The organism is Oligoflexus sp., from assembly GCF_035638955.1.
GTDB lineage: Bacteria > Bdellovibrionota_B > Oligoflexia > Oligoflexales > Oligoflexaceae > Oligoflexus.
On the sequence record NZ_DASQYZ010000515.1, the window covers coordinates 1 to 57,662 of the forward strand.

The following is a 57,662-nucleotide window of genomic DNA, read 5'->3' on the forward strand; positions in this document are numbered from 1 at the left end:
GGAATCGGGGCGGGGGTTGGTTTTGGCGTTGGTTCCGGGTTAACAGGCGGGTTAGGCGCTGCAGGAGTCTCTTGACCCTTCTTGCTTGAAGATGGCGTACAGGCCAAAAATGTGCTGACACAAATCAGCAATCCTGTCGATATCAGATGCTTGCAGGGCATGGCATGCTCGGGTTTGGGGTGAATTCACATTCCATCCAATAAAACGATTAACGGTGCGTTATATTGCATAAAAGGTTCTGTGTAAAGTCATTCAGACATATCGACAGGGCTCAGTTGAATCCCTAGGATAACCCTGCGTTATCATGAATTCCGCTGCAAGAAAGGGATAGCTCATGAAATTCGATACGGGAATCAAAGATCAGGACCGTGAAAAGATTGCGCAAGGCCTTGCGAAAATTCTGGCTGATACCTATGTCTTGTCCGCCAAAACACAAGGCTTTCACTGGAACGTGAAGGGCTCGCATTTCTATCCTTTGCATAAGATGTTTGAAGAACAATATGACCAGCTGCACGAGGCCCTGGATCCGCTGGCCGAGCGCGTGCGGGCCTTGGGTTACACCGCACCGAGTTCATTGCAGGACATTCTGAAGCTGACCAGCCTTAAGGAGCAGGAGAAAGTCGTTTCCGCTCACACCATGCTGGGCGAATTGCTGGAAGGTCATGAAACTCTGAGTCGATCCATCCGCGACACGCTTGGACTCATCGATAATACCCGCGATGACGTCACGGCAGATTTCCTGACCGAACGTTTGAGTGAGCATGAGAAAACCGCCTGGATGCTGCGGGCCACCCTCGAAGAGTGATCGCGACTGCGAGGGGCCCAAGAAGGCCCCGGCAGAGCCCCCTTGGTCCCCGGTGGGACCCAGGGCTCCGCATTCTTACCGTGCGTAAGACAACATCCCGCCTTGGCAAAAATACCGTTTTTCAGCTTCTTTTCGCCCTGTAAGAAGCCCTTCCAACGCCCGAATAACAAGCCCTAAAATTGCCGATTTTTAGTTTTATGAAGCGCCGCCGAATGAACTCATATGCGGTGTGAGGATGGTCCAAACACCTAAAAGTCACCAACATGAGAGAAGGAGTCGCGTATGAGCATAGCCCGCCATCTGACTCTGGCAACCTTCCTTGCTGGAAGCTGCATCTTCGCAACGGCTACCCATGCCATAGAGAAAGAAGAAGAGTCAGATGAGGGACCTAAGGCTTTTGTTTACGGCGGGGAATGTAGCCAACTGGCCCAACTGAGCCGCCTGCAAATTCAAGCCGTGACCCATGCGGTGCATGCAGAAACATTTGATCGTTTCTGTTTTGCAGAGGGCATTTATAGCTGCAGCGATTACACAGCCATGCTCCAAGGAGCTGGCACGTTGGAAGCAAACGATAGTTTCGGCTGCAACTTCGTCCCTGGCAAGCGGTAGGATCTCAAAACTGAATAGAGTGTGAGCAGGGCGGTTGTCGAGGAGACGACCGCCTTTTGCTATGATGGGGATCGATCCTTTAAAGCAGCTTGGCCGCTTTCGATGCGAGCTCACTGCGCTCACCCTTCTGCAGGGTGACGTGGGCTGCAATCTCCTCCTTACGGAAGCGTTCGATCACATAGGTCAAACCATTGGTCTGGGAATCCAAATAAGGGTTATCGATCTGATAGGGATCGCCTGTCAGAACAATTTTGGTCCCTTCCCCGGCTCGGGTCAGAATGGTCTTGATCTCATGCGGCGTCAGGTTCTGCGATTCATCCACCACAAAATACTGGGCCGGCAGCGAACGACCGCGGATATAGGTCAGCGGTTCAACTGCCAGCATCCCCTGGTTGATCAGCTCCTGGTAACTTTTATTAAAACGCTTCTGCCGCGATCCGGGTGAGCCGCCCAGCAAAAGGTCTAAATTGTCATAGATCGGCTGCATCCAAGGATTGAGCTTATCGTCGATGTCACCAGGCAGATAACCAATATCGCGACCGAGCGGGAAAATAGGACGCGACACCAGGAGTTTCTGATACTGATCCTCGTCCGTGGTCTTCACTAGGCCAGCGGCGATAGCCATCAGGGTTTTGCCTGTACCGGCTTCGCCACTGATGGTCACCAGTCTGATTCTGTCGTTCAAGAGACACTCCAAAGCCATGGCCTGTTCCATATTTCTGGAGTAAATCCCCCATACGCCTTCATTGCGAGGGTCGATCATCTTGATCACATCTTCCGGCCCGTCATAGATCCCGAATACAACCGAGCTCTTGTCGTTGGCATCCTCGAAAATCACAAACTGGTTGGGATACAGCTCCTCGTCGGGCAGACGAATTTCGCGATTCGTATAAAAATCGTTGATCACTTCCGGCGGAACCGAAACAGTAATAAAGCCCGTATAGAGGTGGGAGATGTCCACCTTATCCGCCGCAAAGTCTTCCGCCGCCAGTCCAAACGCATCCGACTTGATACGAAGGTTGGTGTCCTTGGTGATGATCAGAACTTTGCGCGTGTCGCCGAACTGCTTCTGCAGCGTCAGCCCAATAGCCAGAATGTGATTGTCGGTACTACTGGCCAGGAGCTCGGGCAGGATGTCCATATTGTGACCAAGGTACACATAAAGCTGTCCGGAATCCTCGCGATTGTCGAAGAGTTTGATGCCGGACGAGAGAGTGCCCTTCATTCTTAAGCGGTCCAAAATACGGGATACTTCACGAGCATTGCGGCCTATATCGCTTTGATCCTTCTTAAAGGTATCAATCTCCTCAATGACGGAAATGGGGATAACTACGTCGTTATCGTCAAATTTAAAAATGCTGAGGGGATTGGACAATAGAACGTTTGTATCCAGTATGAAGACTTTCTTCATCAGGGGCCCTCGTAGCTTGATTGACTTGTATGGCTCTTTCTCACCATTAGCATATTTCGCAGGGTACCAAAAGTCGCGATTCGTGAATTTCTTAAAAAAAGCCAACGCCCTGCGTGCTTCTTTTCCGTTATAGGGCCTTCCAGCCCCTAAAGTAAAGACGATGACTGTCGCTGACAAACGGTGCAGCTCGGGTTATGCTGGGGAGAATGAACTTTCGACAGCCGGAGGCAGGACCCATGGCAGAGGCTACAGATCTCCTCTATCAACTCAATCAGCAGTCGCGCTCGCTCTTTCAGGAAAGACAGGTCATCCTGAGTTTCAGCGGTTTCTTAAGAAAAGTTAAGGAACGCCCCACCTTTATGATTCGCAACTCCTCCCAATATCTGTACGACACCTTTAATTATTTTGGCCGCACCGAACCCGGCGACGGTCTAGAGGATTTCGCGCGCTGGAAAGTGTTCGACCTCGGCACCCACAAAAACGTTCCCATCGTCGGTTCCGAGGGTGTGCAGGACGAAATTTATAAGGTCATCACGGGCTTTGTGCGGCAGGGTTACTCCAATAAGCTGATCATGCTCCACGGGCCCAACGGCTCGGCCAAGACCTCGATCATTGAATCCATCGGCCACGCCATGCAACGCTACTCGGAAGCCGACGAAGGCGCGGTCTATCGCTTCAACTGGATTTTCCCGACCGATAAATCACTCACATCCAAAGCCATGGGCGCCGTGGGTCCCATCGGCTTCACCGGGATGCGGGAAGAAGATAGCAGCATTCGCGAGGATTCATTCGCCTTCCTTGATGAAAGCAAGATTGCATCCAAGATTCATTCGGAATACAAGGAAAATCCGCTGTTTTTGATTCCGATGCCGCAGCGCGCGATCTGGCTCAAAAAATGGATTGCCGAAGAAACGGGTGTGTCCGAGGACGAGGTGGAAATTCCTCAGCACATGCAGCTGGCCGGGCTGTCCAAACGCAACCAGCTCATCTGGGAAAACCTTCTGGCGGCCTATGACGGCGACCTGGCGAAAGTCCTGCGGCATGTGCAGGTCGAACGCTTTTTCTTCTCGAAACAGTATCGGGTCGGGATCGGCACGGTTGAGCCCCAGATGTCGATTGATGCGTATGAAAAGCAGTTGACCATCGACCGCAACATTGCCAACCTGCCACCGGTTTTGCACAACATCAGTTTCCACGAAACCGAAGGGCCGTTGGTGGAAGCCAATCGCGGCATCCTTGAATTCTCGGACATGCTCAAACGTCCGATCGAGGCTTTCAAATATCTTTTGACAACCGTGGAAAAGGGCTCTCTGAACCTCGCGTCGTCCACGACCAACCTTGATATGGTATTCTTCGCCAGCACCAACGAAAAGCATTTGGACGCGTTTAAAACGATTCCAGATTTTGCGTCGTTCCGCTCTCGATTTGAACTGGTCACGGCGCCTTATCTGCTGAAACCTTCGCTGGAACAGCAAATCTATGCTCAGGATATCAAGGCACTCGGGAAAAGCAAGCCAGTCGCACCCCATGCGGTCGAGATACTCTGCCTCTGGGCGGTCATGACTCGCCTGAAGCAACCCAATCCCGACTACTATGATTCCAAATACCGTGCGCTCATTGCCCGTCTCGATCCGCGCCACAAGATTCGATTGTACGAGGGCGAATCCCTGATGCCGCTGTTCAAGCCTCAGGAAGAAGCCACACTGCGGGAATTGCGCCGAGCCATTCTCGATGAATATCAAAATGTCGTGGCTTATGAAGGTCGTTTTGGAGCATCTCCGCGTGAGGTTCGCAGTATCCTCTATCGCGCGGTGCAGAATCCAAAGCATACCACTCTGACACCACTTGCCCTTTTTGATGAACTGGACCGGCTGGTGAAAGATCGCACGGTTTATGAATTCCTGCAGCTGGAGCCACGTGGCAAATACCACCAGCCTCATGAATTTATTTTGGTCTGCAAACGCGATTTTGCGGACATCTTCGAAAAGGAAGTCACCGCGTCCATGACTCTGGTGGATGAGGATCAGTACTCAGGTCTGCTGAGCCGCTATATTGAAAACGTCGTGGCCCAGGTGAAGCGTGAAAAGCTTTACAATAAAATCACGGGGAACTACGAGCTGCCCAATGAAAACCTGATGCGTGAAGTGGAACGCATCATCAAGGTTTCCGGGCCGATCGAAAAGCACCGTGAAGCCCTGCTGGGTCGCATCGCGGCCTTTAAGATCGACAATCCCACATCCGCGATCGTCGTGAAAAAGATTTTCCATGAGTACATGGATACGATTCAGCAACATTATTACGAGGAGCAGAAAAAGCAGGTTGAAGAGAACTTCAAGGTGATGCTCGTCCTGGGGACCGATGAGGCCAGAAACTTCAAGGAGGAGGAACTGGAACTCGCCGACACCACGTACCGCAATCTTGAGCAGCGCTTTGGTTATACCAAAGAAGCCGCCTTTGAAAGTCTGAAGTTCCTCCTGACTTTCCGCAGTCAGCAAACCAGCAGCTGAACCTATCGCATGGCCTCGGCTGGAAACATGGGGCAGAGGCCCCATGTTTTCTTAAGCCACCAGCACCTTGCGCCGCAGCATTTCCGCCAGAAAATTCTTCCCATTCTCCAAGGCCTTGAAAGCTGGATTCGTGAGCAGCGTGGTATCAAGCTCGCGCGCGGTCCCCACAAAAAGGTCCAGCACGGCTTTCTGGGCCGCCGTGATACCCATTTTCCAATCCAGCGTTTTGCTGCCTTTGCGCGGGTAGAACATAATAAAATAAGGCTTGTCCTGATAATACTGATCCTGCGTTGTTTGCAGGGCATTATCGGCGATTTTCACCTTGGGGTTCACGACGAACGCACCTTCCGGCAAATCCCACAGCTTCCAATACGCTTTCATCACATCCTGCCAGATCACGCTCGGGCGCACCGTTTCGCCCCCCGAATCTTCCAGATCCTCAGGATCGATCTGATCTTCCAGTCGCTTGGGTACGGCCTTGACCATGGCTTTATCAAAGGGCACGGATTCGCGGATCGGCTGACTGTTGGCAATTTCCCAGAGGTTGTCGCGTTCATGGACGACGGCCGCGGCGCAGGCTCGCATGAGTTCCTTTTCACGCCCGAGCCAGGAACCCCAGAGAGACTCCCGGGCCTCGGTTTGCCAGCCATCGCGAACCGACACCTTGTGAATATTTTTCGCGAGCTTGTCAAAGGCTTTGAAATACTGATCGAGGTTAAATCCGGCTTGCTGCAAGGCCCACTGCCCCAGGGCCATTTCCACTTGGCTGCCGAGCACCTGCACCTGATCCCAAAAACCATCGCCCGCGTCGCCATGGTCCTTGTAGCAGAAAAACGTGGAGCAAACCGAGTTGCGAAACGCATGAATATTACAATAGCCGGTGCTCTGATCCAGGTTGGGACAAAGAACCTTTTCACTGCGGCCGAAGGCGTCTTTCTGCAGGTCATCGAGGTAATCCACCCACTGGGCCGGCGCGTAATGCATGCCTTCCGGAATCAACATGCCGCGGTCCAAAAGATTATCCAGCACGCGATCCCCGACCGCGGTTTCAGACGCCAGGCCGAGGAGGAAATTGGCCACGCGCGGGTGATAGGTGCAGCAGCGATAATCCGCTCGATAACCTTCGTAAGAAGCCTTGGGGCAATTCATGCACGTGGCGCGCCTTTCTTCAGGAATGCGCAGACCAAAAAGTTCGCGCGGCATCATCGCCGTCCAAATACCGGGAAAATTGTGACTGCCGAGCCGGGATGGACGCAGAAAAGGATCGTCTTTTTGCAAGAGAGCTTTGAGTTCATTCATGGCAAGATTGTCCGGTAGAATGGTGGCTAAGAAAGGCGGCAAGGCTATCGAAAATCATGGTCGGTGGCAAGGCCTCCCATTGCAGGACAGAATAGAATGACAGATGACCTCGACGCAAGTCTCCGTGCTTTGAAAGCTCAACTTCCGACCGCTCGATTCAATTTAAGCGAGCCCGACAAGGATGAGCTCATCCGCGCCATTGGCGGCCCGCGGACGGTCGAAAATATTCGCAAGGCCATGAGCAAACTCCCCCACGAAAGGATTCCTTGGCTATTCAGCAGTCTTGACAGCCAATTGGTCATCGATGTGATGGCCAATGACATGGAAGCGGCGATAACCCGAGCGAAAGCAGGTCAAAACCGCGAACATTCATGAACTACGCACTTTTTTTCATTGCCCCCCCTCCTTGCGGCCGCTATATTAAGTTTGCCAAAGCCGGACTCAGCCGTATGAGCATACGTGGTCATTGATGGGCTCTCCCAGGTTTTTGGTCGGTTCATGAGAACCCCGATTTACCATATAGGAGTAAGATCTTTTTGAAAGTACTAGAGCGCTCTGACCTTAGAACCGTAAAAGAGGTTCGACTTGTTGGCGAAGGTCGTAATGACATCGTCACCGCAAGTGAAGCACTTCGCATCGCCGAAGAAGAGGGACTTGACCTTGTTCTGGTGAGCACCCCGGAAGTCAACCCACCTGTTGTCCGGATCGAAGACTTCAAAAAGCTGCAGTACGAGAAAAAGAAAAAACAGAAAGCCAATCGGCAGACTTCGGATTTGAAAGAGATTCAGCTTAAGGCGAATATCTCGGATCACGATCTGCAGACCAAGGTGAATAATATAGATCGCTTCCTGGAACGTGGTGACAAGGTTAAAGTTGTTGTCCGCTTAAAAGGTCGTGAGCGGGATAATCCCCAGCGCGCGCATGATTTGATCGACAGAGTGATCGGCACTGTCACGATCGCCTGTAAATCGAACAAAATTCCAGGCCCTATCGCGACTGCGATTCTGGAACCCGCTAAATAAATCTTCTCTTCAGGTTATTCCTTAGGACCCGCGTCGCTACCTGGCAACGCGGGTGTCGGCATTTACACCCACATAACTATTGCTCATTTGCCGCTACAGATTCCTTCGCTATCATCAGGCCGTGATCAAAACTTCGTCCGAAAGGAGCGGAAAATGACTCAGCAGGATAATCGTGCCGTCGACGCCATCTGGAAGACTGATCTTGAGCATGCCAACGAAAAGCTGGTGCTCTATCATCTGGCAAGCAAGCATGAACTGGGAGACCGTTATTCGTCTGCATGGAAGAGTTTGGAACGTTTCGTGGATGAATTTCAGCCACGATGGTCGCATCTGAAGGAGCTCAGGGAAGCCACCCAGCTGAGTGAAGTGAAGCTACAAAGAACCATCGAAGGTTTGCAAAAAAAGGGCTATATTGAGATCCAGCCTAACAGTGAAGCTCGGCATCACGGAGGACTCGACGCCTTTGTTTACGGCATTACGCCTAAAATTTTTAATGAGTATCGGCTCAGTGAAGGCCAGGCGAAAAAGAAACAGGCCTGACGTGCTGCTGCGTTTTCTCATCGCGGGCGGACTGTGGCTTGGCCAATCGCTGCAAGCCACAGCAGCCGTCCCCCTGACGACGGCCCGCATCGGAACGGGCCCCAGTCTGGTCAAAGCCAATGGCCGTGATCTGACCACCTGGGGCAATTACGGAACCTTTCGCATCGGTGCCTGGCAGGAGCGCCTGCAGCTGATCGCAGGACTCGATCTCACAGCCTATCGGATTCAGGACGCACCAGAATCCGGCTTGCTTTACGACATTCATGGCAATGATGTGCTGTTTTTCCTTGGCTATACCACCGGTGCCTGGAACCTATGGGGCGGCGTGGGTGCAGGCCAAATGCGCATCTACGATCGCGGTCCACCCGACTACGATTCTGCCGATTATGAGGACGACGATGGTGAAGACACCAGGCCTCACAGGTCCATCAGTCAAGTGACTGAAGCCGGTGTCAGTTACGATCTTTATCGAGCCCAATACGGAAAAATCGATACCAGCCTTACCTGGCGGCGGCTTGCGCCCGAGAAAGCCTGGCGTTCGGCCTACGGATTGAATATGATCGATTGCCTGCAATTTGAAATCGGCTTTAAGTTGTTAGGCTGGTGATCACGCGCAAAGGTACAGAGCAGCATGCCCCCAAAAAACAATACCTCCATCATCATTGGTAGCGCCTGCCCGAGTCTGGGTTTGAGCATCTGCCGCCACCTGGGTCTTGAACCCACCAAATCTGAAGTCCTGACCTTCAGTGAAGGCAATACGTTTGTGCGGGCCCTGGAAAGTGTGCGCGGCAAGGATTGCTACATTATCCAAGGCGTATGTTTTCCCGTGGATAAAAATTTCATGGAACTCATGTTTTGGGTGGATGCCCTGAAACTCGCATCAGCAGCCAAGGTCACGGCTGTGATTCCCTTCTTTTCCTATGCCAAGGGCGATAAGAAGGACGAACCACGCGTCTCCATTCGGGCCCGGGTCTGCGCTGATGCCTTGGAAGCAGCCGGCATCGATCGGGTTCTGACCATGGATTTGCATAGCCCACAGATTCAGGGTTTTTTCCGAAAACCTGTGGATCATTTGAACGCGCGCGGCGTCCTCGCCGATTTTTTCCGCAAACGCGATGTGAAGGATTGGGTCGTGGCATCGGCTGACGTTGGGTATGGCAAGAATGCTTTCAAATTCGGTCAGGAACTGGGTTGCCCGGTTGTGATTGGCAACAAGATTCGCAAGGATCACAGCGAGAGCGCTCAGATCTGGAACATCGTAGGTGATGTGAAAGACAAGAATATGCTGATCGTCGATGACATCATTTTCACCGGTGGCTCGCTCATTGCGATGGCCCAGGCCGCCCGGGCGCAGGGTGCGAAAAAAATCTCAGCGGCCGTGACCCATGGGGTTTTGACGGCTGGCGCCATGAGCAAGTTTGACTCCAGTATAATTGAGGAGCTGGTGATTACCGATACGGTGGAATATCGCTTTGAAACGTTAAGCCCCAAAGTCAAAGTCGTCTCGGTCGCCCCGCTTTTTGCTGAAGCGATTCGACACATTCATGATAACGAATCTGTCAGTGCGCTCTTCCCAAATTAAGGCAGCACAGTCGTTTGAGCCGGCCGCAACCGCGACAAACCCGGCCGCTCAGGCTGTACAAAATACCCATTCTGTCTTACTCAGACCCTGCCCAATGTGCCTCCCCGTCAGGTCGCCGAAGCTTTTGATGCGCCAAGCTTTTGTTGTAAAAGAGCCACGGTTAGGGAGCTTTTTTTGCCTTATTTATGCGTAGCATCGCAACATGCAAAAGAATTTAGGGTGGACAGTGCTGAGCGCACGGGTGTATTGACCAATGATCACCTCCTTCCAGGCACGACAGAGGTGATCCATCTCAGAGGGATCAAGAGAGGAGTCAAAAGTGCAAGGTAATGTATTGTCTAAAAACTGGGCGCTTATTCTGGGCGGTTCCAGCGGTATGGGTTTGGCGACAGCCAAAAAGCTCGCTCAAAACGGTTACGATCTTTTTGTCGTTCACCGCGACCGCCGCGGCTCCATGAAAACTGTTGATACCAACTTCGATGAAATCCGTGCCATGGGCGTGAAGCTCGAAGCCTATAACATGGATGCATTGAGCAATGAAGGCCGGCAGGCCATTCTCAATAACATTGCTGATGCCCTGGGCGACGGAAAAATTCGTGTCGTTCTCCACTCGATCGCTCTTGGGAATTTAAAACTGGCAGCCCCCAAAGCTGATCCCAGCCTCCCTTTTGATGACACCAATCTTCTGAATGAAGAAGACGTGGCTCAAACTATTTATAATATGGGTACCAGTCTTTTGTTCTGGGTGCAGGACATTCACAAGCGTGGCATGTTCGCTCCAGATTCTCGCGTATTCGGTTTGACATCGGAAGGCAATGCGGTGGCCTGGTTGGGTTACGCGGCCGTTTCTGCCGCCAAGTGCGCGCTGGAATCCATGTCCCGAACGATTGCCAAAGAATTTGCTCCGCATGGTATCCGCTGCAATATTCTGCAGCCCGGTATCACGGATACTCCGGCTCTTCGCTTGATTCCTGGCAGCGAAAGCATGAAGACCAATGCCATTGCACGCAACCCGCTGGGTCGCATGACCACACCGGAAGATGTTGCTGGTGTTGTTTATCTGCTTAGCCGCGACGAAGCAGCTTTCATCAACGGCGCTTTGATCCGCGTTGATGGCGGCGAAAGCATCAGCGGTTAAGGGAGCTGAATCACTATGAGTCCTTATCAAGATCTGCCGCTGGATGAAAAATTTTCACGAATTTTAGCGCTGGTTCCCCAGCAGAAGCCCTTTCGCTTTGTCGATCGCATTATCGAAGTCGACGAACAAAGGATCGTGGGTCAGTATCAATTTCGTGAAGATGAATGGTTCTATCGCGGTCACTTTCCTGGCAACCCGGTCACACCAGGTGTGATACTGGTCGAATGCATGGCTCAAATCGGGCTGGTGGCATTCGCTATGCATCTGAAACTCAATGCGGGTTTGGATCCTTCGGAATACGTGACCCTGTTTCAGGAAACTCAAGTTGAATTCTTGAAAACAGTGAAGCCAGGCGATACGGTAACCGTAAAGGCGGAACAGGTCTATTGGCGTCGAGGCAAACTCAAAGCCAAAATCGATCTTTATCTTCCTGGCGAAGTTCTAGCCGCGTCCGGTACGATGGCTGGCATGGGAGTGAAGAGCAACAATGCATAAGCTTAGACGAGTGGTGGTCACCGGCCTTGGGGTCGTGGCTCCCAATGCGAGGAATTGCACAGAATTTACCGAAGCGCTGCGCACCATGCGCTCCGGTATTCGCTTTGTTGACCGCTTGCAGGAACTCGGCTTCGCATGTCAGGTCGGTGGCATTCCGCAAGGCATGCAGGAAGTTGCCGCACAACTTTTCTCGGAAGACCTGCGTTTTGCGATGAATGAATACATCACGTATGCGGCCATCGCCGCTATGGAAGCGTTTGCCGATGCGGGCCTCAAGCCAATGCCGCTCAACGCTGACAAGGCTATGGAAGATACCGGCGCCATCATTGGAACCGGCATCGGTGGCCTCGACACCTTCTCCAATAAAGTCTATCCCAACGTCGCCGCTCATAAAATCAAGCGACTCGGCTCATCCGTCGTGGAGCAGATCATGGCGAGCGGGGCTTCGGCTCGTGTGGGTGGTTTGCTTGGCCTCGGCGGTGAAGTGACCAGCAACAGTTCTGCGTGCAATACCGGAACGGAAGCCATCGTCCTCGGCACACGCACCATTCAATGGGGCCTCATCGATCGTATGGTGGTCGGTGGTGCCGAAGGTTCGGATCCTCACATCTGGTCCGGCTTCGATTCCATGCGCGTTTTGAATCGGGCGCATAACCACGATCCGGAAGCGGCCTCGCGCCCCTTGAGCGCCAGCGCCGGTGGATTTATTCCCGGTAGCGGCGCCGGCATTCTTGTGATCGAAGAGTTGGAGACTGCGCTAAGGCGTGGGGCGAAGATCTATGCAGAAATTATCGGAACCGCAGCCAATTCTGGTGGCATGCGTGCTGGTGGCAGCATGACGGCGCCAAGCCCTCCCGGAGTTCAGGCGTGTATCCGAAAAGCCTTGATGCAAGCTGAGATTTCTCCTGATAGTATCGATTACATTAATGGTCATCTCACCGCGACAATGGCTGACCCCATGGAGGTTCGGAACTGGTCTGAAGCTTTGGAACTCGGTCCTGATCGATTCCCTCGGATCAACTCCACAAAATCCATGATCGGCCATGCTCTCGGTGGCGCTGGTGCAATCGAATCGGTTGCCACCCTGCTGCAGATGACCCATGGATTTGTTCACGGGTCGCGAAACTGCGAAGACTTCCATCCGGAAGTTAAAATATTCGAAGGCTGTGTGCCCAAACAGTCTGTAAACATGCCGATCTCCATCGCGGCTAAAGCCAGTTTTGGATTCGGGGATGTAAATAGCTGTATCATTTTCAAGAAATGGAGTCAGTGACATGGAACAACAGGAAATTTACTCGAACGTCGTCCGCATTATCTCGAAGCATGCCAAGAACGAGGAAGCTCTGAAAACTCTGAGCCCCGAAACCCACATCATCAACGACCTGCAAGTCAACTCCGCTCGTCTTGTTGATATCGTTCTGGACTTCGAAGACACGTTTGATCTCGAAATCAGCGACGATGACGCCGATAAAATCAATACCATCGGCGATGCAGTGAAACTGGTAAAAGACCTGCTGCACTGATTCCTATCCATCAAGATACCCAGCTCGCGCCTTGAGCTGGGTTATTTTTTTATTTTGGAATGCCCGACTGTGGAACTCGCAGCCAGACATCGCATATCCCTACGTGTCCAGAAATTCTGGGGCTATATCAATTTGATTTGGTTTGGTCCGCTTTTTCTGTTCCTGTTACGCTTTGTCGGCGGTTATCAATGCCTCAATCGCGAGGCCGTCAGGGCCAAGCTCGAAGGCATTCTGCGGGCCCATCCAGGTCGTCCCGTGCTGCTCTGCGCCAATCACATGACCATGATTGATTCGATGCTGATCACCCGCTTTCTCTTTCCTTTCCCTTCGCTTTTCTCGCATTTTGAACGCTTTCCCTGGAACATTCCTGAGCTGCAGAACTTTGGGGCCAATCCATTCACCCGGCTTATGTGTTACCTCGGCAAATGCGTGTATGTGGAGCGGAGTGGTTCCGTGGAATCCCGCAAGCTCTCATGGTCGAAGGTCACGTGGCTCAACCAGGAAGGTGATTTCATCTGCGTCTTTCCCGAAGGGGGACGCACCCGCATCGGTCGCGTGGATCGTGACGCTGCTGTCTACGGTGTGGGCCAGCTCCTGCAGGACAACCCCAAAACCCTGGTGATCTGCGTATATTTGCGTGGCGTGGGCCAGGAGAATTTCAGCTTTTTCCCGCGTTATGGCGAGCAGTTTTTCATTGATGTCGAAGCCTGCGACTGCAAAGTCGCTCCGGGCCGTCGGGGTCAGAAGGATATCACCATGCAGATGTTTGATAGCCTTGAAAATATGGAGAAGAAATACTTTGCGGCTCGGCAATGACATCGTCGATCGCACTGCCACCGCTGATCACAATCCGCGTTTTATCGATCGCATTTTGCATCCCGAGGAAAAATCCCGACGCTCGTCCTGGACCCTCGATGATCCTTTGCTCTGGATCCACTGGGCCTGTAAAGAGGCTGCCTACAAAGCCATTCGGCAATCGCGTGACATTCCCTTTCATCATCGCGAATTCATTCTAACGCCTGATCTTTCCATGATTCACTATCATCAGGAATGTTTGCAGCTGCAGATTCGTCAGGAGGATCAAGCTGTCTTTGCTCTGGCGACCGATGCCGCCCTCAAGGACTGCCATTCGCGGATCTTTGCTTTTGATACGGAACGTGGCACGGTCACGCAAAGTGAAAAGGTCCGGTCCATCCTTCTCGATCTGGCGACTGAGATCCTCCAGCTGCCGCTGCACGAACTGACGATGACGACGGCTCAGCGCATACCCAGGATTTGTCATCGAGGTCAGGTACTGCCGCTTCCCGTGAGCTTAACTCATCACGGTCGTTACGTCGCAGCTTCGTTCGCAACGCCAACTTCGTCCACGCGCCCATAAGCCCTTGCCATAAACAGGGTCCCCTTATATGCTCTTTGCCCGTCAAACACGAGGATCGACGCATGAGCAGCCTGGAATTAACGGACGAAGAACGAAGCCTGATCAAGGAAGAGGAAGACATCTTCCGCGATGTGATCGAGGCGATCTATGAAGCCCGCCGTAAACGCCAGGCCAGCCAGGAGCATTTGGCTCTGCGTCTTGAGGATCTTCGCGAGGAGGCCGCCAAGGCCAAAACAGCGGACCTTCCGGCGCTCTTCGACCAGATGAATACCCAGCGGGCGCTGATGGAACGTCAGCCGAAAAATACCTTACCGGACATTCAGTCGCCCTATTTCGCCCATATGGGCCTGGAGGAAAACGGCAAGCGCCGGGAAGTCCTTCTGGGCCACCTGACCTTTTTGGAAAGCCGCAAGCTGCCTATCATCGACTGGAAGCATGCCCCCATCTCGCGCATCTTCTTCAATTATCGAGAAGGCGAGGAGTATGAAGAGGAATTGCCGGGTCGCCTGGCGATGGGCAAAGTCGTCAAACGTCGGGTGGTCACGATTCATCGCGGCCAGCTCTGGCGCATTCACGCGTTCGGCCGCAGCTATCGTAAAACTGAGGATGGTCACTGGGTGGCTGATACAGCCGGTTTCATTCCCAATCTTGCTGGTGGATCGGGATCGGCGAGTCGAACCTTGCAATCGGGTCTGGGCCTGACCAATACACCCGGCCCGGATGTGTCGGCCTTGCTGGATCCCGAACAGTTCCGCATCCTGACCGCCGATCGCGAAGATCCGCTGCTGATTCTGGGTGGCGCCGGCTGTGGGAAAACCACAGTTGCTTTGCATCGGATCGCGTTCCTGCATCATCAGCAGCCGACGACCTATCCACAGAATAAAATCCTGGTGGTGGTTCCCGAGGAAGGCCTCGTGCGTCTATCGCGGAAACTGCTGGATAGTCTCGGCCTGGCCGCAGTCGAGGTTCGCACCTTTGATGCCTGGGTTGAAGTGCAGGCGCGGCGTATGCTGCGTTCGCTGCCGGAACGCACATCCGATTACACCTCGTCGAATGTCAGCCGCTTGAAAAGGCATCCGGCCTTGCTGAAACTCTTCCCTGAAATCGTGCGGCGCCAGATGGAGGAAATCATTCGTCAGCTGGATCGGCACATTCCTGGCTCGCAGCATTTGCATCAACTCTTGCGGGATCGCACCGACCTGACCATGCTTGACCGCCTAAATCAGGCCGAGGCCCAGCTTAACAAGGAAGCGGAAGCCCAAGCGGGTCACACAGCCCCCATGCAGATGCAGAATATCAAAAAATTCTTTGACGATCGTCGCAAGCGTTACATGAACACGGTGGGCGATCGCGCTGATCTTTATACCAACCTTGAACTTTTACAGCTGGCGGCCTCGCAATCGAACGGTCATATCACCGACGGCATGATGCGCGACACCATCAGTCATGTCATGGAACAGTTGGGTCAGAACGCCGAACAGCAGTATAGCGGTTATTCAACCGATGCGCTCGAAACTGTCGATGGTCGCTCTCTGATTGATGATGAAAAGGATCAGTCGATGGCCGGCACGATCGATGTCGAGGATTTTGCCGTGCTGCTGGAACTGCAACACTTCAAGAGCGGCAAGGACGTGTCGCGTCACGGACGTTTGAAAACTTACGCGCATATGGTGATTGACGAGGCCCAGGACCTTGCCTCGGTGGAACTGAAAGTTCTTGGTCGCGCGCTGGAAGAAGACGCCGCGATTTCCATCGCCGGTGATGCTGCGCAGCAGATTGACCCGACCCATAGTTTTGCTTCGTGGGAATACGTGCTCGATGAGTTGGGCTTGCCGCGTGTGAATGCCAATCATCTGCAGACGACCTATCGGTCCCCTGAGCCCATCGCGGCCTTTGCCCACGCGATCCTCGGTCCGCTCGCGCCGGCCCAGCGTCCCATGGCCATTCGCGATGGTTTGCCGGTAGCCCGCACTCTGTTTCCCGATGAAGGTCAGATGGCGGTGTTCCTGAGTGATACGCTGACGAACCTGGTGCTCAATGAGCCGCAGGCTGCCATCGCCATCATCACCAAGACTTGGGATTATGCGCTTTCGCTCTATAAACTTTTGGAAGAGATTCCGAAAGTGCGCCTGGTCGAAGGCGGGGAATTTGAATTCCGACCCGGCATCGATATCACCCCGGCCTCGGAAGTCAAAGGCCTGGAATTCGACTATGTGATCGTCCCGGACGCCAACATGGGCGTCTATCTGGACAAACCCGAGGATCGCCGATTGTTCCACGTCGCCGCCACGCGAGCCATTCATCAGCTGTGGGTGATTTCCGTGGGCCGCGAATCACTCATCCTGCCTCCCGAGAATTAATTGGGAATCATGCCTTGCTTGACCATTTCCTGGACGCCTTTTTCCTGCTGCAAATCGCGGGGAGAGAGGCCTTCCTGAATCAGATGGTCATAGGCTGGCTTGTAAGGCATGGATTCGAGAATATGTTTGGCCAGGTGAGATTTCAAGGTCAGGGCACGTTCAGCATTGAACTCGTGAATCAAGGTGTTCCTGGCTTCCGGGTCAAGGAGCAAAAGCTCCCGGATGGCCTCGGCCTCAAATTCACTGAAAACCCGCATATTCTCTTTACGAAGATATTGAATGAAAGCTTTCAGGGACTTGAATCCCCACGACCACTCCTGCTCCACTTCATCTTCAAAAAGAGAAATATTAAAGAGCAGTTTCAAATCACTTTTCATAGTGTGACGTCCATCTGAGGGGTCTGTCCGATCCGGAGATTGGAACGATGCAAAGCCAATGCCTGCTTTATGAATGACGCAAGCACTCAACATCACTAGATTATTCGCAATGCGATCTGTCGATAGCTTGGCCGTTGTCCAGGACCTTTGCTGACAGACGCGCCCTCCACTTGAACACCTGGCAACATCTTACATTTTGACGAATAAGAGATTATACGCCTGTATCTTCCATGGGGAATGTCGATGAACGTTATGGATTCACGCTGCCACCACGGGAGATGTTGGGGTATGCAAACTTTACTAAGCCTGTATTTTTTGATCGTTCTGGGCCTGAGCGCAGGCAATGCTTCAGCCCAGGTCATTGAACTGAATGCCGACATGCAGGGTCATGTGATTGGATCCTCGCTCAGTTTTATTGAGGACGCCGGGCGTGAACTCAAACTGAATGATGTATTAGCTCTGGATGCCAAGGCCTTTCGACCAGGAAGCCAGCAGAACCCTAACTTCGGATTCACGCGCTCCGCGTATTGGGCACGATTTGAGATGAAAAATCCGCTGGATAATCCCCAGCGCATTTTTTTGGAATATGGTTATGCGAACGCTGACTATATTGACTTCTATATGCCCAATAATACGGGCGAATACACTTGGAAACGAGGCGGCGACCAGATGCCGTTGAGCGTACGCGAAATAGCCTATCGTCTTCCGGTTTTCGTCGTCGAGGTGCCACCTGGTGTTCATAGCTATTACATGCGCATTGAAACGGAAGGTGTGGTGCAGTTTCCTATTCGGGTCTGGAGCCCGGAGCCCTTTCACACCAAACGTGCATCGGAGTCAGCGTTTCTGGGAACCGTTTACGGGTTCTTTCTGGTGATGGTTTTCTATAACCTGCTGCTGGGCATCAGTGTCCGCAGTGGAAGTTCACTGCTCTATGTGGGATTTATTCTGGCAGGTGCTGGTAACTTTTTTGGTTATCAGGGTCTCTGGCTGGTCTTCTTCCCGGATGCGATCAGCCCTTTGCTGGCCAATCAGGGTTTCATCATGTCTTCAGGTTTCTTTGCATTTTTCGGAGCCATGTTCACTTATTCGTTCCTGGATCTCAAGAATCATCCTCGTTTCATCCGCTGGATGATTTACGTGAGCGGTTCCGTGGGCATTTTCGTCATTCTCCTATGTCCCTTCTCTTATAATCTTTCTGCGAAAATTTCCACGGCCAACGGCTTCGTTACAGCGTTTGCAATTCTGGCTGCGGCCGGTGTCGCCTGCTATAGGCGCTTTCGTCCCGCCTACTTTTTCACCCTGGCCTGGTTATTAAGCATAGTCGGTAACCTGGCCAATCCACTGGCGCTGGCTTCGATTATTCCGGTGAATATGTTTACGCTTTGGGGCCCCTTCCTGGGAGTCGCGGCCGAGCTTGTTTTGATTTCGTTGGCGCTGGGCGACAAAATGCGGCTCGCGCAGGAGGAGTCGGAACAGCAGATTCGCGAATTAAACACCGGCCTGGAGCGCAAGGTCGAGGAAAAAACGCGCGATATCATGGCCATTCTCAAGAACATTAAGCTGGGCATTTTTGCCATTCAGAAAGATGATTTTTCCATCCACAAGGATTACTCCAAGCATCTGGAAGAGATGCTGCATCAAACCCATCTGCAGAATCGCCCGGCTCTGCCTCTTCTTTTTCAGCACAGCTCCTTGACGGAAGATGAAAAGCAGCAGGCTCAATCGGCGCTGGACGCCAGCCTTGGGGAAGATGAACTGGCCTTCGACACCAACGGCCACTGTCTGCCACGCGAGCTCCATTTTCACGCGCCCCATGCCGAGCAATCCTACGAGCTGGATTGGAACCCCATGCTGAATAACTCGGGCGAAGTGGAACGCGTGCTGGTGACCTGCAAGGATGTCACCGAGATTCGCCGTTATCAAAGGGAAGCCGAACATAGACAAAAGGAATTGAACTATATTGGGGAACTGATCAATATCAGCCAGGAAAAGTTCAGCAAGTTCTCGGCATCAGCCCATCACTTTATTGAAGAGAACAAACGCCTGCTGGCCGGCTCTTCAGAAAACCGTGAAGTTCTTAAAATCCTCTTCATCAACATGCACACCATGAAGGGAGCATCCCGTTCCTTGGGACTCAAGGAACTCACTAATATTGTGCATGAAGCAGAAAACGCTCTGACGTCGCTTCAGAAGGGCGAGCAGAGCTGGGACCGCGAACAACTCTTCCGTGAGCTGGAAGCCGTGGCCTCTTCCCTGGCCCAGTACGATTGGATCAGTACCAACCGTCTGAACCGTTCGTTGCATACTCTGGACAGCGTTGAAATGCGCATCGAGGATCTTGAGAAGGAAGTTCATGCTATCGAACAGCTTCAGGACAACCCTGATCCCAAAACCATGGCCAAGTATCTGGCGCAAATGAAACGCCGCATGGCCCGCTACGCCTTCCGCCCATCGATTGACGTCTTCCGCGAGCTCTGCGAGCCAGCACCCCGCCTGGCCAAGGACCTGGGGAAACTGCCGCCTAAAATAAATATCGAAGGTTCGGATATTGTGTTCAGCCATCAATCCGTGGAACTGCTGCGCAATGTGTTCGTCCACATTCTCCGCAACGCTTTGGATCATGGTATCGAGAACGCAAGCGAGCGCACGACAGCCCATAAGGATCCAGCCGGGACGCTCCAGATCAAAATGAAGATCGAAGCCGATCGCAAGCTTTCTATCACCATTCGCGATGACGGCCGGGGTCTGGCCTTGGGCATGATCAAACAAATCGCGATCATCAAAGGCTTCATCAATAGCGATAGCACAGCAACTCCGGAAGAGCTGGCGCAATTGATCTTTGAATCCGGCTTCAGTACCAGCTCCGGCGTGAACGAAATCTCCGGTCGTGGCGTGGGTATGGATGCGGTCAAACGTTGGCTGGAAAAAGAGGGCGCAACTGTCGGCATCGAGTTGGACTCAAGCGCGTCTCCGCTTACGCAGGAATTTATTCCGTTCCAACTCAACATCAAATTACCAACCACCCACTATCGGCGCCTGGAATCGGAGCAAAATCTGGCATTGGCGGGTTAACTCTCAACTTGCCAGAGCAGTTCATTCCCTCTACGATGGGCTTCATTTCCTGAACCAATTTGAATTGGACAAAAGGAGTTGAAGCCCATGAAGTTCTTGGCATTCAGCGTCATGATCCTGGCGCCTTGTGTTTATGGTTTTGAACATCAGTCGACGACTCGCGAGATTTCACCCAGGGTGGTGACCTACTATCAGGACGTTGCCCCCATTTTGAATCGTCAGTGTCAGACCTGTCATCAATCGGGAGCACTGGCCTCGTTTCTGCCTTTGGATACCTATCAGCATGTGAAGCCGTTAGCGAAGCTGATACGAAGTGTGACGCAATCGCGAAAAATGCCTCCGTTTATGCCCGACAATTCCGGCAACTGTGCAACCTATGAAAATGCTCGCGTTCTGAGTGCCGAAGAGATGGCAACGCTGGCTGCATGGGCGGATCAAGGGGCTCCGGAAGGAAACTGGGCGGAGTTGCCGGCTCCACAGCAGCCCAACGAATTGGTGGGACAAACGCATCAGACCGCGATGGAGGAAGCATACACACCGGATAAGAATGTGCACGACGATTATCGCTGTTTCCTCTTGAACCCAGGTGTCTCCGGGACAAAATCACTCTACCTGACCGACTACCTCATGATCCCTGGTGACGATAAACTCGTGCATCATGTGGTGGCTTATCAGGTGACCTCAGCGCGTGCGGCCGAGGAAGTCAAGGCCAAGGATCTGGCGGAAGCCGGAGCCGGTTATGCCTGCTTTGGGGGCGCTGGCGTCAGCGGTGTGCGCATGGTGATGAACTGGGCGCCTGGAACAGGTGTGGTGTCGATGCCGAAAGATACAGGCATACGACTTGATCCCGATTTACCTTTGGTTTTCCAGGTTCATTATCATGTCATGGATGCCAATCCAGGTTCCGATCGCACGACGATCAAGATGAAAATGGCCGAAAATGTTCCGCACGAAATGACTCCCACTTTTTTAACTCCTCTGAAACCGCTGATCATTCCGGCGCAAAAAACCGCCCACGTGCATGAGGGTACGGTGTCGCTGCAATCGAGCTTTGGTTCGGGTAAAGCGCTTAAGGTGATGGGAGTGCGGGCCCACATGCATAAGCTTGGCAGCCAGATGCATGTGTCGGTGATGAACAATAAAAAGGATCGCTGCCTTGTGGATGTCCCACGCTATGACTTTGCGTGGCAAAGCAGTTACTTTCTGAACGAACCGGTCGATATCATGAGCCAGGATCCCATCAGCATTCGTTGCGTCTACAACTCCATGAGCAAGACCGGGACCACGACCTGGGGTGAAGGAACGGAAGACGAGATGTGTCTCGCCACCGTCTACACCATCGAGCGTTAGAGGCCGAGACTTTCGGCATGATAATGAGCGACCAGCTGCCCCATCGTGGGTAGCCCCTCATCCAGTTTTTGTGCTTTCAGGTAGTCCGCATTCCAAAGTTTCGAGTAGGAACGCTCACCCAGATCGCAGGCAAACGTCACCACGCGATGGCCAGGCCCCAGTTGCAAAGATGTGTGAAGGGCCGCGGCCGCATTCAAGGCCGAACTGCTTCCCAAAACAATCCCATCTTCATCCCGCACGTATCGGGCCACTGTGATCAATTGCTTATCGGTCACACGGAGTGCTGTATCGATTTTAGCTTGAGCGAAGTTGGCCACCAAACGCATGATGCCAATCCCTTCGGTCAGCGAGGATCCTTCACTCTTGAATTCACCCGTTTTGAAATACGAGTAAAGTCCCGAGCCTTCTGGATCGGCCAACACCACTTTGATATCCGGCAGCTGCTCTTTCAGATACGCGGAACATCCGCCGATGGTCCCGCCCGTTCCCGAAGCCGAGACCAGCGCATCCAGACGACCGCTCATCTGCTGCAAAATTTCAGGACCGGTAAAGTCGCAATGGGCGCGGAAGTTCGACAGATTTTCGAATTGATTGGCCCAGAAATACTGCTCAGGCTTTTCTTCGGCGATGCGGCGCGCGGTGTGATAAAAATGCTTGGGGTCTTTGAACGGACAGGGATCAACCAGCAGAAGCTCGGCTCCGTGCAAAGTGATCATGCGTTCCTTTTCTGGAGTCTGCCCCTTTGGCATTACCACCAGCATCTTGTAACCAAAGGCTTTGGCGGCTATGGCCAGACCGATGCCAGTATTTCCGGCGGTCCCTTCCACAATCGTCATGCCTGGTTTTAAACGTCCGTCCTCGATAGCGTCCTGAACCATAGCCAGGGCTGCACGATCCTTGATCGATCCGCCTGGATTCATGAACTCACATTTCACGAAAATATCACATTGGCTCAAGCGGCTGAGGGAAGGGATTTTGAGCAGAGGTGTACGACCGACAAGTTCCACGAGATTATGAGCAAGCATAGGCTTCATGGCTAACAAACTCCTATTGGAATCCCTTCAATAATGCTGTGAAAGCACCCTGACCTTGCCACAGATTTTCTGAGCTTGCCAGCGCAGTCTTGGAAAGGGGCGCAATCGCTGAGCTCAGCGTGCACATGTCAGCCAATGATGTATTGGGGATAAAATATTGACGAGCGAACGAGAGTCTCGTGTTTGGCGAATGACACTTGCGCGTCATCGGGAGGAGCCAAACAATTTTCCTCTAGCACTATGTGCCAAGTCCCTCATCCACTCGCCCTAAAGGAGTCTGCAACGATTAAGATAAAGCAAGGTACAGGCCATCGTTTTCGTCGTTATTCGAAGCTTATAACCACATGATATTTTAGTCATTTACGCTGTGTAATAAACGACAAATCCCGTCAGATTTTACAACATGTCTCGATTCGTGACAGGCCCGTTCGCCTCCCATTTTTCGGCGTCGATTCGGGACTTTACGCATGAGTCTTTTAGGGACCCAGGTGATAACTTCTGAACTTTGGGCACTCGATGCGTCCCGGCATGCGCCTTGCACAGGAAGGCCTGTGAGTTGTTGCTGTTCTTATTGCTGTTGCTGAGGTACTGAAAAATGAAGCTGATTCACCTGCCAGTTCTGAGCCTTGTGTTGGCCTCGATGGCCCCAGCTGCTGATCTCTCTCCCAATCGAATGGGCACCTTACTGCAAAAGCCTTTGGCTCCCTCGTCCTATCGCCTGGGTTTGGCTTATGATCAGTCTGAAGACGAAGGCACAAATCAATTCATACAGAGAAGACTGAATCTTGCCGCCGGGTTGCCGGCGCAACTGGAGTTCGGCTTCGGCTTGATTGATACCCAGGAACCGTCCATTGATCACGCCAGCAAACCCCTGGGGGGACAGGTCTGGCTTCGTTGGAACATGATACAATCTTCACTTGTTACGGCCGGAGCCACACTGCAGTTTCAACCGGGACTCGCCACGCGTGAGAGTTCGAGGCAGGCAAGTCAGGATCGAACGTCTTTGGGTTTGGATCTGAATCTGACTCCCTGGTCCTGGATGTCGAGTGCTGTCTACGCCAGCTACAGTCGTCGTCAGGACGAGCGTTATCAGCAGCTGACTCTCGGCGAAGAAAATCTGTTCGGCATGCGATTGACCCTGGGGACTGAAAATTTTGGGGTTTACGGTGACGGCTCGCAGCGTCATCTCTTGGCTCATGATCTGGAAACCGGGACCCAAAAGAAACTCTTCGCTCGGGAATGGCAAGCCGGCCTTTATGTGGGAACGCCTGACGTTCAATTGAAAACCTTTGCCATGATTCCGGATACCCATCGCTATTTCGGAATGCCGGAGCGAGGCTTTGGAGCGTCCTTGACCCTGATCATTGGCGGTGTCTCAAGCCCAGCTGACACGAACGAGACTCACAAGTCGGACGTTGTCAAGACCACCGAATCGGCAACTCCTTCGGAACCCGAGCTTAAAATTCTCGAAACGAACGAGATGGATGAATTTCAGCTCCTCGAAAAAAAGGCGCACGAGGCGGCCAAGAACCAGAAGGAAACTCCGGCCGAGAAAGCAGAACGCGAAATTCGTCAAAGTTTGGAAGCCGAAAAGAAAATAGCCGCACAAAAAATTATTGATGATGAAAAGGCTCAACGCGAAGCCGCACAGGCCTGGCAAAAACGCGTTCAAGAGAATGATGACGCGTATCATGAATACAAGGACGACGTGAATTCTGAGATTAATCAGTATGCCCTGCCGGACCAGGACGATCTCAACTGGAATGGCTTGACCCCATAAGGGACGCCATTTTCCCACACTCATAGCCAATCAACTGTTTGGATTAAACTTCCTCCAAATAGCTGTTGCAAAAGACTTGAGGCTCCATTAAGCAAGCTGGAGCTTCAATAATCTTACTCAGCTATCGAGGTGTTGTTTGAAATCCAAATTGCATGGACTGTCCAGCTTGCTGCTGGCGGCTGCCTGTTTCAACTGCCAGCCCCACAACGGTCAAAACTCCGAACAAAAAATAGTTGATAAATCGCATCTTGATCGCGATTTGCTTGCCGCTGGTCCCTTCGCTACGGAAGAATCACTTTACACCGTGGCGCCTTCGATTGATCGCGATGTTCTCCCCGCACCACCTCTAGGTCAACCTGAAGTCAAGACAGATATCCGCGGCAAGCTCTATCTGCCAAAGGGTGATGGTCCATTCCCCGTCCTGGTATTTTTGCATGGCAATCATGGAACATGTGGCCGCGTGACGGGTGCTGGCAACCCTCGCCTGGACACGACTGTCGACTACACACTGAGTGGTCGCTGCCCGGCCGGCATGGTGGAAAGTCCCAGCTACCTCGGTTACGAATACTCTGCCAAACATCTGGCGTCATGGGGCTATGCGGTTATTTCTGTCAACGCCAACCTCGGCATTACAGGACGTGACGGCTATAATTCCTCGGATGGCGGTTTGGTTTATGCGCGCGGCGCCCTGGTCCTGAAGCATCTCATCAAGCTCCGCCAATGGTCCTCGTCCGGCGATAATCTCGCCCTTACGAACAAGGATTTGAACGTTAAAAATAAATTCGATTTCACCGAAGTGGGTGTCATGGGGCACTCACGTGGTGGTGAAGGCGTACGTTATGCTTACAACATTTATGAGAAAGCGGCAGCGAGCAGCGTGTGGAAACGCGAACTGCCCAATCTGAAAATCAAAGGCGTCTTCGAGATCGCGCCGGTTGATTTTGGAACCGGAATGCAACCGCTGAAAGTGGAAGCTGTGGGCACAGCCTGGACTGTCCTTCTTGGTGGTTGCGATCGCGATGTCAGCAACTTCATGGGCGCTAATCCTTATGCGCGTATGCTGGCGGGTGATGATGGTTACGCGAAAGCCATCTTTGCCGTTTGGGGTGCGAATCATAATTTCTTCAACACGGAATGGCAGGTGTCCGATGCGCCTCATACCTGTATCGGCAATCAAAAGCCTCTTTGGAATACCAAAGCCGAACCGATGGGTTCGATCGCTGTCGACGAGCCGAACGCTCTCGAGGGTGTGACTGGTTCCGTGGCTCAACAAAAATTTGCCAAAGCTCTCATGTTTGCCTTCTTCAAATCCAACGTCGGCAAGCAGGTGGATCCAACCCTCTTGCATACTTTTGATTCGCAATACGCCTTGCCACGCGCTTTGGATCAGCTGGCTCCCACCAGTCGTGAATACCTTCGTTTAAAAGATAACGTGCTGGTGGCCAAGCCCGGAAAAAATAATCCCATCAAGCACACCGAAGGCGCCATTACCTGGCAAACTCTGGATGATAAACTGCGATCCGATCTGCCGAAGCTCCAGGAATATTGGACCGCCTATGCCCGGGATAAAGGTTATTCCCGTCTGGATGTCACCCTTCTTCCTGATAGTTTTGCGCGACCCGCGCTGGTTCTGGAAGGCCCTCGACTCAACGCTGAGCAAACTCTGGACATTCCTTTTACCAAGGTCACCGATACCGAGGGTTACTGGACAGTGGACGCCACCCTCGCCCGTCGCACAGGATGTTATGCGTATCCTGAAACATCCTGCGTTCCGGACTTCAGCGTCTCGGAAGTGGATGTGGCTCTGGTTTACGCGGACGGCAGCAGCTCCAACTTTGTGCATTTGACTGACTACATCAAGCTGGAAAATTACCATAGCAGCTATTTTGAAATGGCCTATGCAGAACCGGTTGCAAACGGGAGCGAATCCTATAGGCTGGGTTTCAGCTACGTCCCGCTGCTGTTCAGTACGGCTCGCTTTGAACTCACGGACTTTGCTTTGCAAAGTTCAAATATCAAAGGTCTGCGTTTGAAGTTCCCAGCCGGCAAGCCAGTCGCTCTGGCTGTTGATGAGATCCGACTGGTCAAGCGCGCGGACGTGGCTCACTAAAAGGAATTTGAGCGGAGCCGCCTGACGTGACGTTGATGACCCTGCGCAAGATGAAGACGGAGTTTCGAGAAGATAAACCGGTCCTCTACTTTCTTCAGGCGGATGAACCGCCACTCAATGAAAAAGTGGGGACGACCTTCTCTTTGCGCGCCAGCGGCTCCATTTTTTGTGTCGCCTGTGGACGGAAAACCAGCAAGAGCTTCAATCAAGGCTACTGTTTTCCGTGCATCAGGGCTCTGGCCCAATGCGACAGCTGCATGATCAAACCCGAGCAGTGCCACTTTCATCGTGGCACCTGCCGTGATCCCAAGTGGGGTGAGGCATCGTGTATGATTCCTCACCTCGTTTATCTCGCCAACTCCTCCGGCATTAAAATTGGTATTACGCGGGCTTTTCAAAGGCTCACGCGGTGGATGGATCAAGGCGCCGTCCAGGCCATTCCACTGGCTACCGTTAAGAATCGTTTGGACGCGGGTCTGATCGAAATCGTTCTGAAGCAGCATTTTCCGGACAAAACCAACTGGCGGGCTATGCTGAAAGGCAATGTGGAACCATTGGATATGGAGAGTGTGCGGGACGAGGCGCTGGGTTTTCTGCCTATGCACCCCTTTGCCGAGACCTGTACGGAACCTGCTGTGACATTGCAGTATCCCGTGCTCGAATATCCACAGAAGGTGCAATCCTGGAGCCTGGATAAGAATCCGCTGCTGGAAGGCACGCTGCTGGGCATTAAAGGCCAGTACCTGATTCTGGATACAGGCGTGATCAATATTCGAAGCTATGCGGGCTACGAAGTGAACGTCAGCTGATTACGGCTTTTGCTCAAGCTGCTGAAAACCATCGTCCACAGGGACGACTTTCTTTTCCTGCTGCTTATCTTCATCCTTCAGGAAATAGACTTCCTCAACGTTGACATCACCATCTGAAAGTTCTTCGACTTTCAAATCCTGCACTTTGTTGGCAGGAGCTGGTGAGGCCGCAGGCGTACCGGGCGCGTCGTCCAGACCTGCAGCAACCTGCTGGAAGCGGACCCGGGCCGATTCAGACAGCGCGTTGCCAGCCAATTCCTGATTGATCCAGCCATTCACTTTGGGGTTGGGGTCATAGGTGGCCGCCACCAGATAAAGCTCATTGGTGGGATCGCGACGTGTGACAAGATTTTCCAAAATGACTTTACGTGTCCCCGCATCGACGATGCGAATGGCCTGGCGCATGATGTAAAGTTCGCCGCCAGTACTCTTCGTACGAAAACGCCGGAAATAATTTTGAATCAGAGGGCGGCGGGTTGAACCAATCGCCGCTTCCACAGTGTCGATATCCACGGCTTCGCCGGACTCAGCCAGGGCCAAAAGAGCTTCCATACGCGTCCAGAATTTAGGCTGCGCCAACGCATCATTGAGGAGGAGCTGGGTGCCTTTCAAACGGGAGTTCCGCATATCGATCACAGTTTTATAACGCTGCCAAACAAAGGGATGCGCGAGGCCCTGACGCCAACGTTCTTCCTGACCTGCGGTGAGCATGCCTGACGTTTCAAATTCCTCGATATCTTCGAGCGGATTGGGCAGCGCCCAGTAAGGATTACCCAGATCCACAGCCGGAGTCGGCTTGGCGGCAGCAGCAGCAGCGGCCGGAGCCACGGGAGCAGGCGTCGTTTGCTGCGTTGATGCCATGGTTGGCGCGCTTTCCAGACCCTCTTCATCCGCAGGTGTTTCAGGTGCCAACCCACTTATTGAGTCGAATTGACTTAAGATCTGCGACAGCGGGCTTTCCGTTCCGTCGCCACTTGTTAAATAAAGTGCGGCAGCCAGAGCTAATACCAGAGCTCCAAGTATGATATAGTTTCGGGTGTTTGAAGAATTGTCAAATTTACCAAAAAGCTCGGTCATGCGGGTGAGAGAAGTCCCGAATGACGAATTGTCTGAGATCGAACTCACGGGCTGGACGTTGCTTGCTTGATCCAGTTCACTGCCGGCCGTGGTCGACGTTTGAAACTGGTCCCCGCCGCCGTATTGGGGATTATACATAACATTCGCGGGTTTGGGCGCGTCTTTGCCCTGGCCTTGCAGGCCCCCGACATCATCGAGACTGATGGTTTTGATAGCTTCACTCATTTGGCACCCTCTGGTCCCTTTGGATCTTCTTTCCCCATCGTCAGAGTTTCAAGAAAACTTGAATGCAGGGGAAGGGTATGCGGCGGAATTTGCCGGATATTTCCTTTAAAAAGTCCCTGATAAGGGGCGCCAGCTAGGCGGCAAGAGGGAAGTTTTGATTGTTCTTCGCGCTGGAATTGCGTATAAACTTCGCTTGAATTTTGAGGATTTTGTGTTACTTAAACATCCTCCCGTGCGCTTATAAGCATGTTGTTTCAATCTTTTACTACCGCAAAGGTTTGCAGCCCATGAAACTCGAGAAGCTCAGGAACATTGGTATCTCGGCACACATCGACTCCGGTAAAACAACCTTGTCCGAGCGTATCCTCTATTACGCAGGTAAGATCCATAAAATCGAAGAGGTTCGGGGTGGCGGTGACGGCGCGACCATGGACCACATGGAACTCGAAAAAGAACGCGGTATCACGATCACGTCCGCATCGACGACGGTCTACTGGAAAGACCATATGATCAACCTGATCGATACCCCGGGTCACGTGGACTTTACGGTTGAAGTGGAGCGCTCGCTGCGCGTACTCGATGGCGCTGTCCTGGTCCTCTGCGGTGTGTCGGGCGTTCAGTCTCAGTCCATCACCGTTGACCGCCAAATGAAGCGTTACAACGTTCCAGCTTTGGCCTTTATCAATAAACTCGACCGCGCTGGCGCCAACCCTATCAAGGTTACGGGCATGCTGCGTGAAAAACTTGGTCACAATGCGGTGTTGCTGCAGTACCCGATCGGTGCTGAATCAGATTTCCTCGGCGTGGTTGACCTTATTACCCGTAAAGCCATCTACAACGACGGCGACAAGGGTGATGTCGTTCGCTTTGAAGAATGTCCAGCCGAACTCAAGGGTCAGGTCGAGACTTATCGTGCAGAAATGCTCGACAAGATTTCAATATTCAACGATGAAATGACCGAAATGCTTTTGGAAGAAAAAGAGATTCCAGAAGAGATGATTCATGCCACCATCAAAAAAGCCGTCAGCACCAAATCCATGACTCCTGTTCTCATGGGTACGGCTTTCAAAAACAAGGGTGTGCAGACTCTGCTCGACGCCGTTCTCCGTTACCTGCCTTCCCCAATGGAACGCAAGTACTATGGTAACGACAACGACAAGGGCGAGAAAATCGAAGTTTATCCCGATCCCAAGAAGCCGCTCTGCGCCATGGCTTTCAAGATTTCGGACGAAAACTTTGGTCAGCTGACCTATACCCGTATTTATCAGGGCACGCTGAAAAAAGGCGAAAGCTATTATAATCCACGTATGGGCAAGACCCAGCGCGTCGGCCGTCTGGTGCGTATGCACTCCAACGACCGTGAAGACGTGGCCGTGGCTGAAGCCGGTGATATTATCGCCATGGTCGGTGTGGAATGCGCATCGGGTGATACGTACTGTGACGAAGGCATCAACGTCACCATGGAAAGCATGTTCGTTCCTGAGCCTGTGATCGAACTCGCCATCAAGCCTGCCAAGCAGGAAGATCTGGTGAAGATGTCGAAAGCTCTGAACCGCTTTATGAAGGAAGATCCCACCTTCCGCGTGCACGTTGATAAGGAATCCAACGAAACCCGTATCGCAGGTATGGGCGAGTTGCACCTTGAAATCTACGTTGAGCGCATGAAGCGTGAATACAAGGCGAACGTGATCGTCGGTCAGCCGAAGGTTAACTACCGTGAAGCCCCGACTCAAAAAGCCGATTTCGATTACAAGCACAAAAAGCAGACCGGTGGTTCGGGTCAGTACGGTCACGTTGTGGGTACCCTGCACGTGAACGACGCTCCCAAATCCGAGGATGATTCGCACGAATTCGTTAACGCCACCGTCGGTGGTACGATTCCGAAGGAATTCATCCCAGGTGTGGAAAAAGGTTACCGCGAAGTTCTCGACAAGGGTCCTTTGGGTGGCTTCAAGGTGATCAACACCAAGTTCGAACTGAAGGAAGGTACGTATCACCCAGTCGACTCTTCCGAGATGGCGTTTAAGATCGCCGCTCGTCAAGCGTTCAAGCAGGCGTTCCTGGAATCCAAACCTGTGATCCTCGAGCCGATCATGAAGGTGGAAGCCGAGACGCCAATGGAATTCCAAGGTACTGTGCAGGGCGATCTTTCGTCTCGCCGCGGTATGCTCCTGGGTTCTGATATGCGTGATGAATATGCGGTTATCCTGGCTGAAGTTCCACTGGGCGAGATGTTCGGTTATTCAACCGACCTTCGCTCGAAGACTCAGGGTAAAGCAACCTTCTCCATGGAATTCGCTTGTTACCGACCTGTTCCTTCGTCAATCCAGGAACAGCTGGTCAAGAAATTCCGCGAAGATCAGGCTAAAGGCGGCAAGAAAGACGACGAATAATCGTCTTAAGCAACATGCTGTTATCAGGGGCTCCGCAAGGAGCCCTTTTCTTTTTCACCAAGACCTTCCCGCCGCCTCTTCTTTCAGCTTTGAAAGAATCTGCCGATACGAAAGCATCGCGCAGGAGGCGCTATCATGGAAAAGAAAGAAAACAAATTTCGTTTGCGTCTGGTGAAGACGACTGACGAAGTCACGGTCGATGCCAGCAGCCCCGAGTTGAAGCAGCAGCCTGCACAGGTGCACAGTGCCTTTGCCAGGCAGATGACGGATTACGCGGACGACCTGGACCGCATGATCGAAGCTATTCTCAAGTCCTAAAAAGATCAAAGATTCTAGAGCATGCAAGGTAGCTTTGCGCGGTTAAGTTTTCTTAACCGTGGACTTGCATGTTATTCGCCACCATTCCTCACAAGTCTCTGACTCATTCTTCCGATAAGCATTTCAAACCCCTATACTGACAATGGTGATCCCAAGAGCAACGACGCTCTGATCAACAGGCCTGGAGTTTCACTATTCACGGTTGGCTAAAAATTTTGGCGAGCGGGCTGATGTGCATCGGCACTATGATCCCGACATGTCCGCTCCACGGGTCTGAACCTGCGAAAACCCTTACCATCGGTTCGCCTTTGAACAGCCCGCCCTTTGTTTTTGAAGGCGAAGGCCGCGGCATTGAAATGGATCTGGTGACTTCGGTTGTCAAGAAAATGGGCTATAACCTGGTCTGGCGCCATTTGCCGCCCAAGCGGATTCGATACCAGGTCGCCCAGCATGAAATAAGCTTTGGGATCCGCTCCCAGGCCCTGAACACGGATAAATTGTTCTACAGCAGACCCTACATTCAGTTTCAAAACGTCGCGATTACCATGGACCCTAAGGTTCAAATTACGTCTTTACAGGATCTGTCGAAATATAGCGTGGTGGCCTTCCAAAACGCCAAGGACGCCTTGGGACCGGACTATGCAAAAGCCGTCAGCAAATGCACGGTCTATATGGAAATGCCGAATCAGGCCAAGCAAATCGAGACGTTATTCAGACGACGATCCCAGGTGATCATCCTCGAAAAGCAAATCTTCACATACTTTCGCGAGAAATTTTACCCAAAGAGCGAAGTGAGGATGTTTGAAATCTTCCCACCGACTTCGTACTCAGCCGTATTCAGTGACAAAAAATTGCGAGATGAATTCGACAAAGCGCTCCAGGCGGTGACGCCCGGATCGAATGGCAATTAGAATCTGTGTGGCAGGATGTCAGCCATTGATAGAATGGGCACGACGTTCCCAATTACGGTCCGCCTGCGCTTCATAAATGGTCTTTTGCAGACTCGACAGTTCGTTCGAAAGCTCGAGCGTGGGTTCCTCGAGTTGCTGCAGGAGCACCCGGGCCAGGCCCTTCCAATCCGACTGTGATTCCGCGATTTGAATGGCGCGATGGGCTTTATCAATGGCTTCGCGAATGGACGTCACGTTGGTGATATCAATGCGGCGGTCAATCAGCACAAGGATATGATCCAAAAGCTCAATCATAAGCCGCGCATCTTCGATCACCGCGCGCGCTTCCATACTCAACCGTGAGCCCTTGTACTCCCAGAGATGAACCGCCACCGGCTTCAGGTTACGGCCAATAGCCGTGCTGAGATTCCGCAGGGCATCAATGGTTTGAACACAAATTTCCATGGGTGAATCGATCTTGCAGCGCAGATCCGATTCGGGAGTCAGGGGCAACGCTGGCAACCGCAGTATATCCTCATGACCCAGATCGATCTCGCGACCATCCAGAATGATGCGAGTGATCGTGTGGTCCGGCCGCAGAAGGTGCTTCTCAATCCAGGCCGCGGCCTCAGACAGATTATGGATCGGCACAGGAACCGGGATCTTCTTGCCGTTGATCAGCAGTTTCTTGAGCATATCACTCTCAACCGTTGGATGAAGTCAGCTTGTTTTGCTGCTGTTCAAATTCGGTGCTGGCTTGCTTGGCCAGGGCGGCGGCTCGCTTGTCGCGAGGATCGGCGTCCAGGATTTGCTTCATGAGGCTCAGACAGTCACCGAAGCGTCCGAGCTTATAAAGGATGCCGCCGAGCGTATAGATAAAGTTGTAATCGTTGGGGTGAACCTGCAGATAGCGACGGATGGCTTTTTCAGCATCACCGTAGTTTTCGCTTTCATGCGAGATCCGAACCAGAGAATACAAAGCTGCTGTGTTTTCTGGATTGATGGCCAGAGCTTTCACAATCCAGCGACTGGCTTCGCGCAGCTCGTTCATGCCTTGGAAGGCCAGACCGAGCCCCAGATTTGCCATTTCGTCATCGGGAGCCAGACTCACGGCTTTCTGGAAGTGCAGCACGGCGATGTCGTTGCTGTTCTTCATCAGACCGACAGTGCCGAGCCCGATGAAAACGCGTGGCGAATAAGGATCCAGATCGGCGCCATGCAGATAAGCGTCTTTCGCGCCATCAATATCACCCAGTTTTGCAAAGCAGTCGCCGATAAGGCGATAAAGATTTGCACGGTGATGAACCGGAACCTGATCCATCTTGAAGACGGTTTCAATGGCATCAACAGCTTCGATATACTGCTTGCTGCGGACTTTGGCTTCGATCTCCAAAACGCGGTGGTCAAGGCTGCTCAGATCGGCCGTGGTGGTCGATTCCACAAAACGGTTCATCAGTTCGAGCATGCTGGCACGCACGCGTTCCGGAGTAAAGCGTCGGGCCGCTTCAGCCAGGTTTTTCTGAACAATGTCATGCACGATCGAGGGATTGGATCGCATTTTATTGATGGCTTTGGCCAGACTGATCGGCGAGGATGCGCAGAAATCGATGCGATGCTTGCCGCAGTATTCCTCGACCAGAGCATGCCGGGCCGCGATCACAGGGATACCCTGAGTCATGGCGCTGACCATGCGGTAGGGGTCGCCTTCCATGCGATCATGCGACGCGATGGGCGAGATATACATGGCATCGGTCGCCTGTTGAATGGCACGGATGCTGTCGCGAGTCGGTGCATAATAGACCGCGCAATTGTCGATACCCATATTCACAAACAGATCGCGCAGCTCCCCGGCATAGGTTCCCACGCCGCAGAAGATAATGCGCAGTTTGGATTTCAGGGTCGGTTCGCGCATGATCAGGAGGCGAGCGGCACCGGCCAGATCAGCCAGACCTTCTTCCCATTCCATCTGACCCATGTAGCTGATCACCAGTTCGCCTTCGGCGAGACCCAGTGTCGCGCGAGCCTTGGCGCGACCTGCGGGGCTACGGTCGAGGCGGGGTTCAACCCAAACGCCCATTTCCATAATGCGATCCGCATGGACGCCTTCGAGTTCGAGGGCGCTGCGTGCGGCTTTGGATTGCACGATAAAGCCGTCGGCACCGTTGGTGATCTCAGAGCGGATGGTGCGCATCTGATCCACGTCCTGAGCCGGGAATGGCACGAGGTTATCAACCCAAACCAGCAGGCGGAATTTGTGGCGCCAGCGGGCTTTCAGAGCCTGATAAGCGTAAAGGCCGAGGCGTTCCTTGACGATGACGATATCGAAGCTGCTCAGGACCTTTTCAAGGCTGGGCAGGAACGTTGGATTGTCGTCATGGTCCCGCAGGACCACGCAGGTCAGATCCTGGAAATACGAAGTCTGGGTCAGATAACCGCAGATCGACTCCGAGCTTATCACCTGAACTTCGAAAGCATCGGTCAAGAGGCGAAACTGATCAACCTCTTCGACACTGGGCAAGCTACCCAGAACCAGGGCTACCTTTTTCTTCAACTCACCCATCGAACGCCTCCGAATCTAAACCGATTTTTGAAAGCCTGCCTGCTCTTGAACGCCTGAATAAAACTTGCCGATCTTGGCCTGGTGCTGGGTGATCTTCACGAGTTTTTCGCTCATGTGATCCCGCTGTTTCTCCATCGCTTCCTGCAGACGCTGCTCCGCTGCTTGAAGGGCGATGCCCAGACGATGCAAGTCGGGATCATCGAGGTAATCGGAGCGCTGCCTCCGCACCAAGTGGTCTGCGGCACGGAAATTATGAAAGGCGGCATTGCGCCAACGCATTGCGGAATCGAAGCTGTTCCAGTCCTCTTTCGCGAGGGCTGCCCATGCTGCTTCGGAGCGCGCAAGATAGATCTCTAAAATCTTCCTGATGCGATGAAGTTCAGGGTTCATGACAGCCTCAATGCTCTGCATATCTTCATTGTATGGGACGGGGCTTTTCAGTGTCAATCCAACAGGGATCACCTCGCGTTTTCGTATATGCAGGCATCTTGCGACAGTGACTGGAGATTTTGGGCTCAACTGGGGAACACGACCAACTTCATGGATAAGTTGGTCGGGCTGAGAAGCTTGGGGAACTGCTTTAAATTTAACCGTTGCCTTCGAAAGCAGGACGCGCGATGGTGCCGCTGATCTTGTAATTCAGCTGGCCTTCCGTGCCGCCCATGACACTCAGGATAAAACCGAAGTTATCCTTCAGTGTTCCCTCGAGCTTAAGGGGGATCGTGACATCGAGGATGGAATTCGCGAACGGATTCTTCAGGGTGACCACACCTTTGACGTCGGTTTTGATCTCCTGGGTTTCAAATCCTGATTTGTTGTCGATCTGCAGCCGCCCTCCCTGCAAGGAGGCTTTGACGATGGCGCGCTTGAAGTTCTGCTTGGCAACGACCAGCGTGGGGTTGGCCAGATCCAGGCTGGCCTTGTTGATGTTGAGCTCCACATTCCCGGTCGACTGCAGGGGATCGTCAATGGCCAGCTTGATCTCGCTCCGTCCGCTCAGGTTGCCCTGAAAGATCAGCTGCACCAGAAGGTCCTTGATCATGTCATTGGCGGTTTTCGCCACATGATGCAGACCCACGTTCACGATACCGCCCAGCTCAAAATCCTTGGCTTCGAGCGAGATATGCTTGGGAACATAATTCTTATCGGTCATGAGTTGCCAGATGCTCCAGGAGACGCTGGTATCGAGCGTCCCATTGTTCCGGCTTACCAGTTCAACATTGACCTTGGCCTGACCAATGAAGAGGCTCAGCAGCGAAATCGAGGCGTCGATGCTTTTCAGCTCCATCTGCGCGCTGCCGTCCGCTGTCGCGATGCGGACTCCCGCGGCGTCCATCCCAATCAGGAATGATGGACCCATTTCCTTGACCCGCACCGTAAAACCGGTGGCTTGAGAGATTTCGGCAACAATCGCCTCTTTCAGCACCCCATAAGGGAAGGTGAAGAGGAAGAATACGAGAAAACCCAGAAAAAACAGCAGGACATACCACGCAGCGTTAAAGACCTTGCGTGTTTGTTCGGTCACCTCGGACACTGTTATCCTCCCGTCTTATAAGCAATGACTTTAGCACTGGTTTCAAAGAACAGGCGATCCCCATAACGTGTCCGGATTTGCAGACTATGCACGTTCAGGCTGCCATTGGACTTTTCCACTTCTTCCATGAATCTCAGAAGACGCGGCAAGGAAACCTTGGGCAATTTGAACTCGACCTGGGTATAGCGAAAGTCGGCAGCCAGCGGACTTTCAGCGGGAATTTCGGTGTCCTGCGAACGCAGGTCGGCGATCTGGACCCCGACCTGATTGGCTTTGCTTTCAAAGAAGGGCTTGGGCTTGAACTCCGCAGCGCTGCGGCTGACAGCCGATTTCAATTCCTGATAGCGCTTGAGCTCCTGATCATAGGTGGACGTCAGACCACGCACCTCGGTCAGAGCATCAAAGCTGGCATTCAATTCATCTTCCAGAGCATTGATACGGGTGTAATAGATCGTGAAGGCACCGAGCACGAACACCAGCAGCATTCCGGCAACACCCGCCAGCACGCCTGTTTGATGTTCAGGAGATAGTTTGTAAAAACTATCCATGATAAAGTCGATGCGCTCATTGTTGGCACCGAAGAGCGAGCGGCGGACCTTATCGACGACGCGACCGACCAGGGATTGGATGGAGTCACGAACATTCTGAAAAGCGCTCATAATTGCGCCGCCTCACTGTTAGGATGAACATATTCGGCCTGGATGGTGAATTCGATGACCTTACCGTCTGACCCGGGTTTGGCGCCTGAGCTTTTTTCTTCAACTTTACGCAAAGACTTGGTTTTGCCCAAGGCTTCGATGATGGCGGACTGCGATGCGAAGTTATCCGTTTCCGCTCGCATCGTGAGTTTGCCGACCCCCGGCTGGGTGGTCCGGAAATCAAATTCCGTGACATCGATTTTGGTGTTTTTTGGAACCACTTCGCTGATTTCCTTCATGACCCGCATCGGGCCGCTTTCGCTGTTGGCCAGCATGAACTCGGCTACGGCAGACCGCTTGTCGCGAATCCCGGCTTTCAACTTGCCTTCCGCATCCGAACGGAGCTTCTTAAAGGTAATGCTCTTGTCGGAATACTTTTTCTTGAGTTCCGGAAAACTGGTCAGGAACTCCTGGGTGTACTGGTCCTTCACCTTTTCAATCTGCTGATTGTAGAAGTAGTATTTCACCACATACGTCACCATCAGAAGGACCAGGACCAGGGAGATCACCTTAAAGGCCTGAGCTACGCCCTTCATGATGAATTCGTAGTTCTGGACGTAAGCGAATTCACCGCGTCGCAGGTTGATCTGCGAATGCTTTTTCAAATTGGTGACGGCTCGCAAACCGATGGCCAGACTTTGCGGCAGGATTTCCTGCTTGGCTTCCAGAGCGGGATTGATGCTGATATTGGTCTTGGTCAAATCGAACTTTTCGAAATTCAGTTCGAGCTGATCGCTCAAGAACTTCTCAAAGTTCTGCAGTTTGGACGTTCCACCGGTCAGGATCACCCGATTGATAGGTTCCTTATCCCAGGTTTTATAGGCGTAAAACGTCCGGCCCAGTTCCTTCACAATCGCATGAGCCGCAAGCGTGGTACGCTCGGCGATCCGCTTCCCGCGTTCGGTCAGGTCTTCACCGCGATAATTGGTATGGAAAACGGAGCTGACCTCGTGCTTGGCGCGCTGGGCTTCGTGGAAGCTGCACTCCAGATCACGGGCCAGGAAATCGGTGATATAGCGGCCGCCCAGGTTAATGGAGCGGAACATGCGCAGAACCCCGCCCTTGATAATACAGACGGAGGTTTTTTCGTTCCCCACATCAACCAGGGCATAGCATTCATTTTCCTGGGCAAGGATGGTCGGGCAAAGGTTATAAAAAGCCAGACTGTCGACGTCGACCAGCTTGGGGTCAATGTTCACCCGGCTGAGCAGATCCAAGAAATTACGCAGGAACGCCTTGCGCGTCATGACCGCAAGGGCCATGGTCTGACCCTTCGAATGCCCCAGAATCTGATGGTCGACAACCATGTCTTCCATGTTGAAAGGCACATATTCTTCAAGCTCCACCGCGATCGACTGCTGGATCTTGCGGGGGTCGCTAAAGGCGAAAGGGATCACGCGGGATGAAATAAACTGGCCCGGCATGGCCGTGATGATACGGTCAGCCGTCAGATTATGTTCCTGGAAGAGCTGTTCCATACAGATCGGCACGATCGCATCGAGGGGAACACCATCCAGATTGGGAATGACAGTCTCGTAGAAGTTCACGACTTCGTAGGACTTGAAGGTGTTGACAATCTCGATGGCTTTGATCGAATAACTGCCGATGTCGAGGCCTATGACTTTTTGCATAGAAGCGTTTCCGTCCTGGTCGCTGGCAAAATAAAGATAATGGGGGTGACCTTGGGTGCCCCCCTATCCATTCTATAACATTTTCCAGTAAAGATAGCGGTAGGCTGCCTTATACTGATTTTTGACGTCATCATCACCGGGCAACTTCCTCTGCAGGACCACTTCCAGGGTCTTGCTCTGCCCGAAAACTTCGGCCTGTACCTTAACCCGATAGAGATCAGACCGATATGTGAATCTATTTATGATTTCCTCACTTTCGGGACTGTCGGCACAGAATGATTCTTTGAGTGTCTGTTGAATCTCGGGCTGTCCGGAGAGCGGCCCGTCCTTGTCCGACTTGATGCGGTACTCCATGGCTTTTTCCGCACAGTCGGTCGTCGATTTCGGGAAGAGACAACCCAAAAACTCCCGGGATGCGGTATTGAAGTTAATGAGAGTTCTCGTGTTCTTCCCGGTGCCCACGGGGATGGGATAGACGGTCAAAAGGGGCGAAAAAATCGCATGCATATCGACATCCCAGCCCGGGATCATGCGCAGCTCGTCAAGACTATCGAAAGGCGCATTCTTGGCCTTTATTTTAGGAACCCGGTCGGCGTAAACATCGTCTTCACTGCTTTTGGCTGATTCGTCGTTAGGGCGCTCGTCCTTGTCCGCCCAATCCCTGATATAAGCCACCAGTTCGGGGACATTGACTTTTTTCTTATCCAGGTAATCTTTTTCCGCCGGACAGCTCATCATGGCCTTGAACATGTTCGAATAAACATTCCCGGTGTTGTCCGGCATGCTGTTGATGTTCAGCTTGGAGCTTTCGTCAGCCACATTCAGCGTAAAATGCCCATCAAACTGCTTCAGAGAATCCAGCACGGCACTGTCGCTGATCTTGCTAAGATCAAATGTTTCCTGCATTTGACCCGCCATTTCCATGGTATCCGCGCCGATGGGAAAGCCGTTCAACATGCCCCAGAAATCGGTGGGACTATCGGAGATACTGGCTTTTCCCCCGGTCGCTTCATGCTGGCCCAAATCAATCGCGAGGTCCGCCATCAGCAGAAAGGTTGCCAGGTTGGCTCCCGATTTGGCGATATACTCAGCTTTCAAGTTATTGCGACTGCCAATGGCCAGCTCGGCGTCAACGGCGGAGTTAACAATCATATCGGCGCTAAAAAGCGCCATAAGCGTGATCATAAACATCACAACGATCATCGCAATGCCACGATCTTTGGCCGTGGCGGGCTCTCCCGACCGAGGCTCACCCACCGGAAAACCCAAAAAGGTCTTCGGCCAGGGAAATGATGATGTCAGGCGCGGCTTCTTCACTCGTGATCCCACTTCAGGGTTTTGGATCGATCCTTCATTTCTTTCATTTCAAAGGCATTGGGGAGCGTAATGACCGTTCGCAGAGTCGTGACCGGGTCGCCTTCCGCGTATTGGGCCGTGTCGTCGGTCAAGTCATTGGTATAAGCATCGACTTCGATTTTCACCATACGTGGGAGGATATCCCGCCAATCGGTTCTAGTCGTATTCCAATCGTCTTCCCACTTTTCCCCAGTCCAGGGTTTGAGGCGAAGAGCCTTGATGTTTTTTGCCAGGACCACCATGGGAACATCGTCCTCAAAATTCATGGGGATGCTGGACGTTTCACCCCGATAAAGATTCGGACGCTGATTATCCTTATCCTTTTCAATACGATAAACCACGAAGGTTTGGTCGGATTCATGGGCACTGGCGATCCGGGGCTGATGCGTGAAAGTCGTCAGACGCAACTCACTGTTATTTTCCCAAGGCTTAATGCTAAAGAAGCTTTTGGTCGTGCGCGTGGTCACCGTTTGAGAATATTCCTGACGTTTGAAGTTCAAGACGAAAGCGTGCTGCAGGTCCTGGGTAATTCGGTCCATGACGATGGCAAGGCGATGATTGACCTTGGACCTTTGCGAAAGCTCCATACGCATGTCGATACCATTGGTCAAGAGACTGGACGTCGCGACGGTCATGGTCAAAAGAAGCGCAATCGAAATGAGGATCTCCAGGAGTGTCATCCCGGATTCCTTGTTGATTGGCATTCTTTGACTCTGTCCGAAACTCACAATCAGTCTTCCTCTTTTTCCATCGGTCTTAAGTATGCCATGGCTTTCATGAGACGCCGCTGAATGATAGGACCCGCCATGACGGGATCTTATCAAGGTCCGGGAGGTGGTGGCGCTGGCGGCACAGGATCTTTGGTCTGGACGCCCTCGGCATTAACGATCGAGCCGTCCACCTTTCTAAGGGACCCATCTTCATACCGACACCCACTCCCTGGCTCGGTCGTCCCCTTCGGTTCGGTGGGGAGACACGCAGGACCAGTTGGATCCGGCGTCGCGGGCCCGCCTTGCATTTTGGCAATGATCTCATCAAACTGCTTTTTTTTGGGCCCAAGGTACTCATCCAAAGCCTTGGTGTTGGTCAGCAAATAGGTCAGGCTCACACTGTCGCGCCGCGCTCCATCCGGCCAACTCACTTCAACGTAAGCCACTTTCATAATGTGGCCTTTAAAGATCTGATCCAGGATAGCATCCATACCGGGCATACCTTCAGCAGCCGTGGGCTTATCCGGTTGGGTGGGATCGTTCTCCTCCTCTTCATCCTTCATTCCCCCGTTTAAGAGGAAATCGAACAGAGGGAATTTCCATTCCTTGACATCGATGCTATAGCGGTAATCAAACTCGATCTCTCGTCCAATATCTTTGAATTCCACGTCTTTGACAGACATGCTGGTATCCAATTCTTTCATATCCATGGTCTGATAATTGTATTCGACCTGGGACATGATGCGTTTGGCGAGCCAAATGGCTTCATTTGAACGCCGCGCATATTCCACTTTATTGACGATATTGCCCTGTCCCGCCGCCATTTCCAGCGCGAAAGCCATCAGCAAACCCACAGCGACTATGGTTTCAAAAATAGTGAAACTGAGTTCGCGGGGATGTTTTTCAACGGGCTTTTTCATCACGGGTTAAATCCACCTCTTGATATCCAGATGAAACCTCGGCCAGCCCTTCATAGGGTTCGGTGACTACGGTATAGGTTCGCTCATCATAGCGGTTTTTATCTTCCACATCAGCTGGTGCGATATGGATGACGGCGCGCTCCACGTAGCCGCGCGGAAAGAAATAAAGATAAACGAATCCTTCCTTGCCCAATTCCTCGAAGGTCTGCAGTTTGCCGTGATGCTCGGCCTGCATGCTGCGCACACCGAATTGCGGACCCAGATGCCTTACAGTCCATTCCGCATTTTCAACAGCTTTCCATTCCGCCGGCGCGAGCTTGGCTTTGGCAGCCAGAAGCGGGGACGTTGGTTTCACGACCACCTCGGCTTCGGAATCTTCAACTTCCTTGCCGGCCAGCAGTTTATACTGCTCGAATTCCTCTTCAAAGGCAGCCTGTCGATCCTTGATTTCCTCAGGCGTCGGATCACGATCCAACTTTTCATCGCCCATATAGAAATCGCTACGATCCGTGGTCTCGAGCCAGTAATCCCCGCTGCCAAAGGCAAAGACGAGGCGATGCGGCTTTCTTGAAAGAACAGTCGTATCATAGGCGGCCCGGATGTCACCGGCCAGGGCATTGAGTTTTTGCGTCGCCTCGGTTTCTTCGGAGAGGGTAAAACTGGGAGCGGCGACCACAAACATAAGAGCAGCCAGAGAGATGACCACGATCATCTCGATCAGACTGAACCCACCTTCCCCAGCGCGTGCCCTGTGGGAAGGCAAGTCGTGTTCGGGTCGACGGTCGTATGGTGTCCGTAGGCCGATACCTGGGATCACACGCCAGAGGCGCGGATCGGGTCGGCGCCTCTTTGCTTGCGTCATAGCCCCATTCCAAAACCTGCAGCGTCATGGCAGGATCAAATAAGAGTGTTATTCACTTTCACCGGTTTTTGCCGCAGCAGCTTCCGGTGGATAGACCACGTCGTCTTCTGTGCCTTCCTGTCCGTCCACACCCACGCAGATGATTTTAAAATTCTTGGGTCCGGTCGATTCGTAACGGTAAGGCTGACCCCATGGGTCATTGATCTGGTTCGCTTCCACGAAAGGACCGCCCCAGCTTTTCGCTGTGGCTGGCGCTTCGACCAAAGCGTTCAAACCTTCTTCAGTCGAAGGGTATTTGAAATTTTTCAGGCGGTACATGTCCAGGGCATTCTTCAGAGTGCCCATGCTGACCGAGGCCAACTGCTTTTTCGCGTCGTCGCTTTTATCGAGCAAACGACTGACGAGCACAGCCATGATCGTACTCATCAGCGCGATCACGATCAGGATCTCGATAATGGTCATGCCGCGATCGCCTTCACCAGCCGGCCCAAAGGGTCGTTGCAACACTCGTTTTAAACGCTTCAGTATCATCACAAGGTCTCCTTCCAAAAAACGTTTCCACTTTGATAGCACTTTTGACGGCCAAGCCCAACTGCTACTTGATCTGCTTCATAATGTCCATCATGGGCATAATCATGCCGATGATCACGCTGACGGCAATCACCATCAGGAACATCATCATGATCGGCTCAATCAGAGTGACCATTTTGGAGATCTTGCGCTCCACTTCCGCGTCGTAGGCCTTGGCCACATGGGCCAGCATAGTGACCATCTCTCCCGTTTTTTCACCGGTCGCGATCATGTGCGTCACCAGTCCAGGAAATACCCCACTCTTGTTAATACAGGACGCCAGACTGTTCCCTTCCTGGACTTCGACTTTGGCCTGCTCCAATACCTCCGTCAGGATCGTATTGTTCACGACGTTCTTCGTGATATCCAGAGCCGCAATGATCGGCACGCCCGAGGACAGCAGCGTGGAAAGGGTCTTGGTAAAACGCGAGACAGCCAGCATCAGGAACACAGGTCCCAGAATAGGCGCAGAAATCAGCCACTGATCAAACTTGCGTCGTCCTTTGGCAGTGGCCAGCCAACTCCGGCCCCCTAAGAGACCCACCACCAGAAGAACGATCGGGACAAACCAATAATTCTGCAAGAACCCTGAAAAATTGATGAGCAATTCGGTGTACCAAGGCACCACGACCTTCATACTCGTGAAAACCTTGCTTAATTTCGGCACGATAACGACCAAAAGAAAAACTACGATGCCCATCGATGCAAAGATCATGATCGAGGGATACACCATGGCCTGGACAATCTTGCCGCGTACCTGAACCTGATATTCCATGAAATCCGCGAGACGTTCCAAAACGAGGCCCAAGCTACCGGATGACTCCCCAGCCTTCACCATATTTACGTATAACTTATTGAATATCTGAGGATAAATGGCCGAAGCTTCAGCCAAGGACTTACCCTCAGAGACGGAATCCTTGACCGAGGACAAGGTGTTGCGAAGTGCAGGATTATCAACCTGACTCACCAGAGCTTTCAGGGATTCATCGACGGGAACATAAGCGTTTTGCAAGGTGGCGAACTGGCGAACCATCACGGACAGTTCTTCCAGACTTACGCCGCGCTGGGTCAGGCTGCTCATCGAGCCTTTTTTGCCAGTCGAGGCCTTTTCTTCTTTGATTTCGGCAACGATGACCTTTTGTCTTTGACGCAGTGTGGCCCGAGCAGAACGCTCTGAATCAGCATCAATGCGACCCTTGACGTTGGCGCCATTGGCCGCATTGTAGCCTTTGTAGCTGTACATCGGCATCTGGACTTACCCCTTTTCTATGACGCTGCTCATTTCGATTTCGAGTTCGTCCGTCTGGGTTTTCCTGACCGCCTCATCCAGGGAGGTGTCACCGGTGACAACTTTATGTAAAGCAGCATCACGCAAGGTGGTCATGCCTTTTTCAACCGCACGCTTTTTAATGCTTTTGGCATCCTGAGTTTGCATGATCAGGGTCCGCATTTCCTCATCAAACACCATAAGCTCGTAGACACCGATACGGCCATGATAACCGATACTGAAGCAGCGGTCACAGCCATGACCACCGGCTCGGTAGACCTGCCGACCTTTGAGATCCGCTCGCTTGATCCCAATCTGATGCAGTTCGGCTTCGCTAGGGTCATAGGCCTCGCGGCAGTGCTGGCAAAGACGCCGGAGCAGACGGGTGGCAACGATCCCGAGCACAGCCGAGGAAAGCTGGAAGGGCTGCACACCAAAATCGAGGAAACGTGTCACAGTTGACGCCGTATCGTTGGTGTGGAGGGTGGATAACACAAGGTGACCCGTGATCGAGGCCTGAATCGCAATCCGGGCTGTTTCCGAGTCACGAATCTCACCGATCATAATCACATCGGGATCCTGACGCAGAATCGCCCGCAAACCGGTGGCGAAGGTCATCCCGATTTTATCTTTAACTTCAATTTGACCCACACCGGACACCTGGTATTCGACCGGGTCTTCGATGGTCAGAATGTTGATGTCACTGGTGTTGATATGCATAAGACAGGCATAGAGCAGAGTCGATTTACCCGAACCCGTAGGACCGGTGACCAGCACAATCCCGTGTTTCTGCTCAATCAAGGAACCGAGGGCATCATAGTTGCGTTTTTCCAGACCCATCTGATCCAGGCGTTTTCCACCGGACGATTTATCGAGAAGACGCATGACGATCCGTTCACCAAAGGCGACCGGAATCACAGAAAGACGAACGTCGATATCCTTGCCGGCCACCTTGATGGAAATACGACCATCCTGGGGAACCCGCTTTTCAGCGATATCGAGCTTGCCGATAACCTTGATACGCGACGCCAGAGAACCGGCGTGGCGCTTTTGAATCTGGGTCTTATCCTGCAGCATACCGTCGATACGGAAGCGCACCAGAACCTCGTTTTCCAGAGGTTCGATGTGAATATCCGAGGCGCGTTCCTTGACCGCACGGGCCAGAAGGCTGTTCACCAGACGGATGATCGGTTTTTCATCATCCGATGATTCCAAAAGGTCGCGCGTTTCGTCCAGATCACCTTCATCACCGACGTCACCGACATTCAATTCGTCGAGCACCTTCTGCGAGGCATCATTCGCGCGTTCGAACACGCGGTTGATACTGTTCTCGATGACGGAAGGTGGACTGACGATCATGTTGATGTTGGTCGAGAGAATCAGGCGCAAATCATCCAGGGGATGAATATTCAAAGGATCAGCCACCACCACGGTGACGTTGAAGTCATCGCGGGCGATGGGCAGGATCTTGTTGTCACGACAGAACTGGATCGGGATGTTATCGACCAGCATGGGATCGATATCATTGATGGGCAGGCGGTCGTAATAAGGCAGGTCCAGCTGAATGGCCAAGGCCTTCAGCATGTCCTCTTCACTGACATAATTATTGGCAACCAGAACTTCGCCAAGCTTTTTGGTATTGCCCTCTTCGTTCTGCTCGCGCAGGGCCTCCTGCAGCTGTTTCTCAGAAATGGTTTTGGACTCAACCAGAATTTGCCCCAGCGTTTTATGCTGGAGGCTGCGAAAATCCACAGAAGGCAGTCGGGTCCACTTGGGTGCTGCTTCAGATTTCTTCGTATTGTCCGTCGTATCCGTCATCGAACCACTTCCTTCATCTCGCAGGCCGTATCCGTATCATTGAGGCGGTTCCAGAGGCTCGGGCATATCCATGGGTTCCGGTGTTGGGACAGGAACCGGCGGTGGCGGTGGTGGAGGCGGCGCATCGCCTCCGTCCATACCTCCGGGACCACCCAGCGGAGCATCATCAAATCCGCCTTGCGGCATTGGCACAGTGGTTGGGTCTTCCGGGCGCTCACCAAGCTCAGGCTTGGCGGCGGGTTTTTCGTCTTCAATGCCACGATCTTCCTGCTGCTGACGCCTCAGACGATCCTGCTCACGTTCTTCGCGAACATCATTGTCATCGGGACGGTAGCGACCCGAGTCTTTGTTGGGCAATGCTTTCATGAATTCATCATCTTCATCTTCACCGAAAGCTTTGGCCATCAGATTATCGCGTTCCTGCACCTTTTGATCATAGATCGCAGCCAGGTCATTGGCGCCGTAAACGATATGCGGCGTCAGGAAAATCATCAGACTGGTCGTTTCTTTTGTCAGCTTACTATTGCGGAAGAGCCAGCCCAGGATCGGGATGTCACCGAGCAGAGGTATTTTCTGAAAGACTTCTGATTCCCGCCGCTTGACCAGACCGGATATCACAGCTGTCTGACCGTTTTTTACGGTCACGAGCTGCGAGGATTGCCGCTTGTTGATATCAGGCAAACCAGTCGCTGGGTTGATACCCCCTTCGTTGGCCTCAAGGTCGAGCTTCAAGGTCACATAATTGCCGGTATGACTGATGTTAGGCTTCAATTCCAGGCTCAGATCCGCGTCTTCTTTCTCGACTTTCTCCAGATTGCCTGCACCAATGGCAGCCGATTGAACGGCTGATTTATAAAAGATTTTGGAACCGACCACGATCTTAGCGACCTCGTTATTCGAAGTCAGAAGATGCGGCGAAGAAAGCACCCGGGTATTCCCGTCGGTTTTCAGCATGGTGATGAGTCCCGCAGGGGTCACTTCGCCGATACCAGGAATATTGATCGGCTGCCCTGCAAGAACACCGATGGTAAAGTCCTTACTCAAAGCACCTGCGACGGCCGCTTTGGTCGCATCAGGAATGGTAGTTGCACCATTGGCATTAGTAATCGTTGAAGCAGCGGCGATAGGCGCCACACCAGCTCCTTGCCAACCGTAGGACTGAACGCTCTTACCGCTCTTGCTTCCCAAGAGCAGAGAGGTTCCAAAGCTAAAATCATCAGACAGCTTCACATCCAGGATATCCGCTTCCACATAAACCTGCGGTCGACGACGATCGAGCTTACGTACAATCGAGTTGATCGCATCATAAGCGGCTCGCGAGCCGGTAATCAGCAGTGAGTTGGAGCTTTCATCCGCTGTGATCTTGACGTTATCGCCGAGTTCCGCCACAGGCGACGGGGCATCGGGAGTTCCAGGCCGCGTCCGTGACGAACCGTTCTGACCAATGGTTCGAACGGGTGGCGTAAAGGTCGTAGGGCGTCGTGTTGCAGACGAGCCTTGAGCCAGCGAAGACAGGGTCGTTGCCACTTTCTTGGCATCAGCATAATCCAGGAAGCGCACCCGAATCGCAGCCTGGTTGGCTGGATCTTCCACGGGGAAATCAAATTTCTTCACCAGGTCTTTGACGTCCTGGATCGTCCGTGGTGGTCCAAAGATCACAACTGAGTTGGAGCGTTCATCAACGCTCACTTTGAAGGACGTTCCACCACCGGCCTGACCAGCACGTTTGCTGGCTTCCGAAACCTGGAGAATCTCCTGAACCTTGGTCGAAATCGCTTTGGCATCACCGTAACGAATGGGGACCAAAGCGACCTTCGGCTGCTGACCGGCCACATCCAAAAGCTCGACGATCTGCAAAATACGGCGAACCTTGTACCCTGTATCACTGATGATCAGAGTGTTGGTCGGCTGATAGGCAATCATCGAGTTGGTGGAGACCAACTGCGATAGAGTCTGCTGAATCTGTTTCGCATCGATGTACTTCAGGGGCACGATCTGGGTGATCAGCTTATCCGTACGTGGCGCCCAGGTTGTACCCTGATAGATATGAAGGTTGCCCTTCAGCGCGTTCCGGGTGGGCAGGATCTTGATGACCTTGCCGGTTTCCACAGTTGTATAACCAAGGACGTTCAAAGCCGAAAGAAAGGCCTGATAGGCTTCATCTTTCGTAACTTTTTTCGGCGAAATCATTTGGACTTTGCCGCTGACGCCCTTGCCAATAATAACGTTTTTACCAGTCCATAACGCAACGGCACGGATGATATCCTTGATTTCCGTTGGTTCGGGAAAGTCGATGCTCACCAGTTCCTGGCCTTCAGGAACATTATCAGCACCAGGATTAGCCGGTTTATTGCCGTTGGCCGCGCCGTTCGGTTGACCAAAGGCAGGGCCTGAGGGCAGTCGAGGGCTATCGCTCGGACCTTCCGGTTCGTCCGGCATGGACTCTTCCGGCATCGGCGGTGGGTTGTCATCCTGAGCCATCAAGGCTTTCCCAGCCCCCAGACTCAGAAGAACCACAGTAGTAAGATTTCGTAAGCGAATCACACTCAATCTCCCCATAGTGTGAGCAGGCAGCCTTCCAAGACTTGGCAAACTAGCCTCCCCGCTACTTTATTTCAACGTTTTGTATGCAAGGCGTCTTGCCGCCCTTCAGGTACTCAACGCGAATCTGTTTGTCCGTTTGCAGCGACTCATAAACCGCAAAACCTTTTTCCGGTTGCGCCATACTAGTGCCGTTGACCGCTGTGATGACGTCACCGCTTCCCAAATGCACCTGCGACCACAGCGAACCGCCTTTGACACCGATCAACTTGAAGCCCACCATCACATTGTCGCGATGGTAGGGTACGAGCCGTCCCTGCTCCAGGATCTTGGAAAAACCAGGTCCCAGGGATTCCTCGACTAAACTGCTTTGCAGAGATACGGTCGTCGTGGCGCAATCACCTGACTGACCGGCATCGGCAGCAGTAGCCACATTGGGAACGGCTGAAGCCGTAGGCAAAGTGGGCAGTGCATCAGGCTTGTTGGCGACAAGCAAGGAATTGATTTCCAAGCACTCCTTGACGCCATTATTATTGAGCACAACCTTGCCTTCTTCGATCGCATAGATCAAAGCAGCTTCCTGCCCGACAATGCGATCCCCTGCACGATAGATGTCAGCTATAGTATAACCCTTTTCCTGAATGGTCGCCAAAGAGGTCTCGGCATTGCCGGTATGAATAATCCCCAAAAGCTCGACATTCACAGATGGTTTCTGACACTTGTCATTAGGATTGAAGGTGGCGGCGGCGCTGCCCTCGGCACTTGGGTCCGCTTCTTCAGGTACGGCACCGGTGCTGTTGAAAATATTGCGAGCCAAGATCACTTTGCGCAAATCCCGATAGTTCGTATCTTTACTGAGACGGGGGCGATCAACTTCCTGCCTCGGTTTGAACCTATGTTGCATCGCAGGACCTGAGAGAAATATAAGGCTGACAGCGGATAGAATGGAGGCACAAATATAGGCTGCAAAGAGGACCGCAAGACTGCGCCAGGCAATTTCCAATACGAGGCGGTTCAGGTCCTCATAAGATCGCCAGTAGCCAAGCACTTTGTCTTTCCAAGCCAGAATCTGCATTCACTGTCCCTATTGAATCTGAATCGTCATGTTTTGCGTGGAACCATTGCGATTCAGTCGAACTTCGATTTCCTTTTCACTCTTGAGCTGATTGAGCAAACGTATGGCTCCGGCTGCATCGCGCAGGGGAATGCCGTTGATTTCCTCAACGATGTCGTTGTTCTGGAATCCGGCTTTTTCATAGACGGAATTCTCACGAATGCGGGTCAGACGGAAGCCTTTCAGTTCGCCCCCAACCATATTGGGTTCAGCCTTGGCGTCCTGCAGGACTTTGGTCAGCATTTCCGGCGCCAGCATATTGCGTTTGAATTCGTCCGTAAGTTTGATGTTCATGCCCTTACGTTCAAAACCCTCTTCCTGATGGGCATCAGGAGGCGGCTTGACTGCCAGGCGATCCAGAGCGACACCAGCACCGCCTGGCCGTGCTCCCTGACCTTTACGTTTCGGGACCGGCATGACGAATTTTTCCAGCTCGACGTACTCGCGTCCCATCTGCCGTTCGAGGATCACGCGGTCGTCATAGATTTCCACGAGCTTCGCATCATCCTGGATGGTTTCGCCCACCATGTAACTGCTGGTCCGTTTCTTTTGAGTATTTTCGATCATCGCAAGGCCGTTATACGGATCCCCCGAGAAAATCACGCCAGTCAGCTTGAGGGGAAGATCCGACCTCACCAGCTTGTCCGAAGTCCGGGTCCCAGGCTTGGCCGGGCCATCCAGAGCATCGCCCATCTTGCCGTCGCTGTTAAAGATGTTCCGTTCCAGAATAATGGTCTGATCGGCTTTGCTGACCTTTTTGGAATCAAGCTTCACGCTTTCACCGCTGGTACCACGGGCTTTTGGACGCGGGTTTTTGCCAACGGGCAGGAACACCATCGACATGTACAGCGAGAGACCACTGGCAAGAATAAAGGCCGCTGCGAGCAGGGCAGAGACCCATTTCAACGAAAAGCGGCGCAAGAACCGGACGAACCGGAGCAACTGTTTGCGATCTATAGAAACCAAGACCCTTTCCATACCCACCCTGAGCACGTTCAATTGTGCTTTCTACCAAACGCCCCATGAAGGAGTGCTAAGCAACGCGGGCTCCCCATGACGACAAATGCGCAGGCTCTTTCCTAACGCATCTTTCGGCTATTCGACTAGTCCTGCATGAGGATTTTTTTTCGTGTCTGCCTTGAAGGCATGGCAAGAAAGAAGCCAAATTCACACATTATCGGCAGCTTCGCTCGAGACAAGAAGCTCTTTAATAAACTGGGCACAGGTCCCAGCCGTGGCGAAACTTATGGTCATGGCATAGTCGGCCTGACGATATTGATCGACTCGGCGCTTCTCCATCTGACCCAAACGCTCCTCCAAATAAGCCTGACGCTGCTGGCGATCAGGAATATCCTTGGCCTCCATGAGCATGGGTCGCTTTTCCAGCTCTTCGGGTCTCTGCATCAGGCGGTACACAACTTCCGACATGGGCGTGGCCAGCCAGATAGTGGGTCCGAGTCGACGCATGAGTTCGAGGTTCTCCTCGCGCTCCACCGCACCGGCGCCCGGAATGATGATGTGATTCAGTATACCACCGATTGCTGTGAGAGCTTCTGTTTCCATCCGGCGAAACGTATCTTCCCCATCCTGAGCGAAGATGTCTTCAATACGGCGTCCGTGCTTTTTTTCGATCCAGTCGTCCAGATCCAAAACGCCAAACCCAATGAGCCTCGCCAATTGATAGGCTACCGTGGTTTTGCCGCTTGCTGTCGCGCCGACCACGACGAGGTTGGGGAACTGCTTGCGATCGAGCGTGGGGTATTCGAGGACTTTTTTCAAGATCAGTTATCCGCTATAGATTGTTCCGTATCATTCTTTCTAACATTGCTGGCCCGTTGGGTGAAGGGGATTTATGTACATATCAGTTCAAAAGCAGGATTCGGCTCTGATCTGGACAATCCGCCGACCGGATCGCTTCAACGCCTTGGGGCCCTTGATTGGCGCGGAACTTCTGCAGCTGGCGATGCAGCTTGAGCAGGAGCTTCAGCCTTTCGCCTCGAATCAAGTCACGGAAGACCCACACTATCGTTGTCTTATCCTACGCGCGGATCCGGTTCGGCGGGGCCAGAATCCACCGATCTGGATCGCAGGCGGCGACCTGAAAGAACTGGCTCAGATCGAAGCCCCCGTGGATGGTCGCGCCTATGCTTCGGAATGGGCCAGGATTGGCCTTATTTTACAGGATTTACCAATTCCCGTGCTGGCTGCGATTCAGGGTGCCGCGATTGGAGGCGGAGCCGAGCTGGCTCTGGCGGCTGATCTGCGCCTGGCGACTCGCGAAAGCTCCCTTCACTTTAAGCAACTGGAAGTGGGACTGGCTACGGGTTATGGCAGCTGTCAAAGACTCGTTCAACTCATCGGCCAGGCGCGGGCCACGGATCTTCTGCTCCGTTGCCGGCGACTTTCGGCTGCCGACGCGCAAAGTATCGGTTTGATCAACGACCTTGCCGAAAATGATGAGGCGTTGGAACTTCTCATCGCTTCTGTCATTCACGATTTCACGCGCCTTTCCGCCAAAGGATTGATGGTACAGAAGCGCATGCTCCAGGGTCCCTTTGTGGATCGAAAATCGCAGTGGGCTGACCGGGAATTGGATCTCTTTCAGCAGCTGTGGAGGCATCCGGCTCATGAAGAATTCCTGCGGAATTTTATGAAGAGCTGACATTCTGTGAAGAGCTGAAACTCTGCAACAGTTTTCCCGGCACAAACGGAATACGTTGATTCAACTGCAGCAAAAAAGAGGTCGAGGCGGCTAATGGCCAGAAGCGACTGAGATCATCGACATCCAGGACAGTCAAGCCCTGCAGTTGAGCCGGCGCCGCCCAGGTCGATAAATTTAAATTCTGACAGACCCGTTTCCACTGAGGTTTAAGCTCAGCAGGATATTCCAGAGCATAAAATTGGGTCGCAGGAAATGCGATACGCAAACCCAGCAATGTAAGAATATGCAAAGGGCTGCATTGAAGATTCTGCAGAATATAAGCTCCATGCGGCAGCGCAAGCCTCTCTCGGAAGGCCCACGCCAGGCTTTTTTTCCAGGCTAAAACCTCGCGATCGACCAGCCATGGCGCAAAACCTTCGGCAGCGTTTTGAGTGGACGTCGGCAGCTGCGCTCCGGATCCCGGCAAAACACAGCTTTGCACCGCACCGTCCGCTACATAAAACAGGGGACCATCATACCAAAGGTCGTCACTCCAACCGCGAAAAGCCGTGTAATGGATACGGGGGTAGGCAAGATCCGTGAGGAAGGAAGGGAGCTGCCCCCAGGGCAGCTTGCCGGCAACAGCCAGAAGACCATCGGGTGCTTCATAAGCCCAGAACGCATCCAGGCGAAACACCGAAAACGGGGCCGAAGGGACCCCGCTGCTGGAAAAAGCCCAGTTCATACGTTGAAGCGGAATTCCATGACATCGCCGTCTTTCACGACATATTCACGGCCTTCCTGACGAATGAGTCCCTGTTCCTTGAGCTTGGCTCGCGCGCCGATTTTCACCAGATCCGGGATCACATAAACCTCGGCACAGATGAAGCCGCGTTCAAAATCCGAGTGAATCACGCCCGCCGCGGCCGGCGCCTTGTCACCTTTATGAATCGTCCAGGCGCGAATTTCTTTTTCGCCCGCTGTGAAATAGGTCTGCAGACCAAGCAAGGTGTAGCCCGCGCGGATCAAGCGGTTCAGTCCGGCTTCCGTCATCCCGAAATCCTTGATCATCTCCGATCGCTCTTCCGGTGACAGCTGACTCAGTTCCTCTTCGATCTTGCCGCAGATGATCACCGCCTCGGCCTTTTCATTGGCGGCAAAAGCCTTCACCTTTTTCGTGAATTCATTATCATGCGACCCATCGGCCAGGGATTCCTGGACGTTGCAGACATAAAGCACGCTTTTCGCTGTGATCAGGTGCAATTCTTCGAAAGCCTTTTGCACCACAGGCTCATCACCCACGAAATCAGGCAAGGGAAAGGTGCGCGCTGGCTTGAGTTCATTCAAATGATTCTGCAGCGCGGTCAGCATATCAGCGGTCTTGATGATATCTTTTTTGCCTGTTTTCAGCAGTTTCTGATAACGGCCGTTGGCGTTTTCCACCGTCGACATATCAGCCAGAACCAGCTCGGTATTGATGATTTCAATATCACGAAGCGGATCCACGCCGCCTTCCACGTGGGTGATGTCGCCATCTTCAAAGCAGCGAACCACGTGCGCGATGGCATTGGTGCTCTTGATGTGGCCTAAGAACTGGTTGCCCAGTCCCTCACCCTTGGATGCGCCGCGCACCAGACCGGCGATATCCACGAATTCCATACTCGCGGGCACGATGCGTTGGGCTTTCACATAGCGATCGAGTTCCTGCAGACGCGGGTCTGGAACATCCACGCGGCCCACGTTCGGGTCGATCGTACAAAACGGATAGTTGGCCGAAGCCGCTCCCGCCGACGTCAAAGCATTAAAAATTGTCGACTTGCCGACGTTGGGAAGACCAACGATACCGCACTTAAAACCCATGGCTCTTAGCTCCGCATATTGATGAACTGCAGCGGCAGACCGATTTCGGACGCGGCTCGCAAGGTTCGGATGGTTTCCTGCAAATCATCGATGCTCTTACCGGTGACACGGACCTGCTCGTCCTGGATCGCTGCCTGCACTTTGATCTTGGAATCCTTGATCAATTTGATGATTTTCTTCGCTTCTTCCTTATCGATTCCATTCTTCAGAGTCACTTCCTGGCGCAAAGCGTTGCCACTGCCCTCGATTTGCTTGCCGTAGTCCAGAAGCCGCAGGTCCACCGATCGTTTCACGAGTTTTTGTTCCAGCAGTTGGTGGATCGATCGGAGTTTCAGTTCATCATCGGCCAGGATTTTGATCTTTTTTTCAGTTTTATCAAATTCGATCGTCGACTTGCTGCCTCGGAAATCGAATCGGGTCGATATTTCCTTCACCGTCTGGTTCACGGCATTGTCGACTTCTTGAAGATTAACTTCGCTGACGATGTCGAAAGAAGGCATTTTCAGCAACTCCTAAAAAAGGGACTTCCCATAAACAGTCGATTTCTTTAACCTAAAGGATTATGCCAAAGAACAGAAGAATCATTGCATCCGCCAGCTGCGTCGTATTAACTTATACGGCTGCGGTCCCCTGTCTTTTTGCCGAGAAAACCCAGGTAAAACTGGTTGCCCCGATGAAACCCTCCCAGGAGCGCGAAGATTACCAGGAGTGCGTGACCTCGGTCATTAGAAAATACCAGTCCCCAGGCAACGTCAAAAAGAACAAAAAACTCCAAAATGGCCTGGCGGCCTGCAAGGATCGTTATCCTGCGGTCTCGATTATGATCGACTGCAAAAAGGAAATGGCCGCGGCCTATAGGGACGACCATGAGGCGCTTAAGGCAGCCTTGATTGAATGTAAAAACGAATACAGCAAATACACCTTCAATCCCAAAAACCCAGTGCCTTTTGTGCTGCGGGGGGATCAGTTGTTTTTTGCGGGTGCGGGCATGAATCGCAGTCACCCCATTCGGGCTCAGGAGGACGAGGATCCGAATGCCGGGCTCTTCATGGGCGATAATTTCGGCAATTTTTCCTGCACGACGCTCTATAAAACCATGTTCCGGGAGCAGCAGCCCGAATACCTTCTTTTCGGCAATGATCCCTTTGTCTACACGCCCTTGCGTCACGCCAAGCGCGAGGAATTTCTAAAAGCGGTGGGACTGGCAGCAGCTTTGAATAAGCCAAAAACCATGCTCCTCTCCATGCATCGTGACTTCGGCGAATTGCATTATGAGCCGTCGACCCAGGAAACCATCAATTACTTCCCCATGGGCTTTTGCAACTTTGATCGCAAACTCGGGCCAGTGTTCGAAGGCATGAAGATTTATTACCTGGTCGATCGCGTGAGCACCCAGGTGACCCCTTATTTTGGGACAGCATTTTACCGGGATGACAGCCGCATAGCCGCCAAGGATTTGATTGAACAGATTCGGGCGCAGCTCGGCGATCAGTACCGCACCTTCACCACCAGGCCAGGCGTCACCCTGATCTCACAGGTTGAGCCCAAAATTTTCGATAAAGAAGGCGACCCCAGGAACGTGTGCCAAAACGACCAGATCTCGCCATACATGGCCGTCGTGACGGAACGCGAACAAACGGGAATGGCCGCTTATACTCTGCTGGCGAACATCAGCAACCTCTGTCGTTATGGTGACAAAATCTCCAGCCGGTTTTTGAAAAAAGGTCCCTGAGAACCCCCCGACCTGCTATGATACCCGCCGTCGCGGCCAGACCGCCTTCAATCTGAACTTCAGCATTGGATCCCTCATGAGCGTCGAAGTCGCCAAGCAACGCATTCTGCAAAGAGTGCCGCTCGCTGCATTGATCGGCGAAACCATCGCCTTGACCACCCGTAGCGGTCGGCAGGTCGGTCTTTGTCCTTTTCACGGGGAAAAGTCTCCGAGCTTTACCATTTTTGATGATCACTATTTCTGTTTCGGCTGCCGCGCCCGTGGTGATGCTATTACCTTTGTGCGGGAAATGCAGGGTCTTTCCTTTCTGGAATCCTTGCGCTATCTCGCTGAAAAGTTCGGCATTGAGGTGCCGGAGTTGGAACATCCCACTCATGATCGCCAGGCTCGCCAAACGGAAGCAAACCTTTATAAAATCTGTGCCGAGAGTCTGACCTTTTTCCGCGAACGACTCATGGCCACCAACGGTACCTTTGCCTTGCAGTATCTCGAAAGCCGGGGATTCACGCCTGAATTTATCGAGAAGCACCAGTTCGGCTTAAGCCCTCAGGAACCGCAGTTTCTCGTCAATCACCTCCTGCGCAAAGGCTTTGCGATCAAGGATATGATCACGGCGTCGGTGGCCAACAGTTCCAACTACGATAACAAGGCCTATGATTTCTTTAATCATCGTTTGATGATTCCCATCTTCGACATGCATGGTCGAGCCATTGCCTTCGGTGGACGGTGTTTTGGTGATGAGCAGCCCAAATATAAAAACAGTCGGGAAACGCCGCTGTTTGATAAATCTCAGGTCCTCTATGGCCTGCATTTGGCCAAGGAACCCATTCGTCGCGATCGTCGCGCCATTGTCTGTGAAGGTTACATGGATGTGCTTCAGCTTTGGCAGGCTGGCATTCCGCATGCGGTGGCCTGTCTCGGCACCGCTTTGACCATTCATCATCTGCGGCGTCTGGCTGCGTTAACACCTCGTGTGTATCTGATCTTTGACGGTGATCGCGCCGGTCGAGCGGCCACCCTGCGCACCGTTTCACTAGCCCTGGAAGTGCCTCAGACCGAGTTTAAAGTTGTGGTCCTTCCCGAGGAGCACGACCCCGATACCTATGTGAAAGAGTATGGAACCGCCGGCCTGGAACGGCAGCTGGACGCCGCCCAGAATCTTTTGGAATTTGCGATACAGGCACGCCTGATGGAAACGCATGACCTCGGCGTTCCGGATTTGATCAATAAGGAATTCATTCCCTGGTTGCAGTCGGTCGAAGATCCGGTTCGCCGTCAGTATCTCTTGGTACGCATTTCTGAACTCACCGGGGTTCCCGCCGCTGATCTGGAACACAAGGTCAAGCCAGAGCCTGTCAAGCGTGTGGCTCCAGCGCGTTTGGAGGCTCCCCCACCGCCAGCCCCCAGAATGAAGGTGCAGGAACTCAAAGGTGCCGAGCTGGAATTTATCGCGCATCTCTTTTTCTCAAGGCCCGGTGAAATCGATTTGGAGCGTTTGGATCAGCAGCTGAAGACCCAGCTGGAGCTCGATGAACTATGGCTGGATTTCGCTCTGGAATTGACCAAGGCTCTCCGCCGCAATCTGGTCCCTTCGGAGTTGAATAAAGCGCATTGGACTTCGGTGGTGATTCCCGAGGCTCTCGCTTTGATTGAACAGTTGGAAAAAAATGCGCCGGCTTATGAAACAAACGCTCGCCAGCAGCAGATGGAAAAACTGGCGACTCAGGTCCGTCGCAAGGCTCTC

At 52.7% G+C, this 57,662-nt stretch carries 51 protein-coding genes; 26 read left to right on the top strand and 25 right to left on the bottom strand.

All coding sequences use genetic code 11. From position 1 onward, the window contains the following. The first annotated feature begins 334 nt into the window (after positions 1-334). Both VE954_RS42250 and VE954_RS42255 read left to right on the top strand, forming a co-directional pair. Positions 335-805: a Dps family protein gene (locus tag VE954_RS42250; RefSeq protein ID WP_324964628.1), complete on the top strand. Its 471-nt coding sequence runs from the start codon at positions 335-337 to the stop codon at positions 803-805. Positions 806-1,087: 282 nt separating this feature from the next. Beyond that, complete coding sequence (locus tag VE954_RS42255; RefSeq protein WP_324964629.1) at positions 1,088-1,414, top strand: hypothetical protein; 327 nt, start codon at positions 1,088-1,090, stop codon at positions 1,412-1,414. 79 nt (positions 1,415-1,493) lie between these two features. Here the strand turns inward: VE954_RS42255 and VE954_RS42260 are convergent, their stop codons facing one another. Then, positions 1,494-2,825, bottom strand: coding sequence for a PhoH family protein (locus VE954_RS42260; RefSeq protein ID WP_324964631.1), 1,332 nt, complete (start codon positions 2,823-2,825; stop codon positions 1,494-1,496). A gap of 236 nt (positions 2,826-3,061) precedes the next feature. Here VE954_RS42260 and VE954_RS42265 point away from each other — a divergent pair, with 236 nt between their 5' ends. Beyond that, positions 3,062-5,332, top strand: coding sequence for a hypothetical protein (locus tag VE954_RS42265; protein WP_324964633.1), 2,271 nt, complete (start codon positions 3,062-3,064; stop codon positions 5,330-5,332). A gap of 51 nt (positions 5,333-5,383) precedes the next feature. On the opposite strand, the gene VE954_RS42270 is transcribed toward VE954_RS42265, so the two are convergent. Next, positions 5,384-6,631 (bottom strand): hypothetical protein, encoded by a 1,248-nt coding sequence (locus tag VE954_RS42270; RefSeq protein WP_324964636.1) that lies wholly within the window; start codon positions 6,629-6,631, stop codon positions 5,384-5,386. Between the two features lie 96 nt (positions 6,632-6,727). Between VE954_RS42270 and VE954_RS42275 the strand changes: the two genes are divergently transcribed. The 12 genes from VE954_RS42275 (at position 6,728) to VE954_RS42330 (ending at position 16,669) form a co-directional block, all read left to right on the top strand. Next, complete coding sequence (locus VE954_RS42275; RefSeq protein ID WP_324964638.1) at positions 6,728-7,006, top strand: hypothetical protein; 279 nt, start codon at positions 6,728-6,730, stop codon at positions 7,004-7,006. A gap of 161 nt (positions 7,007-7,167) precedes the next feature. After that, positions 7,168-7,653 (top strand): translation initiation factor IF-3, encoded by a 486-nt coding sequence (infC, locus tag VE954_RS42280; RefSeq protein ID WP_324964641.1) that lies wholly within the window; start codon positions 7,168-7,170, stop codon positions 7,651-7,653. A 153-nt stretch (positions 7,654-7,806) separates the two neighbouring features. Next, positions 7,807-8,193 carry a hypothetical protein gene (locus VE954_RS42285; protein WP_324964643.1) on the top strand — a complete coding sequence of 129 codons (387 nt, stop codon included), beginning with the start codon at positions 7,807-7,809 and terminating at the stop codon, positions 8,191-8,193. A 1-nt stretch (position 8,194) separates the two neighbouring features. Further along, positions 8,195-8,800 carry a hypothetical protein gene (locus VE954_RS42290; RefSeq protein WP_324964645.1) on the top strand — a complete coding sequence of 202 codons (606 nt, stop codon included), beginning with the start codon at positions 8,195-8,197 and terminating at the stop codon, positions 8,798-8,800. Between the two features lie 24 nt (positions 8,801-8,824). Further along, a complete protein-coding gene (locus VE954_RS42295; protein WP_324964646.1) occupies positions 8,825-9,775 on the top strand; it encodes a ribose-phosphate diphosphokinase in 951 nt (316 codons plus the stop codon). A 319-nt stretch (positions 9,776-10,094) separates the two neighbouring features. Then, positions 10,095-10,913 carry an SDR family oxidoreductase gene (locus VE954_RS42300; RefSeq protein ID WP_324964648.1) on the top strand — a complete coding sequence of 273 codons (819 nt, stop codon included), beginning with the start codon at positions 10,095-10,097 and terminating at the stop codon, positions 10,911-10,913. Positions 10,914-10,928: 15 nt separating this feature from the next. Beyond that, positions 10,929-11,408 (top strand): FabA/FabZ family ACP-dehydratase, encoded by a 480-nt coding sequence (locus VE954_RS42305; protein WP_324964650.1) that lies wholly within the window; start codon positions 10,929-10,931, stop codon positions 11,406-11,408. Beyond that, positions 11,401-12,681: a beta-ketoacyl-[acyl-carrier-protein] synthase family protein gene (locus VE954_RS42310; RefSeq protein WP_324964652.1), complete on the top strand. Its 1,281-nt coding sequence runs from the start codon at positions 11,401-11,403 to the stop codon at positions 12,679-12,681. The genes VE954_RS42305 and VE954_RS42310 overlap by 8 nt, the downstream gene beginning before the upstream one ends. Before the next feature lies 1 nt (position 12,682). Further along, positions 12,683-12,931, top strand: coding sequence for an acyl carrier protein (locus tag VE954_RS42315; RefSeq protein WP_324964654.1), 249 nt, complete (start codon positions 12,683-12,685; stop codon positions 12,929-12,931). Between the two features lie 69 nt (positions 12,932-13,000). Beyond that, positions 13,001-13,747, top strand: coding sequence for a 1-acyl-sn-glycerol-3-phosphate acyltransferase (locus VE954_RS42320; protein WP_324964656.1), 747 nt, complete (start codon positions 13,001-13,003; stop codon positions 13,745-13,747). Beyond that, complete coding sequence (locus VE954_RS42325) at positions 13,731-14,309, top strand: 4'-phosphopantetheinyl transferase superfamily protein (protein WP_324964658.1); 579 nt, start codon at positions 13,731-13,733, stop codon at positions 14,307-14,309. The genes VE954_RS42320 and VE954_RS42325 overlap by 17 nt, the downstream gene beginning before the upstream one ends. Positions 14,310-14,371: 62 nt before the next feature. Beyond that, positions 14,372-16,669, top strand: coding sequence for a 3'-5' exonuclease (locus tag VE954_RS42330; RefSeq protein ID WP_324964660.1), 2,298 nt, complete (start codon positions 14,372-14,374; stop codon positions 16,667-16,669). Here the strand turns inward: VE954_RS42330 and VE954_RS42335 are convergent. After that, entirely contained in the window at positions 16,666-17,046 is a 381-nt protein-coding gene (locus tag VE954_RS42335; RefSeq protein ID WP_324964662.1) for a hypothetical protein, read from the bottom strand. The two genes, VE954_RS42330 and VE954_RS42335, sit on opposite strands and share 4 nt — an antisense overlap. 288 nt (positions 17,047-17,334) lie before the next feature. Between VE954_RS42335 and VE954_RS42340 the strand changes: the two genes are divergently transcribed. Continuing rightward, the gene (locus VE954_RS42340) at positions 17,335-20,118 is read left to right on the top strand and encodes a 7TM diverse intracellular signaling domain-containing protein (RefSeq protein ID WP_324964664.1); all 2,784 of its coding nucleotides are present in this window, start codon (positions 17,335-17,337) and stop codon (positions 20,116-20,118) included. Between the two features lie 87 nt (positions 20,119-20,205). Further along, the gene (locus VE954_RS42345) at positions 20,206-21,468 is read left to right on the top strand and encodes a hypothetical protein (protein ID WP_324964666.1); all 1,263 of its coding nucleotides are present in this window, start codon (positions 20,206-20,208) and stop codon (positions 21,466-21,468) included. On the opposite strand, the gene VE954_RS42350 is transcribed toward VE954_RS42345, so the two are convergent. Next, complete coding sequence (locus VE954_RS42350) at positions 21,465-22,493, bottom strand: cysteine synthase A (protein ID WP_349263876.1); 1,029 nt, start codon at positions 22,491-22,493, stop codon at positions 21,465-21,467. The two genes, VE954_RS42345 and VE954_RS42350, sit on opposite strands and share 4 nt — an antisense overlap. A gap of 604 nt (positions 22,494-23,097) precedes the next feature. On the opposite strand from VE954_RS42350, the gene VE954_RS42355 reads away from it, so the two are divergent. From VE954_RS42355 to VE954_RS42365, 3 genes are all read left to right on the top strand, one after another. After that, a complete protein-coding gene (locus tag VE954_RS42355) occupies positions 23,098-24,282 on the top strand; it encodes a hypothetical protein (RefSeq protein ID WP_324964669.1) in 1,185 nt (394 codons plus the stop codon). A gap of 136 nt (positions 24,283-24,418) precedes the next feature. After that, on the top strand, positions 24,419-26,392 hold the full coding sequence (locus VE954_RS42360) for a hypothetical protein (RefSeq protein ID WP_324964671.1): 1,974 nt from the start codon (positions 24,419-24,421) through the stop codon (positions 26,390-26,392). A 35-nt stretch (positions 26,393-26,427) separates the two neighbouring features. After that, positions 26,428-27,201, top strand: coding sequence for a DUF2797 domain-containing protein (locus VE954_RS42365; protein WP_324964727.1), 774 nt, complete (start codon positions 26,428-26,430; stop codon positions 27,199-27,201). Here VE954_RS42365 and VE954_RS42370 read toward each other — a convergent pair whose 3' ends face one another. Then, a complete protein-coding gene (locus VE954_RS42370; protein WP_324964674.1) occupies positions 27,202-28,503 on the bottom strand; it encodes a hypothetical protein in 1,302 nt (433 codons plus the stop codon). Between the two features lie 287 nt (positions 28,504-28,790). Here VE954_RS42370 and fusA point away from each other — a divergent pair, with 287 nt between their 5' ends. From fusA to VE954_RS42385, 3 genes are all read left to right on the top strand, one after another. After that, complete coding sequence (fusA, locus tag VE954_RS42375; protein ID WP_324964676.1) at positions 28,791-30,896, top strand: elongation factor G; 2,106 nt, start codon at positions 28,791-28,793, stop codon at positions 30,894-30,896. A 135-nt stretch (positions 30,897-31,031) separates the two neighbouring features. After that, positions 31,032-31,214 (top strand): hypothetical protein, encoded by a 183-nt coding sequence (locus VE954_RS42380; RefSeq protein WP_324964678.1) that lies wholly within the window; start codon positions 31,032-31,034, stop codon positions 31,212-31,214. 230 nt (positions 31,215-31,444) lie between these two features. Beyond that, the gene (locus VE954_RS42385) at positions 31,445-32,125 is read left to right on the top strand and encodes a substrate-binding periplasmic protein (RefSeq protein WP_324964680.1); all 681 of its coding nucleotides are present in this window, start codon (positions 31,445-31,447) and stop codon (positions 32,123-32,125) included. 18 nt (positions 32,126-32,143) lie between these two features. Here VE954_RS42385 and VE954_RS42390 read toward each other — a convergent pair whose 3' ends face one another. The 17 genes from VE954_RS42390 to VE954_RS42470 all read right to left on the bottom strand — a co-directional run bounded on the left by VE954_RS42390 (position 32,144) and on the right by VE954_RS42470 (position 51,464). After that, positions 32,144-32,800 carry a hypothetical protein gene (locus VE954_RS42390; protein ID WP_324964682.1) on the bottom strand — a complete coding sequence of 219 codons (657 nt, stop codon included), beginning with the start codon at positions 32,798-32,800 and terminating at the stop codon, positions 32,144-32,146. 7 nt (positions 32,801-32,807) lie between these two features. After that, entirely contained in the window at positions 32,808-34,664 is a 1,857-nt protein-coding gene (locus VE954_RS42395) for a tetratricopeptide repeat protein (RefSeq protein WP_324964684.1), read from the bottom strand. A 15-nt stretch (positions 34,665-34,679) separates the two neighbouring features. Beyond that, complete coding sequence (locus VE954_RS42400) at positions 34,680-35,054, bottom strand: hypothetical protein (RefSeq protein WP_324964686.1); 375 nt, start codon at positions 35,052-35,054, stop codon at positions 34,680-34,682. A 196-nt stretch (positions 35,055-35,250) separates the two neighbouring features. After that, positions 35,251-36,198 carry a type II secretion system protein GspN gene (gene gspN / locus VE954_RS42405; RefSeq protein WP_324964688.1) on the bottom strand — a complete coding sequence of 316 codons (948 nt, stop codon included), beginning with the start codon at positions 36,196-36,198 and terminating at the stop codon, positions 35,251-35,253. Between the two features lie 2 nt (positions 36,199-36,200). Then, complete coding sequence (locus VE954_RS42410) at positions 36,201-36,857, bottom strand: hypothetical protein (protein ID WP_324964690.1); 657 nt, start codon at positions 36,855-36,857, stop codon at positions 36,201-36,203. Next, positions 36,854-38,527 (bottom strand): pilus assembly protein PilM, encoded by a 1,674-nt coding sequence (gene pilM / locus VE954_RS42415; RefSeq protein WP_324964692.1) that lies wholly within the window; start codon positions 38,525-38,527, stop codon positions 36,854-36,856. Before pilM ends, VE954_RS42410 begins: the two co-directional genes overlap by 4 nt. Positions 38,528-38,599: 72 nt before the next feature. Next, the gene (locus VE954_RS42420; RefSeq protein ID WP_324964694.1) at positions 38,600-39,844 is read right to left on the bottom strand and encodes a hypothetical protein; all 1,245 of its coding nucleotides are present in this window, start codon (positions 39,842-39,844) and stop codon (positions 38,600-38,602) included. Next, positions 39,841-40,611 (bottom strand): type II secretion system protein, encoded by a 771-nt coding sequence (locus VE954_RS42425; protein WP_324964696.1) that lies wholly within the window; start codon positions 40,609-40,611, stop codon positions 39,841-39,843. The genes VE954_RS42420 and VE954_RS42425 overlap by 4 nt, the downstream gene beginning before the upstream one ends. Positions 40,612-40,703: 92 nt before the next feature. Then, entirely contained in the window at positions 40,704-41,513 is an 810-nt protein-coding gene (locus VE954_RS42430; protein WP_324964698.1) for a hypothetical protein, read from the bottom strand. Further along, complete coding sequence (locus tag VE954_RS42435) at positions 41,497-42,375, bottom strand: prepilin-type N-terminal cleavage/methylation domain-containing protein (protein WP_324964700.1); 879 nt, start codon at positions 42,373-42,375, stop codon at positions 41,497-41,499. Before VE954_RS42435 ends, VE954_RS42430 begins: the two co-directional genes overlap by 17 nt. Before the next feature lie 48 nt (positions 42,376-42,423). Further along, positions 42,424-42,906, bottom strand: a complete 483-nt coding sequence (gene gspG / locus VE954_RS42440) for a type II secretion system major pseudopilin GspG (RefSeq protein ID WP_324964702.1) — start codon at positions 42,904-42,906, stop codon at positions 42,424-42,426. Positions 42,907-42,970: 64 nt separating this feature from the next. Continuing rightward, the gene (locus tag VE954_RS42445) at positions 42,971-44,194 is read right to left on the bottom strand and encodes a type II secretion system F family protein (RefSeq protein WP_324964704.1); all 1,224 of its coding nucleotides are present in this window, start codon (positions 44,192-44,194) and stop codon (positions 42,971-42,973) included. Positions 44,195-44,200: 6 nt separating this feature from the next. Next, positions 44,201-46,030 carry a type II secretion system ATPase GspE gene (gspE, locus tag VE954_RS42450; protein ID WP_324964706.1) on the bottom strand — a complete coding sequence of 610 codons (1,830 nt, stop codon included), beginning with the start codon at positions 46,028-46,030 and terminating at the stop codon, positions 44,201-44,203. Between the two features lie 36 nt (positions 46,031-46,066). Continuing rightward, positions 46,067-48,574 (bottom strand): type II secretion system secretin GspD, encoded by a 2,508-nt coding sequence (gspD, locus tag VE954_RS42455; protein WP_324964708.1) that lies wholly within the window; start codon positions 48,572-48,574, stop codon positions 46,067-46,069. Between the two features lie 61 nt (positions 48,575-48,635). After that, complete coding sequence (locus VE954_RS42460; protein ID WP_324964710.1) at positions 48,636-49,646, bottom strand: type II secretion system protein N; 1,011 nt, start codon at positions 49,644-49,646, stop codon at positions 48,636-48,638. 9 nt (positions 49,647-49,655) lie between these two features. Beyond that, positions 49,656-50,651: a type II secretion system protein GspC gene (gene gspC, locus VE954_RS42465; RefSeq protein ID WP_324964712.1), complete on the bottom strand. Its 996-nt coding sequence runs from the start codon at positions 50,649-50,651 to the stop codon at positions 49,656-49,658. Between the two features lie 201 nt (positions 50,652-50,852). Further along, complete coding sequence (locus VE954_RS42470; protein WP_324964714.1) at positions 50,853-51,464, bottom strand: shikimate kinase; 612 nt, start codon at positions 51,462-51,464, stop codon at positions 50,853-50,855. Between the two features lie 73 nt (positions 51,465-51,537). On the opposite strand from VE954_RS42470, the gene VE954_RS42475 reads away from it, so the two are divergent. Beyond that, positions 51,538-52,347 carry an enoyl-CoA hydratase/isomerase family protein gene (locus VE954_RS42475; protein ID WP_324964716.1) on the top strand — a complete coding sequence of 270 codons (810 nt, stop codon included), beginning with the start codon at positions 51,538-51,540 and terminating at the stop codon, positions 52,345-52,347. On the opposite strand, the gene VE954_RS42480 is transcribed toward VE954_RS42475, so the two are convergent. Genes VE954_RS42480 through VE954_RS42490 form a run of 3 tightly spaced genes read right to left on the bottom strand, consistent with a single transcriptional unit; the run spans position 52,334 to position 54,686 of the window. Next, positions 52,334-53,071, bottom strand: a complete 738-nt coding sequence (locus tag VE954_RS42480; protein WP_324964718.1) for a hypothetical protein — start codon at positions 53,069-53,071, stop codon at positions 52,334-52,336. The genes VE954_RS42475 and VE954_RS42480 overlap by 14 nt on opposite strands. Further along, positions 53,068-54,186 (bottom strand): redox-regulated ATPase YchF, encoded by a 1,119-nt coding sequence (gene ychF / locus VE954_RS42485; RefSeq protein WP_324964719.1) that lies wholly within the window; start codon positions 54,184-54,186, stop codon positions 53,068-53,070. Before ychF ends, VE954_RS42480 begins: the two co-directional genes overlap by 4 nt. A 5-nt stretch (positions 54,187-54,191) precedes the next feature. Beyond that, positions 54,192-54,686, bottom strand: coding sequence for a YajQ family cyclic di-GMP-binding protein (locus tag VE954_RS42490; protein ID WP_324964721.1), 495 nt, complete (start codon positions 54,684-54,686; stop codon positions 54,192-54,194). A 173-nt stretch (positions 54,687-54,859) separates the two neighbouring features. Between VE954_RS42490 and VE954_RS42495 the strand changes: the two genes are divergently transcribed. Continuing rightward, on the top strand, positions 54,860-55,918 hold the full coding sequence (locus tag VE954_RS42495; protein WP_324964723.1) for a hypothetical protein: 1,059 nt from the start codon (positions 54,860-54,862) through the stop codon (positions 55,916-55,918). Positions 55,919-55,994: 76 nt separating this feature from the next. Further along, on the top strand, positions 55,995-57,662 hold a 1,668-nt coding region (gene dnaG / locus VE954_RS42500; RefSeq protein WP_324964725.1), incomplete at its 3' end, for a DNA primase.

Bases quoted from the DNA above. Each gene is read 5' to 3' on its own strand.
- VE954_RS42250 (WP_324964628.1), top strand. From the start codon at position 335: ATGAAATTCGATACGGGAATCAAAGATCAGGACCGTGAAAAGATTGCG.
- VE954_RS42255 (WP_324964629.1), top strand. From the start codon at position 1,088: ATGAGCATAGCCCGCCATCTGACTCTGGCAACCTTCCTTGCTGGAAGC.
- VE954_RS42260 (WP_324964631.1), bottom strand. From the start codon at position 2,825: ATGAAGAAAGTCTTCATACTGGATACAAACGTTCTATTGTCCAATCCC.
- VE954_RS42265 (WP_324964633.1), top strand. From the start codon at position 3,062: ATGGCAGAGGCTACAGATCTCCTCTATCAACTCAATCAGCAGTCGCGC.
- VE954_RS42270 (WP_324964636.1), bottom strand. From the start codon at position 6,631: ATGAATGAACTCAAAGCTCTCTTGCAAAAAGACGATCCTTTTCTGCGT.
- VE954_RS42275 (WP_324964638.1), top strand. From the start codon at position 6,728: ATGACAGATGACCTCGACGCAAGTCTCCGTGCTTTGAAAGCTCAACTT.
- VE954_RS42285 (WP_324964643.1), top strand. From the start codon at position 7,807: ATGACTCAGCAGGATAATCGTGCCGTCGACGCCATCTGGAAGACTGAT.
- VE954_RS42295 (WP_324964646.1), top strand. From the start codon at position 8,825: ATGCCCCCAAAAAACAATACCTCCATCATCATTGGTAGCGCCTGCCCG.
- VE954_RS42305 (WP_324964650.1), top strand. From the start codon at position 10,929: ATGAGTCCTTATCAAGATCTGCCGCTGGATGAAAAATTTTCACGAATT.
- VE954_RS42310 (WP_324964652.1), top strand. From the start codon at position 11,401: ATGCATAAGCTTAGACGAGTGGTGGTCACCGGCCTTGGGGTCGTGGCT.
- VE954_RS42315 (WP_324964654.1), top strand. From the start codon at position 12,683: ATGGAACAACAGGAAATTTACTCGAACGTCGTCCGCATTATCTCGAAG.
- VE954_RS42330 (WP_324964660.1), top strand. From the start codon at position 14,372: ATGAGCAGCCTGGAATTAACGGACGAAGAACGAAGCCTGATCAAGGAA.
- VE954_RS42335 (WP_324964662.1), bottom strand. From the start codon at position 17,046: ATGAAAAGTGATTTGAAACTGCTCTTTAATATTTCTCTTTTTGAAGAT.
- VE954_RS42340 (WP_324964664.1), top strand. From the start codon at position 17,335: ATGCAAACTTTACTAAGCCTGTATTTTTTGATCGTTCTGGGCCTGAGC.
- VE954_RS42345 (WP_324964666.1), top strand. From the start codon at position 20,206: ATGAAGTTCTTGGCATTCAGCGTCATGATCCTGGCGCCTTGTGTTTAT.
- VE954_RS42350 (WP_349263876.1), bottom strand. From the start codon at position 22,493: ATGCTTGCTCATAATCTCGTGGAACTTGTCGGTCGTACACCTCTGCTC.
- VE954_RS42355 (WP_324964669.1), top strand. From the start codon at position 23,098: ATGAAGCTGATTCACCTGCCAGTTCTGAGCCTTGTGTTGGCCTCGATG.
- VE954_RS42365 (WP_324964727.1), top strand. From the start codon at position 26,428: ATGACCCTGCGCAAGATGAAGACGGAGTTTCGAGAAGATAAACCGGTC.
- VE954_RS42370 (WP_324964674.1), bottom strand. From the start codon at position 28,503: ATGAGTGAAGCTATCAAAACCATCAGTCTCGATGATGTCGGGGGCCTG.
- fusA (WP_324964676.1), top strand. From the start codon at position 28,791: ATGAAACTCGAGAAGCTCAGGAACATTGGTATCTCGGCACACATCGAC.
- VE954_RS42380 (WP_324964678.1), top strand. From the start codon at position 31,032: ATGGAAAAGAAAGAAAACAAATTTCGTTTGCGTCTGGTGAAGACGACT.
- VE954_RS42385 (WP_324964680.1), top strand. From the start codon at position 31,445: ATGTGCATCGGCACTATGATCCCGACATGTCCGCTCCACGGGTCTGAA.
- VE954_RS42390 (WP_324964682.1), bottom strand. From the start codon at position 32,800: ATGCTCAAGAAACTGCTGATCAACGGCAAGAAGATCCCGGTTCCTGTG.
- VE954_RS42395 (WP_324964684.1), bottom strand. From the start codon at position 34,664: ATGGGTGAGTTGAAGAAAAAGGTAGCCCTGGTTCTGGGTAGCTTGCCC.
- VE954_RS42400 (WP_324964686.1), bottom strand. From the start codon at position 35,054: ATGAACCCTGAACTTCATCGCATCAGGAAGATTTTAGAGATCTATCTT.
- VE954_RS42410 (WP_324964690.1), bottom strand. From the start codon at position 36,857: ATGAGCGCTTTTCAGAATGTTCGTGACTCCATCCAATCCCTGGTCGGT.
- pilM (WP_324964692.1), bottom strand. From the start codon at position 38,527: ATGCAAAAAGTCATAGGCCTCGACATCGGCAGTTATTCGATCAAAGCC.
- VE954_RS42430 (WP_324964698.1), bottom strand. From the start codon at position 41,513: ATGAAAAAGCCCGTTGAAAAACATCCCCGCGAACTCAGTTTCACTATT.
- VE954_RS42435 (WP_324964700.1), bottom strand. From the start codon at position 42,375: ATGACGCAAGCAAAGAGGCGCCGACCCGATCCGCGCCTCTGGCGTGTG.
- gspG (WP_324964702.1), bottom strand. From the start codon at position 42,906: ATGATACTGAAGCGTTTAAAACGAGTGTTGCAACGACCCTTTGGGCCG.
- VE954_RS42445 (WP_324964704.1), bottom strand. From the start codon at position 44,194: ATGCCGATGTACAGCTACAAAGGCTACAATGCGGCCAATGGCGCCAAC.
- gspE (WP_324964706.1), bottom strand. From the start codon at position 46,030: ATGACGGATACGACGGACAATACGAAGAAATCTGAAGCAGCACCCAAG.
- VE954_RS42460 (WP_324964710.1), bottom strand. From the start codon at position 49,646: ATGCAGATTCTGGCTTGGAAAGACAAAGTGCTTGGCTACTGGCGATCT.
- VE954_RS42475 (WP_324964716.1), top strand. From the start codon at position 51,538: ATGTACATATCAGTTCAAAAGCAGGATTCGGCTCTGATCTGGACAATC.
- VE954_RS42480 (WP_324964718.1), bottom strand. From the start codon at position 53,071: ATGAACTGGGCTTTTTCCAGCAGCGGGGTCCCTTCGGCCCCGTTTTCG.
- ychF (WP_324964719.1), bottom strand. From the start codon at position 54,186: ATGGGTTTTAAGTGCGGTATCGTTGGTCTTCCCAACGTCGGCAAGTCG.
- VE954_RS42490 (WP_324964721.1), bottom strand. From the start codon at position 54,686: ATGCCTTCTTTCGACATCGTCAGCGAAGTTAATCTTCAAGAAGTCGAC.
- VE954_RS42495 (WP_324964723.1), top strand. From the start codon at position 54,860: ATGAAACCCTCCCAGGAGCGCGAAGATTACCAGGAGTGCGTGACCTCG.